This is a genomic window from Streptomyces sp. NPDC050546 (genome assembly GCF_044457425.1).
Lineage (GTDB): Bacteria > Actinomycetota > Actinomycetes > Streptomycetales > Streptomycetaceae > Streptomyces.
The window spans coordinates 796,222-853,892 of sequence record NZ_JBITGX010000001.1 but is presented as its reverse complement, the minus strand read 5'-3'; the positions used below and the strand labels follow the sequence as shown (position 1 = coordinate 853,892).

Sequence of the window (57,671 nt, the reverse complement as noted above, 5' to 3'; positions counted from 1 at the left end):
CCGCTGCCTTGACGTGCCCGGCACCAGTACCACCGACGGCACCCAGCTCCAGCTGTGGGACTGCCACAGCGGCACCAACCAGCAGTGGACGTACACCGCCGCCGGCGAGCTCAGGGTCTACGGCAACAAGTGCCTCGACGCCGCCGGCACCGGCAACGGCACCAAAGTGCAGATCTACAGCTGCTGGGGCGGCGACAACCAGAAATGGCGCCTCAACTCCGATGGATCGGTCGTCGGCGTCCAGTCCGGCCTCTGCCTCGACGCCGCCACAGGCGGCACCGCCAACGGCACCCTGATCCAGCTCTACTCCTGCTCGAACGGCAGCAACCAGCGCTGGACCCGCACCTGAGGGCAGCAGCAGGGCAGCAGCAAGGCGGTGGAGGCAGGACCGCTCGGCAGGGCGCCTCCACCGCCGACGTCACGGGCCCGCAAGGCTCCCCGGCACCGGCCCCGGTGCCGTCATCCAGCGCCACTGGGTGAACTGCTCCAGGCTGGCTGTGCCGCCGATGCGGGAGCCGTTGCCGGAGCTGCCCATGCCTCCGAAGGGGGCGTTCGCGGCGTCCTTGGCGGAGACGTCGTTGATGTGGACCATGCCGGTGCGCAGCCGCTCGGCGACAGCGGTCGCCCTCGGTACGGAGCCGGAGTGCACGGCAGCCGTCAGACCGTACGCGGTGTCGTTGGCGATCTCGACGGCCTCCGCCTCGCTGTGAAAGGGAACGACCGGGGCGACGGGGCCGAAGATCTCCTCGGTGAAGGCGGGCATGGCTCGCCCGACGTGGTCCAGGACGGTGGGCGGGTAGAAGAGTCCGTCGCGCCGGCCGCCCGTGAGCACTCGCGCCCCGACGGCCACGCTCTCGTCGACGATGCGCTCGATCCTGGTGGCCTGCTGCTCGCTGATGACCGGTCCGGCGCTGACGCCCGCCACGCGGGGGTCGCCGACGCGCACGGCCCGCGCGTGCTCGACCAGCGCGTCGGTGTACGCCTCGACCAGGTCGGCGTGGACCAGGTGGCGGCCGGCGGCGACGCACGCCTGTCCCTGGTATCCGAAGGTACTCGCGGCTCCGGCCAGGGCGGCCGCCTCCACGTCCGCGTCCTCGAGGACGACGAGCGAGTTCTTGCCGCCGAGCTCCAGGGAGACCCGCTTCAGCCCCTCACCCGCCACTCGGGCCACGGCGCGGCCGGCCTCGGTGGAGCCGGTGAACGCGACCATGGCGACATGGGGATCCGCCGCGACCGCCTGCCCGGTCTCCGCTCCGCCCGGCAGGACGTGCAGCACCGCGTCGGGCAGTCCGGCGTCCTCGAAGAGCCGCGCGACGAGGACACCGCCGGACACCGGTGTGAGCGGGTCGGGTTTGAGCAGCACGGTGTTGCCCAGCGCGAGGGCGGGCGCCAGCGCGCGCATCGCGAACAGCAGCGGCGCGTTCCAGGGGTTGATGACACCGACGACGCCGAGCGGCACCCGCCACGCCAGACTCGTTCCACCGGGGGCCTGAGGAGCGAGGACCTCACCCCGAGGCAGGGACGCCAGTCCGACGGCGTGTGTCAGTTGCGCGAGGGCGGCGGTGATCTCGTAGTCGCCCTTGGCGGGGACGCCGGCCGACTCGCGGACGATCCAGTCGCGCACGGTGTCGCTGCGTTCACGCAGGGCGGCGGAGGCGCGCAGCAGGACCTCGACCCGATCCGAAGGAGCCACCGCCGCCCAGTCGCCGGCAGCCTGGGCGGCCCGGGCGCCGGCCTGAGCGACGTCCGCGGGGGAGGCGATGCCGACGTCGGCCAGCGTGTGCCCCGTGGCCGGTTCGATCACCCGGCGGGTTCCGCCGTCGGGCTCGCGCCAGCCCGCGCTGTAGATCTTCCCGGCCCACTCGGCTGGATCCGGCCACCTCGTGCCGTTGACAGCCATGGATGCCGCCCTCCGCCCGGGGCTCGGTGCCGCCGTCCTGCCCTGAGGATCATTCGTGCATGTCTGCCACTCTCACTGTCCAGTGTCGTATCAGGTGAAGGTGCGACGCACCTCGGCTTCACGGCTGGCCGGCACGTGACTCATCCTCGGCTGAAACTCACCGTCAGCCCCGTCAGAAGGACTCAGTAGTTTGGCGGGATGAGCGATCAACGGAGTGTGGAGACGGCCTGGCGCCGCCTCACGGACTGGCTGAAGGCGAATGCCCCGGTCTCCTACGCTTCCTTGCTGCCGCCCGCCCCGGAGCAGGCCATTGAGACTGCCGACGCCCAGCTGAGGCATCACCTCGACTTCGGCCTTCCGGCCGAGCTGGGCGATCTCTGGCGGCTGTGTGGCGGTGTGGAGCACCAGTACATCGAGGCCAATGAGGAAGCGGGCGAGGTTGGCTCGGGGGCGTTCTTGCCCGGCGGGATCCTGCTCGGCCCGGCGGCCGCGCTCAGGCCGCGGCTGCCCGAGATCGGCCGCGGCGACGTGTGGGGCTCCGCGGTGGTGCCGTGGCTGACCGGCGACGAAGCCGGCCCTGAGTACGGGCACTACGTGGGCGCGGGCGGCGTCGGCCACTGGTCGCTGCCGGACGATCTGGCCTGCGACAAGCCTGGCTGTCCGTCGATCGCCGCCTACCTCGAAGCCGTTCACCGCACGCTCACCGAAGGGCCGGCCGATGCCATGGGCCCAGATGTGCCCGGTCTGGTGTGGGGCTGCCTGATCTGGGACGACCCCGAGGCGCCTGAGCTGGAAGACGCGCTGGAGCACTGGAGCCCCGTGCACTGACCCGTCCCCCCGCCCGGGACCCGCCTGGCTGACGCACCCCGGGCTCCGCGTTGAAAGGGCTGGGCGCGAGACGCCTGACTGGGTGAAAGGTCAGGTCAGGCGCCCTTTCAGGTGCCCTCTAGAAGAAGCCCAGCTTCTTGTGACACCTGAGGTGCTTCTGCCGCCGTGCACCGACGGGGAGTCTGCGTGGACGGGGACCTGATGCGACGGGCATCGCCGGGCTGCTCCGGAGATGCCCGTCGTGCAGTTGGACAAGGTGCCTCGGCAGGACCCGTCTGTGCAGCTCGTGCCGATCAATGCCGTTTCCTGGCTCGCATTCCCTGATGTGCTCTTGGGGCCCGCTCACCAGAGGGCGCCCTGCTCGGCTGACGGGCTGGGCGCCGGAGGTGTCGCGGCCAGGTGCACGCGCGTCTTGGTGTTGATGGCACGAGGTTCCGTCGCTACGGCACCCGCGTCGCGTAGCTGTCGGACGGCATCGATCACCTTGCCGGGCTCGTAGACGGTTTCCAAGAGGGCGTATCGCTTGAGTTCTGGGATGGTTGGCCCGTCGGGAGCCCCGGAGATGAAGTCGCGCAGGATGCGTCGCAGCGGACCCGTATCGGGTTCGCATACGAGGTTCAGCATCTGCTGTGGGGTGTCCCTGGGGTCGCGGTAGCGGACTTCCGTGGGAAGGGTCCACCTTCCACATGGCGTCTTTCATCCTCTCCAGTCCCAGCTCGTGCTGGGCTGGTCACTCCTCGCGGCGGGCGATCACCCGGAAGGCGTTGGAGAAGCGGCTGCGGCGGATCAGCGGGGCGAGGAGCCGGTCCAGGGCGTACATCGGGAAGCAGAACGGTATGCCCGCCCAGAAGACCGTCTTGGTGACCGCGGCGCCGAGCCGGCCCCGGGGCTCGGGCAGCCAGGGCTCGTCGCGGAACGGCAGCAGCCGCAGCACGTACAGCCCTACGAGCGCGGTGAAGTCCACGGGGATATGGGACTCCTCGCGGTCCGTCGCCACCACCGTGAAGCCCAGCTCGGTGAGGGCCCGGCGCAGGTTCCTCATGGTCACGAAGTGCTGGTGCTGAGGCTGGAACCACGGCAGCCAGTACCGGCCGAAGAGGCGGCCGAAGGGCGACTCCGGGTTGGGTACCTCGATGATCAGGTGGCCGCCGGGGCGGAGCACGGTGTGAACCGCGGCCAGTTGGGCCTTCGGGTCCGTGGTGTGCTCCAAGCAGTGGAACATGCTCACCGCGTCGTACTGGCCGGCGAGTTCGTCCGCGAGGTCGGGCAGAAAGCCCTGGTAGGCCCGCTCGATGCGCCCCGACTGCTGCGCCCCGAGCACATGGGCGCCGATGTCGAGCCCGTCGAAGGTGGTGCCGGGCAGTGCTTCCCTGGCCGCCAGGCAGAAGTCACCGCCCGCCGTGCCGACGTCCAGCCAGCGCTTCGGCCGGGCGTGCCGCCGCATGGCCGCGGCCCGGTCGCGGTTGCGTTCCCTCGCGGCGTCGCTGTCCAGGGCGCCGCCGATCTTCTCGGCGTACAGGCCGTCGTAGAAGTCCCGGTAGTAGAAGTCCAGTCCGGCCGCGCTGAGCTGCGGGTTCTGGAACGTGTGTCCGCAGTCGCGGCACTGGTCCAGGGTGAAGGTGCCGGGCTTTCGCTGCAGGTGGTCCTTGGTGCGCAGGCGGCGACGCAGTTGCCGCGCGCCGCACCAGGGGCAGTCGGTGCGGCGCGGCTCGAAGAACCGGGCGATGCCGTCGGCCAGCTCTGCCTGGTACGCGGGGCGCAGGCGGGCGACGCGTTCGGCGTCGGAAGCAGGGGGCGGTGGGGCGGGTGTGTCGGGGGTGTCAGGGGGTTGGTTCGTGGTGGCCATGTCCGTGGTCTCCTCTCGTTCCACTCTTCGGCACGGCGGTCGCCCTGCCGGTCGGTCGCTCACCGCTCCCGTGACTCCTGCGGCTCCCGTGGCTTCTGTGCCGCGAACTTCTCCAGGTACGCCGCCGCGGCAGCCGCCCCGCCCGCCGCACGGAAGGAGTCCCCGACGCGCCGGGCCGCCGCGCGGTAGGCGGGCCCGTCGAGTACGGCGTCGAGGGCGGCACCGATCCGTCGGCGGTCGGCGCGCCCGAAGCGCACCCGCACTCCGGCGCCGGCGCCGGTGACCTGGCCGGCGATCAGTGGCTGGTCGTCCCGGATGGGTGCGACCACCAGCGGTACGCCGTGCCACAGGCACTCGGCGACGGTGTTCTGCCCGGCGTGGCTGACCATCGCTGACGCCCGTCGCAGGAGCGGCAGTTGGGGGATCCGGGGCAGCACCAGGAGGTCGGCGTCGGACTCTTGGTCGAGTACGCCCCCGGGGTCGGCGAGTACCGCCTGCAGCCGCCGCCCGCGCTCCCGCGCGGCGGCCGCGCACTCGGCGAGGAAACGCGCCCCCAGGTCGGTGTTGGCAGTGCCGAGTGAGACCAGGACGGTGGCCCGGTGCTCGTCGAGCCACTCCCAGGGGAAGTCGGCGGCCGGGCGCCCGGTGAACGCCGGACCGACGTACCGCAGCTGCGGCAGCTGAGGGCCCGGGCCCGCGAGTTCGGGCGTGGTGAAGGAGAGCACCAGGTCGGGGGAGAAGCGCGGATCGTGGGTGCGCCCCGGGTCGCCGAGGCGGGCGCGCAGCTCCGCGACGAGCCCGGCGGTCCATCGAGCCACCTTCGGCATGCCGTCCAGGGCGTCGCTGAACTCCGCCGGGGTGGTCGACGCGGTGGCGTACGGCACCCCGAGGCGCTCGGCGACGAGGGCACCGGCGAGGGTCTGCTGGTCGGCGACGACGACATCGGGCCGGAACCCCTCGACCGCGCGGCGCACACCGGGCGCCATCGCCCCGGCGAGCGGCACGAGGAACTCCTCCCACAGGAAGCGCAAGGCTGCGGCACCGCGCAGGGCAGCCGGACGTTCCGGGAGCGGGGGCACGTCGCACGGGTACACCTCGGCGTCGGGCCCGGCCAGTTCCCCGACGAACCCGGGCAGTCCGGCCCAGGCGGCCCGGTGCCCGCATCTGGTCAGCTCGGCGGCCACGCTGACCGCCGGGTTGACGTGCCCGACCAGGGGCGGCACGACGAACAGAAAGCGGCTCACGGCGCGACCAGCTCCCGGTGGCCGTCCCGTAGCCAGTCGAGCAGCAGCGGGACGACCGTCTCGGGGGTGCCGACGAGCACGGAGTGCCCGTGCCCGGGCACCGTCAGGGTGCGGCAGCGGGGCAGCAGCGATTCCAGCCAGGGCGCCGTGTCGGCCAGGTCGGAGGTGGCGCCGTACACCGCGCAGACCGGCACGTGCAGGCTCTGCCAGGACTCCTCGGCGGGGACGGGGCAGGACGCGATGTCCTCGGCGATGGAGGTGCCGTGCAGCAGCCGGGTGGCCCAGCGCACCAGGCGGGCCTCGTGGCGGCCGTAGGTCTCCTCGATCCACGGCAGGGTGCGCTCGTCGTGGAGCTGGTGGGCGGAGCCGGCCAGGATGCCGCTCATCTTCTTGGCCCAGGCGGCGGTCGGCGGCTCGGACTCGAGCATCAGGATGCCGGCGACCCGCTCGGGGCGGCGCAGTGCGTAGGCGAGGGCGACGGTGCCGCCGAAGGAGTTGCCGATCAGGTGGACGGGCCCTTCCAGGGCGAGGGCGTCGAGCAGCGCGTCCAGGTCGCTGCTGAAGTCCTCGACGCCGTAGCCGCGCGGCGGGCGGGAGCTGCGGCCGTGGCCGCGCTGGTCGTACATCACGACGTCGTGTCCGGCTGCCGCGAGCGCGGGCGCGATGGTGAAGTAGTAGCTGGTCAGATTGTCGGTGGCGATGCCGTGCACGAGAACGACCGTCTGGGGCGGGCCCGGTGCCGGGGTGGGTGCGCCGCTCAGCCGCTCCACGTTCAGCCGGATCCCGCCCGCCTCGATCGTGGTCACCGCAGGCACCCCGCGATGTACTGGACGAGTTGTCCGACGGTCAGTCCGATGATGTCGGAGAGTTCGAGCGAGGCGAACCAGGCGGGGAAGTCGACCCGGTCGCCGTAGCGCCCGCCCAGCTCGGCGGTGAGCGTGACCAGGTCGATGGACTCCAGGTCGAGGTCCTCCACGAAGCGGGTGTCGGAGGTGATCGGGGTGTCGTCCAGTTCGAGGTCGTCGAGGACCGTGTGCAGCGCGTCGGTGATCTCGGCGAGGACGGCGGCATACGCGGGGCCGGTGGTGGCGGGGCTGGTCATGACGGGCTCTCCTCGGTCCAAGCGACGGTGTAGGTACGGGTGGGCAACCCCGGCGGGTTGGTCACATCGGCGAGCCGGACGCGCCGCAGCCGGCCGGAGGGCGCCCGGACCGTGAGGGCACGGGCGCCGTCTTCGACCTCGACCGCCGTGAAGTCCCGCGGCCGGCCGCCCAGTCCGGTGCCCTCGGCCTTGGCCGCGGCCTCCTTGGCGGCCCAGAAGCGGGTCAGCGGGCCGGGGCCGCCGCCGAGCCCGGTGAAGAGCGCCCGCTCGTCCGGGGCCAGGATGGCGTCGTAGGCCGTTTCGGGGCGCTCGACGATCTCCTCGATGTCGATGCCGGTGCCGGTGCCAGGGCTGTCGGCGGCGGGGTGGACGAGTGCGACGGCGGCCTCCCGGCAGTGCGCCAGCGACAGTTCCAGAGGCGGGAGTTCTCTGCCGTGTACGCCCTCGGGGCGCGGTCTGCCGCCAGGGTCGTTGGCGACCCGTATCTCGGCGGGGAAGACGGGGCCCGCGCCGTGCGCCCACAGGTGGCGGCGTACGGCGTCCTTGGCGGCGATCCGGCCGAGCAGCCACTGGCGCCGGCCGCGCGGGGGGCGTCCTGCGTACTGCTCGCGCTCAGGGCCCGCGAGCTGGCTGCGCATGTAGATCTCGAGGGATGCGGGGTCGGGCCAGCGTTCGAAGACCAGCTGCCAGCCGCCTTCCTGGGTTTCCGACAGAGTGTTGTGCTCGGGCCAGCGTTTGACCGGATCGACCTCGGGCGGCGAGTCGAAGCGCCGGTCCCGCCAGCCGCGGATCTCGGCCCAGACCTCGCCGTCGCGGGCGAGCTGCGCGTCAGCCACCAGGGCGGTGTCCGTCACGGTGGTGACCCTGATGTGGCAGTCGAGTGCGGTGCCCTGTTGCGGGGGCGGGCCGTGGAAACGGATCTCCTCGACGCCCGTCGGGAAGACGATGGCGCGGTCGGGGTGCGTGGCCATCAGCCAGTAGCCGAGCAGCTGACCGACGTTGTCGAGGAGCGCGCCGGGCGCGGACGGGGTGGTCAGGACACCGCGGACGTGCCGCTCGCCGAGCGCGCCGATCTCGGTGACACCGCGGAACCGCGGCCCGTGGAACATCCAGCGGTCGTCGTACATCTGCCGCGCGGACACAGCCGGACGGCTCTCCGGGGCGTCCGTCCGCCACGGCTGTGGGCGGGGCGCGGTGCCGTGCCCGTGGGCGGTCTCGACCGTGGCGCGGGCGAAGCGCCCGAACTCCACGGCGTACCGCCCCTGTCCCTCGGGCCGGGCTGTGACCGTGGCCTCGGTGGGCGGGGCGGCGACGGTCCACTGCAGGAACCGGGCGTCGTGCACGGCCACGGCCCTTCCTGGGCCGGGCACGGCGTCGATCATGTGCTGCACCAGGGTGGTGGCGGGCACCACCGGCCAGCGGTCGGCGATCTCGGGCCAGTGCGCGGGCTGCCGGAAGAAACAGTGGTCGGCGAGGTACGGCATGGTGTCGAGTGAGATGCGCAGGGTGGTGGCGCGGGGTGTGGCGGCAGGCGGTGGCACCGCCCCGGTCGCCGAGGGCTCGGGGGGCGGCGCCGCGGGCGCGGTGCGGCGCGGGGCCGCTGCCGCGGCGAACAGTTCCGCCAGTTCCGCTGCCGTGTCCGCCGTCTCGCCGAGCAGCGAGCGCAGTTCGGCCGCCACGGGGCTCCGCGCGGCCACGGCCGCGAGCCGGTCCAGCCCGGGTGCGGGTGCCGCGCGCAGGGTGCTGCGGAGCCGGTCCCGGGTGGCGGCGTCGAGCGAGACGAGCCCGGAGCCGAGGGTGAGGGGGACGGTGACGGTGACGGGGGCGGGAACGGCTCGCGGGCTCTCCTTGGCCGTACGGACGGTCTGCGCCGTAGGGTCGGTCTCCGCCGTACGGGCAGGTGCCGCCGTCGACCGAGGCGTGGCCCCCGCCCGCAGCGCCGCGAAGTTCGGCTCGGCACCGTGCGACCAGAGTCCGGCCGCCACCCGGTACAGCTGCGAAAGCCCGCTGTGCCGGGGCGTGTTGGTGCTGAGCGTCAGGCACGCGTGGCTGGTGAGGGTGTCGTCCACGAGAGCCGGCAGCTGGCCCTGGCCCAGCTGTACGAAGGCCCGGAACCCGGCGTCGTACAGGGCCGTGGTGAGCTGCCGGAAGCGGACCGGTTCGAGCAGGTGGCGCAGGAAGAGCGCGCGCGCCGCGGCCTCGTCGGCCGGGAAGGGCGCGGCGGTCGTGGCGGACCAGACGGGCACCCGGGGCGGGTGCAGCGTGAAGCCGCGCGCGGCCTTCTCGATGGAGGTGAGGTACGGGGCGAGCATCGGCGTGTGGAAGCCGGACTCGAAGGGCAGCAGCCGACCGAGCACTCCCGCGCCGCGCAGCCGCCCGGTGAGCGCCTCGACCTGGTCGTGAGGCCCGCAGACGACGGTCTGGTGGGGCGCGTTGTCGTGCGAGACGACGACGTCCGGGTACGCCGCGAGCTCGGGATCCACCTGGTCCGCACCGGTGCCGAACGCGGCGAAGGCGAGCCCTGGGACGCGCAGCGTGGCCGGGTCGAAGTCCCGCAGGAAGGCGTCGACCTCGGCGTCCGCGTACATCCCGCCGACCGCCATCGCCGTCCATTCCCCCACACTGTGCCCGGCCAGCGCGTCCGGCCGGACGCCGATCCGGGCGAGCGCTCCGGCGAGCAGCCGGCCGAGGCCGACGACGGCCGCGCCGTGCCGGGCGACGTCGCCCACGCGGGCGTCCGGCCAGTGCGGCGCCGGCAGGCCGAAGTGGCGGGCGACGTCCTTTGCCCGCGGCTCGAACTCGGCCTCCAGCCCTGGGCAGAGGAAGGCGATCTTCCCGCCGCCCGTGCCGAGCACCGGCCGCGGCGCGCACCAGACGTCGCTCCGGCCGCCCCAGGTCCGGGCGCGGGCGACGGCCTTGCGGGCCAGGGCGAGGCGGCGGCCGGTGGGGTCCAGGACGGCGACGCGGGCGCCCCCGGCTCCTCTCGCTCCGCCCTCCGCGGCGGCCGCGCGCAGCTCGGTGTCGTCGGCGTCGAGCAGTTCGGCGAGGTCCTGCGGGGTCGCGGCGGCGAGCCGCAACAGCCGGGGCGGCTCGGCCACTTCGGCACGGTCCGCGCAGGCCGCAGGCCCCGCGCCCGGGCCGCCGGGTGCCGGGGCCGCAGGCGCGACGGCCGGGGCCGATGCCGGTGCGGGAGCCGACGCCGGGGCAGGCGCCCATGCGGGGGCAGGCACGGGCTCCGGTACCGACTCCAGGACGACGTGGGCGTTGATCCCGCCGAAGCCGAAGGCGCTGACCGCCGCACGCCGGACGTCCCCGTCCCAGGTCCGGGCCTGCTGGGCCGGAGCGAAGCGGGTGACGCGGAGCGCCGGGTGCGGGTCGTCGCAGTGCAGGGTCGGCAGGAGCATGCCGTGGTGCACCGCCAGGGCCGCCTTGACGAGGCCCGCCACACCCGCCGCCGGCATCGTGTGGCCGATCATCGACTTCACGGAGCCGATCACGGCGTCGGGCCCGGCGTCCGGGTCCGGCGGCCCGAACACCTCGGCCAGCGCGGCCAGTTCGGCCCGGTCGCCGCCGGGGGTTCCGGTGCCGTGCGCCTCCAGGAGGCCGAGCGACCCCGGTGCCGCCGGGTCGAGCCCCGCCGCCGCCCAGGCGAGCCGGACGGCGCGGGCCTGGCCGCCGGGGTCCGGGTTGACCAGGGAGCCGGCCCGGCCGTCGCCGGCCACGCCGACGCCGCGGACCACGGCGTAGATCCGGTCGCCGTCGCGCCGCGCGTCCGCGAGCCGTTTGAGTACGACCACGCCGGTGCCCTCGCCCATCAGCACGCCGTCCGCGTCCCGGTGGAACGGGCGGATCCGCTGGGACGGCGACAGCGCCCGCAGCCGGCTGAAGACGGACCAGAGCGTGATGTCGTGACAGTGGTGTACGCCGCCCGCGAGCATCACGTCGCAACTGCCCGCGGCGAGCGTGCCGACGGCCTGGTCGAGTGCGACGAGCGAGGAGGCGCAGGCCGCGTCCACGGTGTAGGCGGGGCCACGCAGATCGAGCCGGTTGGCGACCCGGGACGCCGCGAAGTTGGGCACGAGGCCGATCACCGACTCGGGGCTCTGCTCCCCGCCGAGCGCGGCCGTGAACGCCATCCGTACCGCGTCGAGCCGCTCGCCGTCCAGCTCGGGCAGTAACTCGTGCAGGGTGCGCACCAGTTGGGCTGAGGTGCGCATCCGCTGGTCGAGTCGGGCGAGTCCGTCGCTCAGATAACCGCCGCGGCCGAGCACGACACCGACCCGGGAGCGGTCCTCGGGCAGTGCGGCCTCCCCCGCGTCGGCGAGCGCGGACGCGGCGGTACGCAGCGCGATCAGCTGGTCGGGTTCGGTGCCGGGCACGGAGTCCGGCATGAGTCCGAAGGCGGTCGGGTCGAAGGCGGCGAGCGCGTCGAGCCCGTCGACGAAGCCGCCGCGGCGGCAGTAGACGCCATCGAGGCCGCGCCGTCCGTCCGGGTCGTAGTAGGTGTCCGCGTCCCAGCGGGCCTTGGGCACGTCTGAGATGGCGTCAGCGCCGGTGACGAGGTTGTGCCAGTACGCGGCCAGGTCACAGGCGCCGGGCAGGGTCACCGCCATGCCGACGATGGCGACGGGCTGCCGGTGCCGCGGGGCGGTCGGTCGCATCGTGGGGTTCACCGGCCCGACGCCGTCAGGACGACCTCGTCGGTCTCCGGCTCGCCCCAGGCCAGCTCCCGCAGCAACGCGAGCACGCCCTCCTCCGGGTCGATCAGCTCGATGCCGCGGCGCGCGTACTCCCGGCCCAGCTCAGGGCCGACCATGCCGCCGTGCGCCCCGGCCGGCGCCCACGGGCCCCAGTGCACGGTGACGGTACGGCTGCCGGTGTCGGCGCGCCAGAGGCGGCCGAGGCGGGCGAGTGCGTCGTTGGCGGCGGCGTAGTCGGCCTGGCCGCGGTTGCCGTACACCGCCGCGACGGAGCCGAACATGACGGTGAAGGCGGGCAGTTGGGGAAGTCGCCGGAGAGCCGAGAGCAGTGCGCGGGCGCCGTCCACCTTGGTGCCGTAGACCCGTTCGAAGGAGACGGGGTCCTTCTCGGCGAGCAGCCGGTCCTCGATCACTCCGGCGGCGTGTACGACCCCGTCGATCCGGCCGTACGTCGCGTATGTCTCCTTGACCGCCTGCTGCACGGCCTCCGCGTCCCGCAGGTCGAGTGCCCGGTATCTGGCCCGGCCGCCCGCGTCGTGTACCTCGGCCAGGGTCGCGGCGATCTCGCGGCGGGCCAGGACGCGGCCGGCTTCGCGGTCGATCTCGGCGGTGCTCATACCGCCCCGGGCGGCGAGCGCCGCACGCAGCGCGGGCAGGTCGGTGGCGTGGGCCAGCTCGTGGTGCCCGCCCGTGCCGTCGTCGAGCGGCGTACGCCCGAGCAGTTCGACCCGGCAGCGTGCGGCGGCGGCAAGGGCGAGGGTGAACCGGGCTGTGATGCCGCGTGCGCCGCCCGCGAGGACGACGACCGACTCCGGGCCGAGCCCGAGTGCCGCGGCAGCGGCGGCGCCGGAGGAGGCGGGCCCGGCGCCGGAGGAGACGGGCGGGCCCAGAGGGCTCTCGTACGGTACCGGGGCGCGGCGGACGCCGCAGGTGCGCAGCACGACGGGCTCCCGGTCGGGCGCCAGCAGTTCCCCGACGAGTGCCTCGGCCTGCTCGGTGGCGGGCTCGTCGGGGTCGAGCTCCACGGTGCGGACCACGGTGTCGGGGTATTCGCGGGCCGCGGTGCGCACGAAGCCGTCGAGGCCGCTGGTGTCGTCGGGGAGGCGAGGGCAGAGCAGCCGGCGCGGGCCGCGCAGCAGCAGTTCCTGGAGCACGGTGAGCTTGGCGGGCAGCAGTTGCTGTTCCGTACCCGCGAGAGCGCCCAGGTGCAGCACTCCGTCGACCGGGCCGGTGTGCCTGGCGAGCTGTGCGGTGTCCGGGCCGCCACGGGCGGCGAGCGCGCCGAGTGTGGTGAGCCGGGTGACAAGTGCCCGTGCGAGTGGCGTGTCGTCCGCGACGATCAGGAACCGCTTCCCGCGCAGCTGTGCCGCGCCTTCGGCGCCGGGCACGGGCGGCGGGTCGAGCGGGGCGGGCCGCAGCAGATAGCGGCGGGGAGCCTGGCCGGTGAGCGGGTCGGGGGACTCCCCGGCTACGGGGGCCGAGGTGGCGAGGGCGGGTGCCGGGTCCGGATCGGCGAGCGCCTTCGCGCGGGCCCGCAGCCAGTCGGCGATCCCGGCGGCGGTGCGCTCCCGGGTCAGCTCCTCCAGGTCCGCGTCCGGCAACGACCGCAGATCCGCACCCGAGCCCAGCAGCCGCCGTCCCAGCTCCCCGGCGATCTCTGTCCGCTTGATCGAATCCACACTCAGATCCGCCTCCAGATCCGACTCCGCCCCCACCATCTCCACCGGATATCCCGTACGTTCCGCGATCACCGCCAGCACCTCGGCCAGCACATCCACCACCACCGGAGCGGGAGCGGGTGCCGGAGCCGCAGCGAGAGCGGCCGGAGCCGGGGCCGGAAGGGGCTCGGGGGTCGGCGGAGCCGCCTGCGGCGCGGGCGGAGCCCCGAAGTAGCCGAGGAGCACGTCCCGTTGTGCGGCCAGCATCTCCCGGCTGTTGCGCAGGAACTCCCGGAGCAGTTCTTCCCGTTCGCCCATCGTCGTCGCCTCACTGGTCCGCTCTCTGGCCCGCGGGATGCCCGAGATGCGCCGGGCCGGGCGCAGCGCTCCCGGCACCGGCCGGCCGTCCGCCGTGCGTACGAGGTGGCCGTCGACCGTCCAGCCGGGCCGCTCCGGCACGGCAGCCGGGTCGGCGAGTGCCGTGTCGCGTCCGCTGAAGAGCCGTGCGGGCGCCACCGGGACACCGGCCGCGGCGAGCCGGGCCAGGGCCTCGAGGTGGCCGCGCAGGCCCGCGTCGGGGCGGGGCTCGAACGGGACGGCGACGTGCGGCCGATCGCCGAGGATCTGACCGACCAGACCGGTGAGCACCGTGCCGGGCCCGCACTCGACGAAGATCCGCGCCCCGGCGTCGTACATCGCATCGATCTGGTCGGCGAAACGGACGGGGGCGGCGATCTGCTCGGCGAGGTCGGCCCGTACCCGGGCGGGGTCCCCGGCATAGCGGGTGCCGGTGAGATTGGCCCAGACCGGGAACTCGGGGCCGCGCACGGCGTACGCCGTCAGGATCTCGGCGAAGCGGGACACGGCCCCGGCGACCAGCGGGCTGTGGAAGGCGCAGGCGACGGGCAGAGGGCGGACGGAGAACCCGGCGGCGGTGAGCGCGTCGACGGCTTCGGCGACGGCGTCCCTCGGGCCCGAGAGCACGCTCTGCGCGGGCGCGTTGTGGTTGGCGACGACGACCCGCTCGGCCAGACCTCCCCCGGCGAGCACCCGGGTCACCTGCTCGGCGGAGGCCACGGCGGCGGCCATGGTGCCGGGATCGGACCCCTGTGCGCCGATCGCGGCGAGGATCGCCTCGGCCCGCTCCCGGCTGAGGTCACCGAGCTTGTCGGGGTCGAGGGCGCCCGCGGCGCAGAGCGCGACGAGTTCGCCGTAGGAGTGCCCTGCGGCCATGTCGGGGCGGACACCGACCGCGGTGAGGGTGTCGTACGCGGCGAGGCCGACCGCCCCGAGCGCGGGCTGGGCGTGGCGGGTGTCGGTGAGCCGGGCGACCTGTGCGGCGCGTTCGGCGGCGTCGAAGGCGGCGGGCGGGAAGAGGGCGGCGGCCGGGGCGTGGTACAGGTGGCGGCCGAGTTCGGGGAAGGCGGTGAACAGCTCGGCGAACATGCCGGGGCGCTGGCTGCCCTGGCCGGGGAAGAGGAACGCCACCTTGCCACCGTCGCCGTCGGCCGCCCCGGCGGGGGCTCCTGTGGCCGGGAACACTCCGCTTCTCCCGGGCGTGCCGTCGAGTAGGTCCCGTATCAGGTGCGGGAGTTCGGTGACGGACTCGGCGACCACGGCACCGAGGAGCGGGCCCGGGCCGGTCTCCGCGCGCTGTGCGGCGGTACGCGCCAGGTCCCGCAGCCGCCAGTGACCGCTCGCCGCGAGGCCGGCGAGTTCCTCGGCCGCTGCGCGGGTGCGGAAGACGAACAGCTCGGCGGGCCAGACGTCGTGGCTCTGGCGCGGCGGCGCTCCGGCGTCGGCGTGGGCCCGCAGCACCGCATGGAAGTTGGTGCCGCCGAATCCGAAGGCGCTCACCCCGGCGACGCGGCGGGCGGCGGGCTCAGCCCAGGGCCGGGCCTCGCTGTGGAAGACGAATGGACTGTCGGGGCCGGTCCAGACGGGGTTGGGCACGTCGATATGCAGGGTGGGCGGGCGCACCCCGGTATGCAGGGCGAGCGCGGTCTTGATCAGTCCGGCGAGACCGGCGGCGCACTTGGTGTGCCCGATCTGGGACTTGACGGAGCCCACGACGCAGCCGCCGGGCGCGGCCCCGGCCTCCTCGAACAGCCGGGTGAGTGTGCTGAGTTCGGTGCGGTCGCCGACGACGGTCCCGGTGCCGTGGGCCTCGATCAGGCCGACCTCGGCGGGCGAGACGCGAGCTTGCGCGTAGGCGCGTTCCAGGGCGGCGCGCTGGCCCTCGGGGCGGGGCGCGGTCAGGCCGAGGGAGCGGCCGTCGCTGGCGCTGCCGACGCCCTCGATGACGGCGTAGATCCGGTCGCCGTCCCGCTCGGCGTCGGCGCGGCGCTTGAGTACGAGACAGGCGACGCCCTCGCCGAGTGCGATGCCGTCGGCGGCCGCGTCGAACGTGCGGCAGCGGCCGGTGGGCGACAGCGCGTGCGCGGAGGAGAAGAGCAGGTAGTCGTTGATGCCGTTGTGCAGGTCGGCGCCGCCGCACAGGGCCACGTCGGCGGCACCGCAGGCCAGTTCCTTGCAGGCGGCGTCGACGGCGGCCAGGGAGGAGGCGCAGGCGGCGTCGACGGTGTAGTTGGCGCCGCCGAGGTCGAGCCGGTTGGCGATCCGGCCGGCGATGACGTTGGCGAGCATGCCGGGGAAGGAGTCCTCGGTGAGCTTCGGGAGCTGCTCCTCCAGGTCCTCGGGAAGACGGCCGACGTACGAGGGCAGGACGCTGCGCAGCGTCGCGGCACCGGAGATGTCGCTGCCCGCCTCGGCACCGAAGACGACGCAGGTCCGCTCGCGCGGGAAGGCCCGGCGGTCGAGCCCGGCGTCTGCGAGCGCCCGCCTGGCCGCCTCCAGTGCGAGGAGCTGGACGGGTTCGATGGCGGCCAGGGAGGCGGGCGGGATTCCGTAGGCCAGCGGGTCGAAGGGGATCGGAGGCAGGAATCCGCCCCACTTGGACGCGGACACGTCGTCCGCCTCGGCGTCCGCGCCGAAGTGCAGCGCGGGATCCCAGCGGGTGTCCGGGACCTCGGTGATCGCGTCGGCGCCGGCGAGCACCTGGGCCCAGTAGGCGGGCAGGTCGGCGGCGCCGGGGAACATGCCGGCCATGCCGACGACGGCGATGTCGAGCGGTTCGGGAGCGGGGGCCGGGTTCCGCGCGGGTACCGTGCCGCCCGCGTCGCGGGCGGCAGCGGCGAGTTCGGCGGTGCGGCGCCCGTAGAAGTCGGCTGCCCCGTCGGTGACCGCGTGGTGCAGGGCGGCGACGGTGGTGACGGCGGAGCGGAGCACGGCGACCTCGCCGGCCATGAACATGCCCGCTTCGCGCTGGCGCTCCTCGTCGACGTCGAGCAACTCGTCGCCGACCCGCTCGACGCCCTTGCTGGCGATGCGCAGGCGGCCGACGTTGAGCCGCTCCAGCTCCTGCCAGACCTGCCGCTCGGGTATCCCCTGAGTCCGCAGCTCGTCCTTGACCTCCTGGTACGTGTCGCTGAACGCGCTGGGCAGGCAGCGGGTGGCGTGGCCGGGCGCGGTGTGCAGGAGCGTGGTCGACCTGGCGTCCAAGGCCGCGCGCTGGAACAGCGGCCGGATGGCGCCGCATTCGACGGCCTCCTCGGTGAAGAGGTAGCCGGTGCCCATCAGAACGCCGACGACGGCACCGCGGGTGGTGAGCGGGGCGGCGAGCGCGGCGACCATGGCGGCGGAGCGCTCGTCGTGGATGCCGCCCGCGAACAGCACCTGTACGTCCTGTGGGTCGGCGGCGTCACCGCCATCGGCGTGACCGTCGTCGGCCGCCGCGTCGAGGAAGTCCTCCAGGACGGCCAGTTGCGCCTCCCAGAGCGGGAAGCTGTTGCGCGGCCCGATGTGCCCGCCGCACTCGGCGCCCTCGAAGACGAAGCGCCGGGCGCCGGCCGCCAGGAACTGGCCGAGCAGCCCGGGCGACGGCACGTGCAGAAAGGTACGGATGCCCTCGGCCTCCAGAGCGGCCGCCTGGGAGGGACGGCCGCCCGCGATGACGGCGTGGCTGGGGCGCAGCTCACGGATGGCCTCCAGTTGGGCGGTGCGTGTCTCTTCCGGAACGAAGCCGAGGATGCCGACGCCCCAGGAGCGGTCGCCGAGCGCGGACTTGGTCTGCTCGAGCAGGGTGCGGGTCTGCTCGGGCCCGGCCAGGGCGAGCGCGACGACCGGCAGTCCGCCGCCGTCCGCGACGGCCGCCGCGAACCGCGCCTGGTCGCTGACCCGGGTCATCGGGCCCTGGACGACCGGCAGTGCGGTGCCGAGCGCCCGGCACATCGGCGAGCCGCCGCGCAGCACGGCGCCGTCGTCCGCCACGGCGGCGTCGATGCCCTCCGTGACGGCGGCGAGGGCGCGGTCCACGGTGCCGTACCGCTCGGCGAACCGGGCGGCGAGAAAGGCATCCTGGCCCAGCGGCAGGGGCCGGTCGCGCAGGGCGGCCGGGAGGCCGGGGCGGCTCCGGTCGAGCACCCGGCAGCCGTCGACGACGACGGTCTCGGTGCCGTCGGCGGCGCGCAGCAGACCGGCGGCCGCGGGGGCCGTACCGGCCTCGTCGAGCAGTGCGAGCTGGATGTCCAGTACGACTCCGCGGGCGCCCGCGAGCACGGCGGCGGCCGCAGTGTGCGGCCCGATGCCCCCGCAGGCCCACACCGGCAGGTCGGCCGGTACGGCGCCGAGTACGCGCTGGAGCAGCACGAAGGTGGAGTGTTCGCCGCAGGGGCCGCCGGACTCCTCGCCGCGCACGACGAGCCCGGTGACACCGTCGGCCACGGCCCGGACGGCCTCGCCGGTGCCGCGGACCTCGGCGAGTACGGCGGGGTCCGCGGCGGCGGCGCGGGCGGCGGCCCGGACCTCGGCGACGGTCCAGGGTGCGTCGGGGGCGAGGAGCACGGTGCACGGTCCGGCTGCGGCCGGGGCCGCGGTGCGACGCGTTCCGGTGGGCGCCGGGGCCCACAGCTCTTCGGGGCGCAGCGCACAGTCGGCGGGGACCCGCACGCAGTGGCGGCCGGGGGCCCACTGCCGCAAGAGGGTCAGGGCTTCGCGGGCGGCGCGGGCGCCCGGGCCGAGGTCGAGGACACCGGACCCACCGGCCCGGCAGACGGCGGCGACGAGGCGGGGGTCCGGTGCACCCAACGGGCTGACGCCGATAAGGGTGTGCGTCATGGGGGGAGGCTCCTCTGTGCGATCGAGGGGGTGTGCGATCGGGACGAGCGGATTCGGCGCACGCCGCGCGCTTTGGAGCTGATGACCCGTCAGATACTAATGGGTAGTCAGTTATCTGGCTGCACCCCCGACACCGATCGGTGAACAGGAACCGCAAGGAGCCGGACCCGGTCGCCGCACCGGGCACCCTCAGGGACGACCAGCAGCGCCGCGAGTTCCGCCACCCGCCGACAGCACCGTTTCGGAGATCACCACCGGGCGGGGCGTTGGGGTCCTTGCGGCGGGGGTCAGCCATATCGGCTCCGGGAACCGGGCGTTGGTGGGTGCTCTCCGCCAAGGCCGGGGGCTGCGGGCCGTGCACGGCTGTGTCCGCTCCACCCTGCGCAACTACCAGGGCTCGGTAAGGCAGTTCTGTGACTTCCTGACCAACCCCGCCTACGGCTGGGGCGACGAGTGCCTGCGGCTCTTCGTGAGACGATTCTGGTGACCGGCGCCACCGGAAGGACCGGCCGCCGCATGGTGCAGCAGCTGACGGTCCGGGGTTCCAGCGCGGGTGGCGTCCCGTTCCGGCAACGTGCGCTTCGACTGGGCAGACCGCACCACCTGGACGGCGGCCTTGCGTGGTGTGAACGGGATGTTTCGGTCGCCCCCGAACTCGGCAGCGCGTAGTTCGTCAACGGCCTGGACCGGTCGGGTGAGATCCGCGCCGGCCGCGCCACGCAGCCGCCCGTCCGACCGGGCGACGAACTGGGCCACCTTGTTGTTGGTGATGGGCGGCCCCTGCGGCCCGGACTGCGCCATGACCGAGCGCAGCACACCGAGGAGGGCGGCCTGCCCGAAGCACATGACCCAGTTGACCTTCAGCGGCTGCGTACCGGAGCGCTCCGGCAGGCCCGCCAGGCGCTGGACGATTTGGGCGGGCACAGTTGGGCCGCCCGGTGACAACCGCCTGTCCGGCCAGTCCGTCCCGCCGGTCTCCACCTTGGCGGCGCGGATCGCGTTGGCGATGACCAGGACCTCGGCGAGTTCGTGGATGAACACCACGATGGCCAGGCCCAGGACGCCGAGGGCGGCCAGTGGGATCAGGACGGTGATGATGGCCAGGGACCGCAACTGGCTTGCGGCGGGAGTCCCGTACTCGTGAGCGCCGTCGCCGCGATCTGCTGGCCGCCTTCGTCAAAGAGGTAAGAACCAAGGTCGGACATCCTTGATCTGCGTGCGGGGGCACGGCACTTTGGCGGAAACTGACAGGCGAATGCGGGGTCGTCGGGGTGGCCCTGTCGCTCGGGGCTTGATCGGACCATCGCGGTGCCGCCATGCCAGGCCAGGCTGTCACGTTGGCGTCGTGAACCGGAACTTTGCACGGGCCGGTTGTCTGCGTGCGCTGTTGTGGTGACTGGAATCAGGTTCTGGGTGTTGAGTGAGGGGAACTGAGCATCTTCTGCGGCCCCTGAGCGCCGGGGAGATGACAGCGGGAGGATGGGCGGGTGCTGTCCCGGACCCGGGGCCTGACTCATGATATTTCTGACCGAAGTGTCCCGCTGTCACAGTGTCGGCCTTTGGCCGGGGATGGTGCGTTGTCGGTACCGGACTGGCGGGGCGTGTCCCGATAGGGGCCCTGCCGATCGCTGTGGCGTCCTCACGATTCTGACCGTCCGACGCGGCCCGGTACCGACAACGCGACACGCCATCGGACGGAAGGATCAGGTATGGCGAATTCGACCATGCCCAGTACGTTGCCTGCTCCGAAGTCCCTCCGTCACCGCCCTGCGGGGGAGGTGGTGTTGGGAGTGGATACACATCGTGATGCCCATGTGGCTTCGGTGCTCTCCTTGACAGGGGCGGTGCTGGCCACCGACGAGTTCCGTGCCACCGCTGCCGGCTACCGGGATCTGCTGAAGTGGGCCACGAGGTCGGGAGCCGTGAGGCGGGCCGGGGCGGAGGGGACCGGCTCCTACGGGGCATCCCTGACCCGCTATCTGCTGGCCCAGGGCGTGGACGTGTTTGATGTGAACTGGATGGACCGGGCGGATCGCCGTCGGCGTGGCAAATCGGATCCGCTCGATGCCCAGAACGCGGCGCGAGCCGTATTGAGCGGGCGGGCCTGCGCGCGGGCCAAATCAGGCGACGGGCCGGTGCAGATCGCCAGGATGTACAAACTCACGAAGGCGTCGGCCGTCAAAGCCCGCACCCAGACCATCAACCAGCTCAAGGCCGTCCTCGTCACCGCCGATCCCGCCTTGCGGGAAGAAGTGGCCGGACTGGGCAATGCCGAACTCTTCCGTACCTGTGCACGGTTCCCCGACACCAGCAGTCGCGAGGGCGTCGGCGAGGAGTCGGTGCTGCAGGCCACCCGGATCACACTGCGGCTGCTGGCATCCCGGATCGGCCGGCTCTCCGAGCAAATCCGGGAGATAGATGCTCATCTGGCCCGGCTAGTGAAATGCCACGCCCCACAGCTGCTCGACGTGGTGGGGATCGGCCCGGACACGGCGGTCACGTTGCTGATCACGATGGGGGACAACCCGGAACGGCAGGCCAACGCCGCGCTCCATCGCATCGTGTTCACCCGTCTGCGGGTCGACCAGCGTACCCAGGACTATTACGAGCGGCGGATCAAGGAGGGCAAGACCCGGCGTGAAATCGTCCGTTGCCTCAAGCGCTATGCGGTCCGCGAGGTCTTCCACCTGGTCAAACAGCCACAGCCACTACCCCGCTCATAGGGGCTGTCGTGACAGATGAGAGGCTCAGGCGGGTGAGTGAGACACCACCGAACACCCTGCAATACCGCTTTGACGGGCCAGAAGACGCTCCGGTCCTGATCTTGGGTCCCTCACTGGGTACCACATGGCACAGGTTGCAACGGCTCTCCACGGGCGTCCACCCGCTCCAGGTCGGGCACAACATTGCAGGTCAGGACTCGTCAAGAACGCCTGCCCCGGCGGCATCACCTACACCCACAACGACGCCTCCCAGCTGACCGGCAAGAACGGCTCCACCACCGGCTGGTCCTACGACCTGGTCCACGCGGGCACGACCAACTCCGAACGCACCAAGCTGGCACCACGGAGGCAGCCCTTCAGCCGTTCCGATACGCCGGCGCCTACGCCGACCAGAACAGCGACCCCGCAGGACTCTTCAAGATCGGGGCATTCCTGGAGGGAACGGGTGCCGCCCTCGCGGGCATTGCCTCCGGCATCGGGGCGGTCGCGGTTGGGCCGGGATGTACCACGGTCGTCGGGTGCGCATCCACCATCGCTGCTACCGGCGGTGCAACCGAAGGTCGTGGCTGGCATACAGCAGGACCCGGACGGGCCCGATTGTCGGGGAGGTCTGCCCGAGGGCTCGGCGACCACAGACGCCGCCTCGGCAGAGACGTAGCAGGGCAGTGAGCGCACGCGAACCAGCCCGGCTCTCCGGCCGTTCCGGCCGTGTTGAGAGGGGCGTGGTTGTGGAGGGGACTGTGTCCCGGGGCCCTCACCAGCAATTCTTTGCGCCGTTCGAGCCGGGACGACGTGCCCGACACCCCCTGGCGGGTGACGAGGTCACAGGCGGTCATGGCGCTGTGGAGGGTGGGGCGGCCAGGGCCCGAGAGCAGGCAGTTCCTCCGCCGCCACTGGTGAAACAACGGGTCTACGTCCGGCCAGCCAGGCCGCCAGGTCGCGCAGGCCCCCGGTAACCACCGTGCCCGTCGGCCCGTCGCCGACGGACCACTGGCGGCTCACGTCCTCGGCACGGAGGCGTGCGCCTGTCGGCAGGCGGCCGAGGAGGAAGTCGATGGTGTGTGCGGACAGGTCCTCGGGCCAGTCGTCCGGGCGCACGCCGAGTTCCAGATCGACCATGTGGATCCATGCCTCGCGCCAGCGTGCGAAGACGGTGGCGGCAAGGTTCGCGTTGCGGAACGTGACCGGGCGGCTCCAGTCCATGCCGGTGGCGCGTGCCCAGGATGCCTCCAGCCCGGCCGTGTGCGCGGCGAGTTGCGCGCGGTGCTGGGCTGCGCTGCGGCCGGCCGTTGCCTCGATGATCGCGTTGCGCTCGTCGACCCCGCCGTCGTAGCCCGCTACAAGTTCACCGCGCAGGGCATGTTCCGCGAGACGGGTGAACATTCTCGCGTTGTCGGTGAGATGCGCGAGGACGTGGCCGCGTGACCAACCCGGAAGGGCGGATGCCTCGGCGACCTGCTGATCGCTCAGTCCGGCCACGAGCCTTTCCAGTGTCCGGTGGGCTTCGATCACTGCTGCGACTGGAGGTTGCATGCCCCTCCGCCCTACAGGGCCGGAGTCTGGGAGAGGACTGCCGGCACCTGGGCAGCGAGTTCCTTGAGTGGTTCACCGCTCAGCCGGCATACCTTCCACTCGTTCAGCAACTCCACGCCGAGTGACTTGTAGAAGTCGATCGTCGGTTCGTTCCAGGCCAGGACCCACCATTCGAAGCGCTCGTAGCCGCTCTGTTGACAGATCGCGGCCAATGAGGCGAGCAGTGCCTTGCCGTGTCCTCCACCGCGGGCGTGCGACCGCACGTAGAGGTCCTCCAGGTGCATGCCGCGCGTGCCGGTCCAGGTAGAGAAGCGGGGGAACCACAGGGCAAAGCCCACGGCCTGACCCGTCTCGTCGTCCTCAGCGATCAGGGCGAACGCAGCGGGATGTTCTCCGAACAGTGCCTCGCGGAGCTGCTCCTCGGTTGCTCGGGCCTGCTCAGGAGCCCGTTCGTACTCAGCGAGTTCGCGGATCATCGCGCGGATCTCCGCGATGTCGTCCACAGTGGCGGCCCGGATCATGTCGGAGATCATCGACCACCGCACCGAACCGTGTCCATCCGATTCCGCGTCTTCTGCACTTCCTGAACGCGACCGTGGTCTTCGCCACGACGGGCGGTCTGCGGAACACGTCCCTGGCTGGGCCGGAAGGCACGCTCACGGCTGGGACCACGCTGAGGAGCCCGACGCCCCCTACTGCCCGCCGGGCCCTCGGTCGGCCTGGCCTCGTTCCAGGGCAGGCGTGGCGGGAATCGGGACTCGGTGCCCCGCAGACGAGGAAGAGCTGAGGCGTCACGTCAGTCGGCGTGCGAATTGCGCTGGTGTCGCGTGGTATTGCTTCTCGAAAGAGCGGATGAAGTGGCTGCTGTCGGTGAAATGCCAGAGCGCGGCGGCTTCGGAGACGGTGAGCCGTGACCCGGAGGCGGTGAGGGCCTCGGCTGCCTTCTCCAGGCGTCGGCGGCGGATGCAGGCACTGAACGACTCGTCCAGACTCGCGAAGGCCCGCTGCAAAGTGCGTACGGAGACGTGCAGTTGCGCGTCGATCGTGCCCGGCGACAGGTCGGGTCGGTGAGCCGGGCATCGGCGAGTTTCTTGGCCGCCTGCGCCAGCGCCGGGGTGAAGGTGGGCTCGGGGTCGTCGAAGTGGTCGAGGACCAGTCCCTTGGCAAGTTCGAGCAGGGCGTTGCGGGACGCGTGCGCGCCCGCCGGGCTGAGGTCGCTCAGGGTCCGCTGCACCATGCTGATGTGTGCCATGAGGATCTGCGCCGCGGGTGAAGTGGCCTGGCCGGTGCGCGGTTTCCCGGCGATCAGGGGCCGCAGAGCGTCGCCGGGAATGATGAAGATGCGGGTGCCGATCAAGGGCGTGGTGTGGAAGTGATTTTCCGTCACGACGTGGTGCATGAAGTAGGTTCCGGCCGAGACGTACGCGTCACTGCCCTGATCGTGCGGGTCCTGCAGGGGGCCACCGAGCTCCGCAGTCCGACGTACAACCTGATCTGATCGTGTTCGTAGGTGCCGACTGCCCGGGTATCGGTGACCGGGCAGGCTTCGTCCCTCACCGCTTCCGCAACACGGGTGTGACTGCGTGACATAAGGGGCGCCAATACTGCACGCGGTCGCGTGGCCACCCGGGCGAGCACCACGACGACCTGACGTTGCACCAGTGGGTGGACAACGCCCCGCAGCCGCCGGCGTGGTGGCTGCCGGGCCAGCGTCTGACTGGGACGCCCGCGAGTGTCTGAGGCCGGAACGCCGCGGGTCCGGCGATCGTGCCAAGCGGCCGCCGGCCCCCCGGCGGTCCGCACGGCAGTACGGGCAGTACAGCTGACGAGCCCGGCCTTGAGGCGGGGAGAGCCGCATGCCTGCAGGAGGACCGTCGAGAGTCCTGACTTGGTCGGTGCGATCCCCGCCAGGTGACCGGCGGCCCCACGGCCCTCGCGCCGGCGTTCCCCAGACTCACTCCGCTGCCAGCGAGGCGAGGGCCTCCACCATGCCGTCCAAGCCGTCGCCACCATGCACAACCTCACCCTGACCGGGTGAAACAGCAGGTCAAGCACAACTCCGGCCTGCCCGAGCCCGACCTTCTGCAACACCCTTTAACACGTCACCCAGATCTGCAGTTGGGTGCCGGCCGATACGGTGACGCTCGCTGTTTCACCGTTCGAAGCACAGGTGAAGGTGGTCTTCCCTCGTGGGCGCACCTGGAATTTGAGGTAGGCGGCTCCACCCGGCGCGTAGCTGCCGATGTTCAAGCCGCGGGCGGTGATGCCCTCGTTCGTCACCGTCCACCGGTTGTTCGTCTTGGACGTGGACAAGTACGTGCTGCCCATGACGTACTCGGCGCCCTGCGGGATCGCGACCGACACCACGACGTTGTCTCGCTGGGTCTCGGTGTCGTTCTTGTACTTCACCTTGTAGGTGACGACCTCGGGTGGATCGTCTGGTGCGGTGAGGAGCGACACCCCAGCGCTGGCCGAGGCGATGATGAGCCCGGTAACGAGGGCAACCTTGAACTCGGATGATCGCCACCAAGGGCGTGACTCGTCACTCGGCACCTGCTCCCCCTCCTACGACAGCGAGCATGCCGACGTGGTGATCTGCAGACACGAACTCCGGGCAGGTTGCTGCAGACCTGTTACACGTTCCGCCTGATCTCCACCCGTCAGCGTTGATCTGTCCCCGTACTGCGAGGAAGGCGAGGGCCGGAAGAGTGGGTGCGAGGAGGCGGGAGGTCAACTGTATGAAGGTGCCAGCGGCGGTGAGGTTCTGTCCGGTGGAGCGGAAGGCAACCATTGATCACGATCAGGCGGCGACTTCTCCCATGTTCCGCACCGAGCCGGAGGATGTGCGGGCCGGTGGGGGTGGCTGGATCGGCTGCATCGGTGGTCAAAAGGACGTCCTGGCCGGTGGTGAGCCGTCGGACAGCGGGGGCCTCGCCGACGGGCCCCGTCGGCCTCAGCAGGTTGGCGACGTACTGCCTTGGCGAGATCGCCGCGCGGCATTCGGGTGATGCGGTGGCGCGTCACCCCAGCGAGCAGGGCCCGCCCCCGCCCGATGTGATCGCATCCAGGGTGGTGGGCCCGGCGGGGCCCCTGCCCCGTGCTCGACCCGACTTCGAGCACGCCCGTGGAGAAGCCAACTCGGCTGGCACCGCAGCATGGTCCGGATGATCCTCGTGGCTCTCCGCCGCGCGTGCTGTGTCGGGACGGCTCCGCGGTAGTGAGGGGCTCCGAGTCATGAAGACAACCGCCATCGAACGTCGCGCCGAACTGCTGCGTCTGTACACCGGGCTGCCCTGGCAGTCCGCCCGCCGCCGTGTCGAGGCCGCCGAGCCTGGCTCCCTGCTGATCCCGCAGCCGGACGCCGACCAGCTGCTGCTGGAGGCCCGGGTGATGGCCGCACTGGCCTGGCGTCGGATCACCACTGTGCACCCGTGGGGCATCGAATACGTCGACCCGCGCGCCGACCGCCTCCTGATCCGATTCGAGGCCGACCCGGCCGAGCGGCCCGCCCCGAACGAGACCCAGGCCCTGGACCTGGCCGAGGCGCTGCTGCCGCGCGCCGACGAGTACGGCGACATTATGGGGGTGCCCGGGGCCCGTACCCACGTTGAGGACGGGCAGGTAGTACTCCGAGTGCCGGACACGTCGGCCTCCGTCATCCTGTCGGGGCTGGACCCCGAAGAGTGGCTGCGCGCGGCCGACGTCCAGGACCAGCGGCTGGGCACCTACGGCATGACGCCGTGTCACCGCGACCAGCCGGCCCGTTGGCACCCGGCCGAGCGTCCCTACCGGCGGCCGGGACGCCGAGGCACCGCAGCGTCAGCCTGGCTGACCAGCGGGCTGCTGCGCCGGGTCGGACTGATCCGCACCCTCGGTGTGCCGCTGGCCGTGACCGGCTGGCTCGGCCACCACGAACGCGACGGTTGCGAACGCTGGATCATCGACCCCACGTTCGCGGAAGGTCACGGCGCCACCGGCCACCGGCGGCTCATGGCGCTGCTCGCGGCACCCGGCTGGGGCCTGCCCGTCACCCTCTTGGACAACCACTGCAATTGCCATCTGCCGCCCGAGTACAGCGACCAGTGCACCAGCATCATCGCCGGGGCGGCAGGGCAGCGAGGTGCGCTGGAAGTACGCACCATCCGCGGCAGCGGCGACCGCCTGAAGTGGATCCAGCAGCACCGCCCAATGATCTACGCGGCCAAGCAGCAGCTTGTCCTACCCGTGCCCGCATGGGTCGACGGTTGGCTCGAGCGCGGTGGATCTCCTGCGTCGGACGTACCAGGCGGCGTGACAAGGGTTGGCTCGTCGGGGCATGGCTGGTGATCGCCTGCCCGCCGGCTGCAGCCGAGCGTCGCCCACCATGGGAGCCGATCCCTGACATGCCCCATCGACGCCATCTCATGCCGCCCGACCGAGTGTCGGCCCCTCACCCGTTAGCCGGCGTGCTCGTCAATCCAGTCTTGGGGGATGAGAGCCTCTCCGTTGCGCCAGTTGTAGCGGACGCAGTCCTGGTCCCACTGGTCGGGCAGGTTGGCGTGGTCGCTGACGATGAGCTGGAAGTATGCCGTGGACGGTGTTGCGGTCGGCGTCGGAGCTGGTGGCCAGTGCGAGCCACGCACCGTCTGCTGCCGCAGCGGTGTGCCGTACCGCGTTGCCGGTCAATTCCCCCACCACGGTGATCACGTCGTCGACCACCTCCTCCAGGCCCCATCGCGTGAGGTGGCATCGGGTGAACTGCCGTGCCTGAGTGAGCGCTTCACCGGAGGCAGCGATCTTGCCGGCCGCAAAGTTGCTCATGGAGATCCCCACGACCGACCCCCAGTCGAGGGCCTGTGTTTCGCCGGGGACCGCTACCCCGGCGGATCCAGCCAAACTGACAACCAGAGCGTCACCAAGGTGGTGCACAAGCGTTCGCCCCCATCTGTCACATCAATGAACAGGAAGAACGCCCTTGCGGGGGACGGTGTGCATGAAAACTACCCCCTAAGAGGATGTCTCACGTGGCGAGTTTCGCGAGCTTCTTGTAGCAGGGAGGGCGGCTGCGAGGCCGAGTAAGGCGAGGAAGTGAAATCCCTTTCGCTCGTACCGGACGGTGAGCCGGCGGAAGCCGAACAGCCAGGCGATCGACCGCTCACGTGAGGGCTAGAAATGGGGGCGAACTCAAGGTCCGGGACCCCATTTTTCGTGTCGATGTGGCTGCCGTCGATCACCGCCCGGGACCAGCCGATCTCGTTTGCCGCGTTCAGCTGGGCAAGCAGGATCCGATGCAGATCGTCGAACACCCCGGCGTTGATCCACCGCTTGATCCGCCGCCAGCACGTCATGCCTGACCTGAAGCCGAGTTCCTGCGGAAGGTCTTCCCAGCCGCCCGGTATGCAGCACGTACAAGATGCCCTGCGGGCACTGCCGATCCGGCACCGGCCGCGGGCCGGGCGTCTTCGTCGGGCCACGGCGGAAGCAACGGCTCGAGAAGCTCCCACAACTGATCATTTAGCAGAGCGCGTGAGCAGCTCTTTAACGTTCGTCTCAGGTTCGCTCGGTAGGAAGTAGGCATGCGGATAAGCGATGCAATCCGTATGCAGGAGGCTAGTGATGGCAGTCGACGCAGCACCATCGGGGAAAGCGCAGCCCGGCCGGTTGCGGTTCGAGGCGGCCACCAGGGCGCTGGCGACGGCGCTCCCTGTCACCGCATGCGGGGTCACACGCCGACAAACAGTGCGAGGCCCGCCGCGGCCGGCCCGCACAGCGCGCATGCGGGCGGTCGTCAGCTCCACCACAGCCGCTCCGCACCGGCGAGCGGTTCCTCGACCTGAGCGCTGCCGTGGTGCGCGAGCAGGACGCGAAGACTCCCTGAAGCATCTCGCAGACGGATGCCGTACGGATACCTCACCACACAAACGCCTGAAGAGAGGGACTGACATGAAGCCCATGGGACGCCGCGGATTTCTCACCGCCAGCACGGCACTTGGCATTGGTGCCGGCTTGTCCACGCACGCCATTGTCTCGGAAGTGAGCGAGAACGAGACTTCGGACAAGACTTCGGACATTTCACGGCGGGACCAGGACCTGCCCTTCATTGGCACGGAGGAGACCTTTTCGACTCCCACGTTGTTGAAGCTGAACTCCATCAATCAGGATCACATAGCGTTCCTTGAGGAAATTGGCCTTTCGGATCTAGGCCAACGCCGCATCGGCGATATGGATGCGGGGGGACTCAACGTTCAAATCCTCTCGGCTCATACACCCTCCGTGCAAAATGTCCCTGGGCAAAGGGGCATCGACCTTGCCTATCGTCTTAACCGGCAACTTGTAGACGGGCCAATCGCTAAATATCCGGGCCGCTTCAAGGCTTTCGCCACCTTGCCCTTGCAGAGCCCGGAGGCGGCGGCGGACGAACTGGAACGCTCGGTTCGGGAAGATGGCTTCTTGGGCGCACTGACCAACGGACACATCGCGAAGAAGTATCTCGATCATCCCGATTTCGAGCCTGTGCTGGCACGTGCCGTTGCTCTCGATGTGCCGATCTACCTACATCCCGGCTATCCAGCTGACGAGGTCTTCAAGATCTACTACAGCACCACACGGTCTAAATACACGGAAGAGTACCAAGACTACATTTTCAGTGGGTCTGGATATGGCTGGCACCAGGAGGTGCTGACCCAATGCATTCGGATGATCGCGTACGGGGTTTTCGACAGATTCCCCAAACTGAAAATCATCATCGGCCACATGGGTGAAGGTCTTCCCTTCTACTACGAGCGGATCGTCAATGACATGGGCGAGCCGACCAAAGACTCGCTCGAGAAGCCCATCGGGCAATACTTCCAGGATAACTTCTGGGTCACAACCAGCGCATTCCCCCAGACCGAACTGCTCGATCTCCTGCTGAAGTACATGAGCGTGGATCGAGTGATGTTCGCAACCGACTACCCGTTCGCGGACATAAAGGAGCAGACCGACTGGTTCCGCGGAGTCGATTTGCCACGCGAAGACAAGGAAAAGATTGCGTTCCGAAATGCAGAGAAACTGTTCAGAATGAAAGTGTCCGTGAAGTGATACACCAGCGGCGGCCGGAGTGAAAGATTGCTTCGCTGTAACAGCGGCTAACACAATGAGATGGACCGCTGCTGATGGCCGTGCCTACGGCAGGAGTTGAGCGTTCGGTTCCGTGTGGAGATGTTGCCGTGGATCGTGCCGGATGAGCTGTGGGACCGTCTGAAGCCGCTGCTACCGCAGCGCGAGCGGCGCTTCCGGCACCCGGGCCGCAAGCCGTTGCCTGACCGGGATGTGTTGTGCGGGATTCTTTACGTCCTGCACACCGGGATCCAGTGGGAGTACCTGCCCAAGGATCTGGGCTTCGGCTCGGGTATGACCTGCTGGCGGCGTTTGCGGGACTGGAACGAGGCGGGTTTCTGGCAAGCGCCGCATGAAGTCCTGCTTGCCGACCTCAACGCGGCTTCTCGACTGGACTGGTCCCGTTGCGTGGTCGACTCGTCCCACGTCAGGGCCCTAAAAGGGGGATCCACACGGGCCCATCGCCGGTCGACCGGGGCCGAGCCGGCTCGAAGCACCACCTGATCACCGACGGGCACGGCACCCCGCTCGCGGTCGTGCTCACCGGCGGCAACCGCAACGACGTCACTCAGCTACTGCCGTTGCTCGACGCGATCCCGCCGGTTCGCGGCCGGGTCGGCCGTCCCCGCCGCAAACCGGATTCGCTGTTCGCCGACCGGGGCTACGACCACGACGTCTACCGCGACCAGATCCGCGATCGAGGCATCGTGCCGGCGATCGCTCGACGTGGTACCCGGCACGGCACTGGTCTGGGCACCTACCGGTGGGTGGTCGAGAGGATGTTCGCCTGGTTGCACGGCTTCCGATGTCTGCGGATCCGCTGGGAACGGCGGGCCGACATCCACGAAGCGTTCCTCAACTCGCCTGTTGCCTGATCACCCAACGACAACTTGGCGCCTTGTGCCGGCCATAGGCGACTGACGAGCTGCCTCCGCTCACCACAGTGGGTCCGACACCAAGAAGGTACGCATCTCGATGGCAAGACTGCGCATGTCTTCTCCAGGAGCATGGATGGTCGTCATCTCGAAACGCCATTCGTCGTCGGGGAGACGGTCGTGTAGCCCCCACGTCAACCGGACGTGTGATCCTGCGTGCTCGGCAGCCAGCGTCAAATCATCCTCAAGAGAACGCCAGGTCTTGGTGCCGTTCCATCCTCGGAACTCCTCTGCCAGTTGAGCAAGGAAGACGTCGAGGCCGTCACCGTCCCAGGTCCTCACCACGACCTCGATCCGCGCCGACTCACCTTGAGCTGTCACGAGGAAGTCGCGCATCAGGTCATCACGCTCTTCCGGGAAGGAACGTGTCAGCTGGTGGAAGCGCAGGCTGATCGTTCGATACCGGTCACCTCCGACGCGGACATCCGGGTTGGTCTCGTCTTCCTCCATCACGTGTGCAGGCTACGGGCACGGGACCCCCTGTGACCGGGAGTTTTGTCCCTCCTGCCTGACACCGGTCGTCGAGGAAGCCGAGCGCAGCTTCGCCGCGGTCATTCCGTTAGCCTCGGCGTTTCGCTTCGGGTGGCTGGGCTGGACTGATCGCGTTGGACCGGGTGATTCCGGTTGCTGGCCTGCCAGTGGGCTGGCGGGGGCCCGGCGCGGTGGTCGGGTTCTCCGGGGGTCCTTTTCGAGTCGTGGGCGGCCAGGAGTGGTTGTTGATCAACTGGCAGTGCGGCGAGGCGGTGGAAGGCTGTGGCCAGCTCGTGTCTCCATTGGTCTTGCCGCACCGGATGTGGTCCTCAACAGTGGCATGCCCGCGGTGACGGGCCTCCAGGAACTGGGCGGAACCACCGCCGGAGTATGGGCTGTCGGTGAGGAACACCTGATGCCGCAGGCCCTCGTCCTGATCGAACAGGGACAGCTGGGCTCCGGGGTGCGGCCGCTCCCGGCGCACGATGATGCGGGTACGGGGCGGGTAGCCGTCCAGATCAACCATCCCGGTCAGCTCGGCCACCTCGGCGCCATCACGCAGGGTGCCGTGCTGGTCCAGGGCGGGATGCCAGAGTCGGTCCGGCATCGCCCGGACAGCGCGGCGGACCGGCTCGGTGATGGCGTATCCGACCGAGAAGAAGGTACGGATTCCTCGTTTGTGCGTGTCGCGGACGTGGGCGAGGAAGGCTTTCGCGGATCCGGCACTGTCGGGGCGGACCAGGATGTCGGTGCCGTGCCGGTGAGCGTCGGGGATCTGCGCGAGTGCCTGGTCGAGCACCGTGATGTGATCGGCGGCGGTGTTGGCGCCGGCGTTCCCGGGCCGCAGGCGCCCCGACGTTTCCTCGCCGTGTTCGCGAGGAAACACAGCAGCGGATGGAATCCGAAGCCGCCCTTATAGGTGGGCGCGGCCTGCTCTTTCTCGGAGTGGCAGGTGACCAGCGTGGCGTCGAGGTCCAGGACCAGGCCGGGAAGTTCGCGCCCTGCGGCCGTCACCGCGGGTATGCCGTCGCTGGTCTCGGCGGCGTGCATCCAGGCGACTTCCCGGGCTGAAGCGCGGGCCGCTCGCATCGAGGCGCGTGCGGCCTCGTTGGTGTCGGCAAGCAGCCGCCAGGCCGTGGGCGTGGAGGCAACCGCGCCGAATAACTCGGCCTGGTCCCGCAGCACGGCCAGATCCGTGCCGGCCTCGCCGCCATCGGCGAGCATCACCGCCAGATCCGCGGCTATCCGACCTGGATCATGCCCGGTCCCGCGTGGCCGAAGCGGCCTGAGAGCGGCGGAGTACGCGGCGGTCAGCCCGGTGGCATCGGCAAGATCCGCCAGCAACCGTGCCCCGGCATGACCGACCACACCCGAACCGTCAGCGGAGACACGGAGCTTGGGACGGGAACCGATACCCTTCACGCAGAAAGTGCCTTCCGCCTGGACCGACAGAACCCCTCGACAGGGTTCATCGTCCCAGCTCAGAAGGCACTTTCGTGATTCCGTCCCGCATCCGGCCTCTCCCCAACCGAAACGCCGAGGCCAGGTGCGCGCCAGCGCCGACGGGGCAGACGGCATGCTTGGCGGGATCTCAGCGAGGTCAGCCTCGAGGTCCGGCGATTCGCGGTTGAGCTGCTGCCCGATCAAGGAGCGGACGGCCATACGCTACGTCGCCACCGCCCACTCGGAGCGCACAGCAACGCCGCCCAGGCGAACAAGCAGGCTTGTGCGGCTCGGACAGAGAGTGTTCGGACTACTGCGGGGGCCTAATTGCCGATGAGACCCGGAGTTAAAGCGTGCGGAGAATCGACGGGCGGTGTTCGAAGCGGTGAACCGGCTTCTATGGCGTGCCCAGTGGTGAGTTCTCTGTAGTGGCTGTTGCGAGCGAGAAGGTGCTCGTGGCTGCCGGAGACTGCTGTCCCGTCCTCCGAGAGCAGGATGATGTGCCGAGCCTTGCGGATGGTGGGCAGCCGGTGGCTGGCGACGATAACGCAGCGGGTGGCCGCCAGATGGTCGACAGCTCGGGTGACGAGGCGCTCGCTCATGCCGTCCAAATGGGAGTTCGGCTCGTCGAGGAGGAGGATGTCACTGTCTGTGAGTAGGGCCCGGGCTACGGCGAGGCGCTGGCGTTGCCCGCCGGACAGGTCGTGGACGCGACCCAGGGGCGTATCGAGTCCTTGGGGGAGACGCAACACAGTTTGGCGTAGTCCGACCGTCTCCAACGCGTTCAGCAGGTCTGCGTCGCTGGGCGGTTCGGCGAGACCAAGTTGCAGGTTCTCGCGAATGCTGCCTTCGATGAGGGTGGACTGTTGGTCGACGTAGGTGACGCGTCGACGCAGGTCGCCGAGGGGCCAGTTGCTGACGGACCTGCCCAGGATGCGGATCTCCCCGTACTCGGCCCGTGCGAGGCGGTTGATCAGAGTGAGGACCGTGGACTTTCCGGTGCCAGAGGAACCGACGAGGGCGGTGAGCCCGCTCGCGGGGACGTGGAAACTCGCATGGTGCAACACAGGGTGGCCTTGCGGAAGGCGGAAGGTGACACGACGGAAGGTCACTGCATGGGCGTCGGGGTGCGGTAGGGGCAGGACCGGAGTTGCGGTCGTGTCCAGTTCCGCCTCCGCTGGACGAGTGAGGAGGTGGTGGAAGCGGCCTCGTGCGGTTCGTCCCGCCTGTAGATGGCCGATACCTAGGGCGACGACTGTCAGGGGCGAGGTGAGGTGCAGCAGATAGAGAAAGAAGCCGCTGAAGGCGGCCAGGGACAGCTGTCCTTGCGTGATCTGCTGCCCTGCTGCCAATGCGACGGCGAGCACGGCAATTTGCTGGCCCACACTCACGACCGGGCCGATGAGGCACTGCAAGCGGGAGGCGGGCAGACACGCCGAACGAACGGCGTCTGCGGCGTGTCCGAGTTTGCGTGCGGCCTCACTCTCGTAGCGGCAGGCTTTGACGGTGACGAGTGCGACGAGGTGGGCGGTGAGGCTCTGTCCGAGCTGTCCGAGCGCGCGCTGCTGGGCGATTGCGAGATGTCTCATCCGGGTCGTCATGGGGGCGATGCAAGCTCCGGTGAGCCCGAAAGCTCCGACGGCGACCATGGTGAGGCATGGGTCGATGACGACCATGGCGGTGAGCGTGGCCGCCGCGGCGATGAGCGCCACCGGGAGGTGGACGAGACCGGTTTCGATGAGCAGACGCAGGAGCGCAGCGTCTGAGGTGACTCTGGCAGTGAGGCTGCCAGGGCCCTCGTCGCGTACCGCGCGCAGCGGCAGCCGCAGCAGATGCCCCATGGCCAGGCGGCGCAGACGCAGCACGGCGCGCTCGCCGACTCCCGCCAGTAACCACCCGCTCAGAGCCTGCAGTCCGGCCCCGCCCAGGACAGCGACGCTCATGCCCGCGGCGGGATGGGCGACTGGCTGGTGCCGGGTCAGAGCGTGCATCACGCCCATCGCCAGCCACGGCACCGCCAGACTGGCTGCGGCCGAAGCAAGGGACAGGACGGCTGCCAGGGCGACCAGCAGGCGGTCGCCACACAGGAGATCCTGGCCGATGCGCAGCCCTGGAAACGCCCCGCAGTCGGGGGTCAGGGACCGGGTCGACGATCGCGGGCGGGCGAACGGGAAGGCCATGTCGCGGTGCCTCGTTTACGAAGACCGGGCGAGGGAGGAGCGGATCGGCCGCAGCCGGGAGCTCGCTCGTCGTGTCGCGGAAGACGAGAAGTGCTGCCGGTTCCGGGTCCGCCAAGGGCGGTGGGGATCACCGCTCGAAGCCTGCGGCACTGCCGCCTCCGACGGTGGCATGCTGCTCTCTACTGGCTTCCTTCCATGGGAGGGAGCCGGGATGCCCACTCATACCGGCTGGGGGACGTCGTCGGGTGTGAAGTGCACTGCCGTGCCGTACAGGTCGAGCAGTCCTTCGAAGGGCTGGGCGGGCAGGCCGGGCTTCCACAGTTCAACGGCCATCTCGCCGTGGTACAGCAGGGGCCAGCGCACGTAGGTCCGCGGGTCGGCCGGATCGTTGACGGCGTGTGAACGGTGAACGGTGTCGCGGGCGATCTCGACCGTCAGGTCGGTACCGCAGCCGAAGCCGTAGGGGAACTGCTCGCGGTCCGCCTCGACGGTTTCGATCACCGTGTGGTCGCTGGAGACGACGCCGACGTGGGCGTGGATGCCGGCTCGGATGAGAGGTACCTCGCGTTCTCCCTCGGGGTCCAGCACCCAGGTACCTGACGGGTCCTTCGTGACGCGGACAGTGGGGCAGGCTTCCATCAGGGCGCAGATCTCCCATGTCTCTACTGATGGTTGCATCGGCAGCGTGCCGCTGGGGGCCAGAACGCGCAGGCGCTGGCCGTCGGCCAGGCGCGGCTCGACGGCCACGGTCTGCTCTCGCGTCAGGTTGCGCTTGTCGACATCCCAGGAACCTGAGGCGCTGACCACCAGGCAGTTGAGATCGGGGTCGAAGGCGAACAGCATGCCTTCGCTGAAGCCCCGCATTCCCATGTAGATCTCGTACATGTCGGCCAGTTGGTCGGAGACGAAGTCGGACACCTTCACCGGCGCCGGCAGCAGTCCCAGCTCGCCCATCCGCCGCCCGGCATAAGCCAGTTGCTCAGGTGCAGTGCTGGCCTGCCACGCCTCGGTGGTGATCGCATCGCGGACAGTGTCGTAGTCCTCAGCGACCTGCCGGGCGCACGCCGCGGTGACCAGCCGATCACGCATCCGGTCGGCGATACTCGTGATCTCGGTGGGATGGCCGCCCTCCATGTTGCAGAACGTCACCTCCCCTACCTGACCGGGAGCATCCCCTCGGGAAACGAAAAGGACCTTGGCCGCGCCGAGCCGGCCCATGGCTGTGCGGGCGGTGGCGACGACCTCTGCGTGGGGCAGCGCACTGAGTCGTTCGGGCACCTCGACCACGGCGACGACATGACGGGGGTTGCGGCGCAGGCCGTGCTGCTGGCGCAGCATCGCACTCAGCGGCGGATAATCCTCGGGGATCCTCTCCCGCAGAGGCTGCGGCCCCTCAGGGATCTGCCCGCACATGAGCATCAGGTCGACGTCACCGTGGGAGCGGTCCAGGACGGTATGGCCCTGCACCTCGAAGGATGCGACCAGGTGGTCCAGGAAGGTCCGCAGCGCCTGGTGTCCTGTCGGCATCTCACCGATGACCTGGACCGTGCACGGACGCCACCAGCCGCAAGCGGTCACATCGGTTTGGACGACGGGTACGGCGACCGGTGAACTGCTCATGGCCTACCTTCCAGGAACGTTGCGGCCGCCTCGAGAAGGGCCTTCGTCGGCTAGGTCGCGGCGCGTGAAAGCGTCGCAGTGACCGAGTTTGTCGCCGTGGACGTGCGAGAAGCCGCTTGGTACGGGCTCAGGACGTCGGTGACCATACCGGCGGCCTGATGGAACACCTACCTACCGCCACCCTTTCCGGGATCGACGGGTAACCAGTTGACGCCAGTACGACGTTTGGGCACGTCAGTTGCGTGGAGCAGCCGCGAACTTCACGCTCAGGGGTGGATGGCAGAGCTGCCCTGGGTCGTCGGACCTGCCGAATTCACCCCTTATGTCCTCCCGAATTGTTTCTAGCCTTCACCCGCACGCGCAACGCGTGCAAGGACTGTTCGTCGCTCTCCCTATGATCACGGCGTCCCCGGCGGCAGAAGCACCCTTCGCGTGCCATCGCCTGCAAGGCGTCTTTTGCTGCCCACCCCCTTCTTTTGTGCACCGGGAGAACTCCGTGATCGTGGCTCCCACGAACCCTGACAGGCCCGCCGTGGCGATCGTGGGCCTCTCGTGCCGGCTGCCGGGCGGCATTGATGGACCGCAGGACCTGTGGGAGGCGCTGCGGGAGGGGCATGACCTGGTGGGTGAGGTCCCGCTGGACCGATTCGACCCCGAACGGTTCGTCGACACCAAGCGGCGCAGGAACAACAAGAGCTACACGGCGGCGGGCGGATTCCTCCGGGACGTGACCGGTTTCGACAACGGCTACTTCCAGCGGGTCTCACCGCGCGAGGCGGCGCGCATGGATCCGCAGCACCGGCTGCTGCTGGAGATGGCGGTCGAGGCCCTGGACGACGCGGGCATCGATCAGATTGCCACCGCCGGCTCTGACACGGCGGTGTTCGTCGGCATGTCGAGTCATGACTACGCCGATTTGCAATCCACCGGCGGTGCTGCGCCCAACGCGTACTCGATGGCGGGGCTGGCGGCCACCAACGCCGCCAACCGAATCTCCCACCTGCTCGACTGGCACGGGCCGAGCATGACAGTGGATACCGCCTGCTCCTCTGCCCTGACCGCCCTGCACCAGGCGTGCGAGACGCTGCGCATGGGCCGAGCGCGTATGGCTCTGGCTGGAGGAGTGAGCGTCCTGCTCAGTCCGTTCGGCTTCACCGGCTTCTCGGCCGCCTCCATGCTGTCGCCGACCGGCCGCTGCCGTGTCTTCTCGGCGGAGGCAGACGGCTACGTGCGCGCGGAGGGCGGTGGCGTGGTGGCCCTCAAACTCCTGTCCGACGCGCTTGCGGATGGCGACCGCATCCATGGAGTGATCCTGGCGAGCGGCGTCAACAGCGACGGCAGCACCACCGGGCTGGCACTTCCCAGCGCTCAGGCGCAGGCAGCACTGCTGGAACGGGTTTACAGCCAGGCCGGCGTGAGCGCCGACGACCTGTCCTATCTGGAGGCCCACGGCACGGGGACACCGGTGGGTGATCCTATCGAGTGCGACGCCATCGGTCGTGCCCTGGGCGCCCGTCGCACGATCGGTCCGCTGCCGATCGGATCGGTCAAGAGCAACACCGGTCACTTGGAGGCCGCTTCCGGCATGGCCGGACTGATGAAAGCCCTCCTCGTCCTCCGTCACCGCCGCATCCCGCCGACCCTGCACGCACAGCCGCTCAGCCCTCACATCGACTTCGAGGGCTGGCAGCTCGATCCGTGCACCGAAGCCAGGCCACTTGCCGGACAGCGGCCGGTGGTCGGCGTCAATTCCTTCGGCTTCGGGGGCTCCAACGCGCACGTCGTCCTGGCCGCCGCGCCCGTAGCCCCCCTCACCGACCGAAGTGAGCCCCCTGAGGATGTGCTGCCGGTAGTGGTCTCGGCCCGTACCCCGGAGGCGCTGGAGGCCGCAGCCGCACGCATGGCCCAGCGGTTGCATGAGGAGACCCCCCAGGGGCTCTACGACATCGCGTGGACGGCCGCACGTCGTCGTACGCTGCACCCGCACCGGGCTGTGGTCCTGGCCTCCGGCGCCCGGCAGGCAGCCGAAGCACTGGAAGCCGTCGGCCAGGGGGCACTGCCTCTGCCCGCCGCCACCGCCACAGAACAGGCGGTGACAGAGGGCCGCGTGGTGTTCGCCTTCGGCGGCAACGGCTCCCAGTGGGCGGGCATGGGGGCGGACCTGCTGCGCGAGGAAGCCGATTTCAGGGCAGCGCTCGACCGGGTCGATGACGCGCTCCGGCCTCACCTGGGCTGGTCGGTGCGTGAGGAGATGACAGCAGCCGACCCTGCGCGCATCGAGGCCACCGAGATCGCCCAGCCGCTGCTGTTCGCCTTCCAGATCGCTCTCGTAGAACTGTTCAAAGCCCGCGGCATCCGTCCGGCCGCGGTCCTGGGCCACAGCGTCGGCGAGATCGCCGCCGCTCACGTCGCCGGCGCCCTCGACCTGCCTGACGCCGCCAGGGTGGTCGCCGAACGCAGCCGTGCTCAGGCAGCCACCCGCGGCCGAGGCCGCATGGCCGCAGTCGGCCTGTCAGCGGAGGAGGCGACCAAGGCACTCGCCCCGTACGCCGGCACTTTGGAGATCGCCGCCGTCAACGGCGACCAGGACGTCACCATCTGCGGTCCCGAGGAAGACCTCCGCACGTTGGGCGCGGAATTGGAGCTGCGCGCCGTCTTCTTCCGCATGCTGGAGCTGGACTACGCCTTCCACAGCCGAGCCATGGACCCCGTACGGGACGGCCTGCTCGAGTGCCTGGAGGGCCTGCGTCCCAAGGCCACGGTCCTCCCTTTCGTCTCGACGGTCACCGGCGCCGTCTGCGGGGGCGAGGATCTCGACGCCGTTTACTGGTGGCGCAACGTCCGCGAGCCCGTGCTGTTCGGACCGGCACTGCATACGCTGCTCGACTCCGGCTATGACATTCTCGTCGACATCGGCCCCCACCCCGTCCTGCGGCCCTACCTGCGCAAGGCGGTCAAGGACCTGGAACGTTCGGTGCTGGTTACGGCTACCTGTGCTCGGGCCGTGCCGGGGCCTGCCGCCGTCGACACGGCGGCGGCCCGCGTACTGGCTGCCGGTGCCCAAATCCATTGGGACGTCTTTTTCCCGCGGCCTGGACGCACGAGCGACTTGCCGGCCTATCCGTGGCAGCGCGAGCGGCACTGGCACGGTGACCCTCAGTGGTGGCTGCGCGTCGCCGGCGAGACCACCCCCGTTGAACACCCTCTGCTGGGGGCACGCCTCCCCGTGCAGCAGCCCGGCTGGTCCAATGTGGTCGAGCCCGCCCGGTTGCCGTGGCTGGCCGACCACCAGGTCGCAGGATCCGTCGTCATGCCCGCCGCTGCCTACCTGGAGATGGCCCTTGCCGCGGGCAGGTTCGTCCACGACGCCCCCGTTGAGGTCAACCATCTGCTCATCACCCGTGCCCTCGATTTGCCCTGGGATGATGAGACCGCCGACGTGCGCGTACAGGTCTCTCTCAGCGAAGGCGACCAGGCCCTGACGATTGCCGCGCGTACCGGCGACGACCTGCCCTGGCAGTCGTACGCCCGTGCCCGCGTGCGACGCCTGCTGGCCGCCACGCCGCCATCCGTCGACCTCGCCGACCTGCGCTCGCGGCTCCACACCCGCATGGACGTCACCGAGCACTACGCCCGCGCCCAGCGCGCCGGCCTCGTATACGGACCCGCCTTCCAGGTCCTCACCGACCTGCAGCTGCAGGGAGGCGAAGCCCTCGCCTCCTACACTCTGGGCGAACCCGCCGACGGCTACCACGTCCACCCGGCGCTCCTGGACGGTGCACTCCAGGCAGGCGCCTGCCTGATCAGCGTCGAAGGCGAATACCTGCCGCTCCTTCCAGTCGCCGTCGAAGCCTTGCGCCTGTGGCACACCCCGCCGCAGAGCGGCCTGATCCACGTACGCCTGCGCGAGAGCAACCCCCAGGAAACGTGCTGGGACATCACCCTGTCCGACGCCGACGGTCATGTCTGCCTCCAGCTCACGGGCTGCCGACTACGCCGCATGGGCAACACCCCCACCGAACCCGTGCAGCACCTCGTCAACGTGCTGCGCGCCGCTCCAGGAACCGCCGACCCGGCACTGCCCGGCCCTCTGCCCTCGCCCACCGCCCTGGCACAGGCGTGTCTGCCCTACCGTGACCGTCTGGAGACGACCTGGCGCGAGGAAGGGCACGAAGCCGGGCTGCAGCGTCTGCGTGAGTGCTGCTCACGCCTGATCGCCGACGCGTTCGCCCAACTGCTGCCGCAGGGGCAGAGCGAGTTCGACACCGGTGATCTGGTGGCAGGCGGCATGCAGCCCCGCCATGCCCGCCTGGCTGAGCTTCTCGCCCATGCCACCCGCGGCCTGCTGCACCAGATCCAGCAGGCCGGAGAGGGCCGCCCTGCACGTTGGCGTCTACCCGACACTGACGGCCCCCCGTCGCTGAAGCTGTTCCAGCGACTCGTACACGACTTTCCCCAGTACGCGGTCGAGACGTCCCTGTTCGGCCGGTGTTGTCTGCACCTGGCCGATGTCCTGCGAGGCAACCATGATCCTCTGGCGCTGCTCTTCGACGAACCCGACCGCCATCTGATCGAGTACTTCTACAGCGACGCCGTCCAGCCCCGCTTCCACAATCAGCTGCTGCTCGCCCTGGTACGTGAACAGGTCCGCACCTGGCCCGAGGACCGGCCGCTGCGCATCCTGGAGGTCGGTGCCGGTACCGGCAGCAGCACAGCTCTGCTCCTGCCGCACCTGCCGCCCGAGCGCACCGCCTACACCTTCACTGACCTGTCCGTCGGCTTCTTCCCCTCTGCCAAGGCGCGCTTCGCCGACTTCGACTTCGTCGACTACCGCTGTCTGGATCTGAACCAGGAACCGGCCGAGCAGGGCTTCACCGCTGGCTCCTTCGACGTGGTGATCGCCACCAACGTCCTGCACGCCACCCGAGACCTGCGCGCGACGCTCGCCCGCATCACCCACCTCCTTGCCGACGGCGGACAACTCCTCGCTCACGAGACCCACGAACCCGGTCTGCTGGCCCCCTGCTTCGGCACCCTCGGGGGATTCTGGGACTTCACCGACGCCCCGTTGCGCCAGGAATCCCCTCTGCTGCCGGGGCAGGCATGGGCACCCCTGCTGCGCGAGTGCGGCTTCGACGAGGTCGCCCAACTCGGACATGACCAAGCCTTGCCGGAACTCGAGTACTCAGTGCTCTGCGCCCGCCGCGCACCCCGCTCCCCAGCCCTCCCCGTCCCCCTCGCGCCGCCCGCCTCCCCGGACGCGCGCTGGCTGCTGGCCGGGGAGAACCCCGACGGCGACCTGCTGCGTGACCTCGTCGACGTTCTTCTCGAGGCGGGCGCCGACGTCCGCGTCGCCGGCCTGGACCAGATGCCTCGGCAGTGGGCACAGGTCGCAGGGGAACAGCAACCCCCGCACACGGTCCTGGTCTTCGACGCCGATTCCGGCGACAGCCCCGCCGACATGTGCGACCAGGCCGTCGCCCGACTCGGTGTGCTGAGGGACCTCGCCGAAACCGGCTCACAGCTGCCGGCCGAGGGCGCAGCCAACCTGTGGATCGTCACGCGGCCCAGTGGCATCCACCCCGCCCCCGAACGGCCGGGCGCTCCTCAGGACGCAGCACTGTGGGGCGCTACCCGCTCCCTGGCAAACGAGATCCCCCAACTGGCCATCCGGCGCATCTCCCTCGACGCCGGGGCCCGGCCCGCCGGCGACGCGCGGCGCCTGGCGGCCGAACTGCTCCAGCCCACCGACGAGGATGAGGTCGTCCTGACTCGCGGCGGGCGCTTCGTCCCGCGCACCGTCCCCCGGCCCGCCTCCACCACCGCACCCGAGGCCCCCAGCTCAAGGCCCTTCACGCTGCGCCTGCACGACGCCGGCCTGCGCCCCCGGCTCACTTGGACCCCGGACCGGCCGCAGCAGCCCGCCGACGACGAGGTCACCATCGCCGTCGCAGCGGCTGCCCTCAATTACCGCGACGTCATGCTCGCCGTTGGCCTCCTGCCCCCGGGCGCGGAGACCCCGCTGCCAGATGGGCCGGCCCTGGGCCTGGAGTGCGCTGGCACGGTCACCGCAGTCGGCGCCGACGTCACCCACCTGGTGCCAGGCGACCGCGTCTACGCGCTCGCGCCCCGCAGTCTCAGCTCCCACGTGACCGTCAACGCCCGCCTCGTGGGGACCATCCCCGACGGCATGACGTTCACCGAAGCCGCCACCCTGCCGGTGGTCTACTTCACCGTCCACCACGCCCTCGAGCGCCTCGCGCGGCTCCAGGCCGGCGAGACCGTCCTTGTCCACGGTGCGGCAGGCGGCATCGGCCTTGCCGCCCTCCAGCTCGCCCGAGCCCGCGGCGCCCACGTCATCGCCACTGCCGGCACCCCTGCCAAGCGCGACCTGCTGCGCATGCTCGGCGTCCGGCATGTCCTGGATTCCCGCACCCTGGACTTCGCCGAGCACGTCCGCGACCTCACCGGCGGGCAGGGCGTCGACGTCGTCCTCAACTCCCTGGCGGGAGAGGCCATCAGCCGCACCCTAGAACTCCTGCGGCCGGGCGGGCGCTTCCTGGAACTCGGCAAGCGCGACATCTACACCTCCACCCCGCTGGCGCTGCGGCCTTTCAGCAACAACATCGCCTTCTTCGGCGTGGACGCGTACCAGCTCATCTCCGGCCGCTTGCCCCAGGCCGGGACCTGCTTCGACGAAACAGCCCAGCTCATCGCGGACGGAACCTACCGCCCCTTGCTGCACCTGGCCTACCCGGCCACCCGGATCAGTGAGGCACTGCGCGTCCTGCAACGCTCCCGCCACCTTGGCAAGGTCGTCATCACCTTCGAGGAGCCACCTCCCCTGGAGCGCATCGACCCGCCCCTGCAGCTCTCCCCGCAGGCCACCTACCTGGTCACCGGCGGACTCAGCGGCCTCGGCGCAGCCCTCGCCCACCGTCTCGTCGACCACGGCGCACGCCACCTCGCTCTCCTGGGCCGCCGAGGCTCCGAGACCCCCGGCGCCTCCCAGCTGATTGAGACGCTCGCCGAGCGCGGCGTCACCGCTACTGCCCACGCGGCTGACGTCACCTGCGAAGAGGACCTGCGCCGGACGTTGGCCACCATCGACGCCGGCGGCTTCCCCTTGGGCGGGGTGATCCACGCCGCGATGGTCCTGGACGACGCACCGCTGGCCGAACTCACCGACGAACGTCTGCGTACCGCTCTGGAGCCCAAGATGCTCGGCGCGGCCGGCCTGGACGTGCTCACCCGCGAGGGCGACCTCCGTCTGTTCGCAACCTGTTCGTCGGTCACCGCCTGGTTCGGCAACGCCTACCAGGCCAACTACACCGCCGCCAATGCCTACCTCGAAGCACTCACCCGCACCCGGCGCGCGGCCGGCCTGCCCGGCACGACCATGGCCTGGGGTGCCGTCGGCGACACCGGCTACGCCGCCCGCCACGGCATCACCGACATGCTTGCCCGCCTGGGCCTGGACAACCTCACCCCCGCCGAAGCCTGCAGCGCCCTCACGGACGCCGTCGCCCAGGACACCGCCGTCACCGCCGCTGCCAGGATCGACTGGGCCCGCATCCGCAGCATGATGCCGGCCGTGCAGACCCCCCGCCTCGCCGGTCTCATCCCCCTCCACACCCCCCAGGACGACGGACCCGACCAACTGCGCCACCGTCTCGCCACCGCTACCCCCGACGAAGCACTCGCCCTGGCGGCCGACGCCATCACCCAGGTATTGGCCGAGATCCTGCAGACCGATCCTGCCCGCCTGGACCGCGATCGCCGCCTGGACCAGCTCGGCCTGGACTCGCTGATGGCCGTCGAAGCCGTCGTCGCCGCACGCCGCCGCCTGGGTTGCGAACTGCCGACCTTGGAATTCCTCAATGCCCAGGGCATCACCGATCTCGCCCGCCGGGCTCTGATCCGCCTCGGCCACCAGACCCCCACCGTGCCGGCGCAGGCCGCGCCCAGTTCAACAGCGCCGGCTCTGCCCGTGCCGGGCCCGGCCGGGCCCGCCCTGAGCGCTCGCACCCCCTGACCTCACCGACCCATACACCTGTAGTAGAGAGGCCGATTGTGATGTGCGAGCCACCCCTGCACCCCGACCGCTCGCACATCCCGGGCTCCCTGGCCGCGCTCGCCCGGTGGGCAGTACGCCGCAACCGGCTCGTCCTGGCCGCCGCCGCACTCTTCGTCGTCCTCACGGGTCTGCTGTCCGCCGGAGTCTCTGCAAACCTGAGCAGCGGCGGCTGGCTTGCCGAGAACACCCCGGCAGCGCAGGTACGCAACCGGTTGGCGCAGTCCCCCCACGGGGGTATGCCGCCCCTGTTGCTCCTCGTCCGCACCACCGGGTCCGTCGACGATCCGGCTGCGCGCACTGCCGGCACCCGACTTGCCGAGGAGTTGCGCCAGGTACCCGGCGTCACCGGCGTCGACTCGTACTGGACGGGCCCTCTCATCCCAACCAACCCCGCTCGTACGCCACCGTCCCCGCCCGACCCAATGCTGCGCGCCGCCGACGGGCACGCGGCCCTCGTCGCCCTGTGGCTCGATGCGACAGAGCACGTCCGGCACGACGCCACGGAACGCGTCCTCGTCCACGCTGCCCGCCCACACAGGCCCTTGGAGATCCAGGCAGCTGGCGAGGCCGTCGTCACCCGCGAGTTCCAACTGCACAGCGAGCAGGACCTGTTGCGTACGGAACTTCTGGCCATGCCCGTCACCCTCGTACTGCTCCTCCTGATCTTCGGCAGCATGGCGACGGCTGCGCTGCCCCTTGCCGTCGGCGCCGTCGCCATCACCGGCACCACCGCGATCCTGCGCGTCCTGACCACAGCTGCCCCCGTCTCCACCTTCGCCCTCAGTCTCACTACAGCCGTCGGTCTGGCCCTTGCCGTGGACTACAGCCTTTTCCTCGTCGCCCGCTACCGCGAGGAGATCGCCGGCGGTTGTCCGCACCCCGAGGCCGTGATCACCGCCGTCCGCACCGCCGGTCGCACCGTCGCCGCCTCCGCCGGCGTCGTTGCCGTCTCCCTGCTGGGGCTCTTGCTCTTCCCGGTCCCGCTGATGCGCTCCCTTGGCATGGCCGGCATTAGCGTCGTCCTGCTGGCCGCCGCGGCGTCACTGCTGATCGTCCCTGCGGCCCTCGCCTGTCTCGGCGAACGCCGGGCCGGGCGCGACTTCCTAGCTCGTCGCCGGCAGACCGCCCGGTCCGCGGCCCGCTGGCACAGCCTGGCGAGCGCCGTCATGCGCCGCCCGCTTGCCGTCCTCATGCTCACCGGAGCCCTGCTGGTCCTGCTCGCGTTGCCCTTCCGCGACGTGAACCTCGGCCTGAGCGACGAGCGGGTGCTGCCCGCCGGATCCCCCGTCGTCACCGCCGCGGAAGACCTGCGCGCCGGCTTCCCCCAGGTAGGCACCGAGGTCGACGTCTTCTTGCCCGGCTGGCGCCCCGCCAGCCCCGGCGATGCTGATCGCCTCGACACCTACGCCCGCCGCCTTTCCGAGCTGCCCGGCGTCCAGGGACTGCGTACCGCGACCGGCACCTACCTGGACGGAAAGTCCGTCGGCGACCGCTGCGATACCACCGCTGAACCAGCCGTGCACCGCCCGTGCGCCGGGGTACGGCGGTTCACCCTGCCCACCGGGACTTGGCTGGCCCTCAACTCCGCCCCCCGGCCCTACAGTGCTGCAGCTGCCCACCTCCTGGACACCATCCGTACTCAGCCAGCCCCCGCACCTGCCCTCACCGGCGGCGCCACTGCAGAACTTCTCGACACCCGCGACGTCACTTTTCAGCGGCTTCCCCCGGCCTTGGCTGTTGTCGTCGTCGCGACCTTGGCCTTGCTGCTCGTCTTCACCCGAAGTCTCTTCCTGCCTTTCAAGGCTCTGGTGATCAATTTCTTGAGCCTCACGGCGACCTTCGGCGCGATGGTCTACGTCTTTCAGCAAGGTCATCTTCGCCACTTGGTCGGTGCCTTTACCGTGACCGGCACCACTGACCTCGCGCTACCGTTCATCGCGTTCTTCCTCGCGTTCGGTCTGTCGATGGACTACGAAATTCTGCTCCTGGCCCGCGTCAGCGAGGCGTACAACCGGTCCCGGGATACCGCCCGAGCGACGGCCGAGGGGCTGCAGGCCGCTGCGCCTCTGTTCACCGCCTCCGCTGCCGTAGTCCTCGTTGTCCTGCTCTCACTCGCGGCGACAGACGTGACCGACATGAAGGTCATCGCTGTCACGGTGGCCCTGTCCGTCCTCCTGGACGCGGTGGTGATCCGCCCCCTGATGGTGCCTGCCGTCATCAAGCTGGCGGGAGCTGCCAACTGGTGGCTGCCGTCTCCCCTGCGGCGCCGTCTTCCCCTGCCGTCGGCCCCCGAGTCTCTTGGGCACGACACCGTCGAGACCACCGCCTCCAAGCCCGCAACCGACGCACCCCTGGTCACCTGACCAGGCGCGGACGAGCCCCGAAAGGGTCCCATGCTCCGGTATGACCTCGCTGGACGCACCGTCGCCATCACCGGCTCCACAGGCGGACTCGGCTCTGCAGTCGCCCAGGCGTTGCGTCGCAGAGGTGCGCACCTCGCCCTCCTTGACCTCGACGGGACCGCTGTCGCCGCTCAGGCCGACGCCCTCGGCGGTCCCCTCGTCGCATGGGCGGCGCAGGCGGACGTGACCGATCTCGACAACGTCCGGTCGGCGGTCGACCGCGCCGCCGCTCACTTCGGTCGCATCGACGTCGTCATCGCCAACGCCGGCGTGAGCGCCGTTGCCCCGATGGCCACCCTGAACCCCGAAACTTTCGAACGCGTCGTCGACGTCAACCTGACTGGAGTCTGGCGGACCTTCAAAGCCGCCTTGCCGCACGTCGAGCGTCAACGCGGCTACCTGCTGGCCATCTCCTCCATGGCGGCCTTCGTGCACTCCCCGCTCCAGGCTCCCTACACAGCTAGCAAGGCCGGAGTCTGGGCGATGTGCAACAGCATCCGTCTGGAAGTGCGGCACCTCGGCGTTGGCGTCGGGACCCTGCACCCGACGTTCCTCAAAACGCCGATGCTGGACGCGATCCACGCGGATCCGGCAGGCCGGCGCCTGTGGGGCGGAAACGAACGGGGACTGTGGCGGATGTGCACCGTCGACAAGGCCGTGCGCAGCATCGTGTCAGGCATGGAACGTCGGGCGCAGACGATCACCGCGTGCCGCGCCCATGCGCTCGTCGCGGCAGCCCCCGGTTTCTTCCGGCCGTTCGTCGACCGCGTCGGGTTCACGACCAAGACCATCACCGAGGCCAGCGCTGCCTCCTCACCCAGCGGCGGCCTTCCGCCCACATCCTCAACCGTGAGTTGTGGATTTGAGGAACAAAGCGCTGGATTTGAGGTCGTCGAAGACAAGACCGTCCGGCTGTCTGAAGGCGACCCCGCGCGCAGGGGCCCGTAGAGCCCTGATGGACACGCGGGTGGGAGCGCAAACAGGTACAGGAAGTCGCGAACTCGTTTGCTTCCGATCGCATGGGCGCAGAAGGTGTGCCACCAGGAGCAGGGACACGAGTACGCCGAGCGGTTGCGGCCTGTCCAGCCACCGGTAGTAGGGCTGGCGGGCCAGCCCGAGTACCCGGCACGTCACCGCCACCGGCACCCTGTGCGGGGCATCAGCGGCGGCCAGCTCGCGGACGAGCGGGTACATCATTTTTGCCGGCAGGTTCGCCTGCGACAGATACGCCGCTGCCCTCCTGAAGACCTCGTTCTCCTGCTCCAGCAGCCGGATGCGCTTGCGGGCCTCGCGCAGCTCGGCCGACTCACCCGACGCTGCTGTCGGCCTGGCGCCCTCGTCGGGGGGTGTCGGCGCGCCGCAGCCGCTTCGACAGCGTGATCGGGTGGACGCCGAAGTCGGCGGCGATCTGTTCCAGCGCGACGCCGGGCCCGCGGTTGCGCGCGACCCGTACGACGTCCTCGCGGAACTCCTTCGGATACTGCTTGGGCACTGCGACATCCTTCCAGGCCGCCTCTCAGCAGGCCAGGTCAGGTGTCACCCATCCGTGCAGCAGCCCCGGTCTTGTTCACGTCAGGAGAAGACCCCAATTGATTGAAGTGCGTACCTGCCGTGTCGGGTTGCCTGGAGCCGCACGATGCCCCCGGGCAACCCGACTTCAGGCTCTAGAAGAAGCCAAGTTTCTGAGGGCTGTAGGAACAAAGAATGTTTTTGGTCTGCTGATAGTGGTCCAGCATCATCTTGTGGGTCTCGCGGCCGATCCCCGACTTCTTGTAGCCGCCGAACGCCGCGTGTGCCGGGTACGCGTGGTAGCAGTTGGTCCAGACCCGGCCCGCCTTGATCTCGCGGCCCAGGCGGTAGGCCGTGTTGCCGTCGCGGGTCCAGACGCCGGCGCCCAGGCCGTACAGGGTGTCGTTGGCCAGTTTGAGGGCCTCGTCGACCGAGTCGTAGGTCGTGACCGAGACGACCGGGCCGAAGATCTCCTCCTGGAAGATCCGCATGTCGTTGCTGCCGCGGAAGATCGTCGGCTCGATGTAGTAGCCGCCCTCCAGGCCGGGGACGGCCCGGGGGTTGCCGCCCGTGACGACCTCGGCGCCTTCCTTCCTGCCGATGTCGAGGTAGGAGAGGATCTTCTCGTACTGGTCGTTGCTCGCCTGCGCGCCGATCATGGTGGCCGGGTCCAGCGGGTCGCCGCCGACGATGGCCTGCGTGCGTGCGACGCAACGGGCCATGAAGTCCTCGTAGATGGAGGAGTGGATCAGGGCACGGGACGGGCAGGTGCACACCTCGCCCTGGTTGAGGGCGAACATCACGAAGCCCTCCACGGCCTTGTCCAGGAAGTCGTCGTCCGCGTCCATGATGTCGGGCAGGAAGATGTTCGGGCTCTTGCCGCCCAGCTCCAGGGTGACCGGGATGATGTTCTCGCTCGCGTACTGCATGATCAGGCGGCCGGTCGTCGTCTCCCCGGTGAACGCCACCTTCGCCACGCGCGGGCTGGAGGCCAGCGGCTTGCCCGCTTCGACGCCGAAGCCGTTCACGACGTTGACCACGCCTGGGGGCAGCAGATCCGCTATCAGTTCCATGACGTAGAGCAGGCTGACCGGGGTCTGCTCGGCCGGTTTGATGACGACGCAGTTACCCGCCGCCAGCGCGGGGGCCAGCTTCCATGTGGCCATCAGGATCGGGAAGTTCCAAGGGATGATCTGTCCGACCACGCCCAGCGGCTCGTGGAAGTGGTACGCGACCGTGTCGGCGTCGATCTCCGCGATGCTGCCCTCCTGCGCGCGGACGACACCGGCGAAGTACCGGAAGTGGTCGACGGCCAGCGGGATGTCGGCGGCCAGCGTCTCGCGGACCGGCTTGCCGTTCTCCCAGGTCTCGGCGACCGCGATCTTCTCCAGGTGTTCCTCCAGGCGGTCGGCGATCCTGTTGAGGACGCCCGCGCGTTCCGCGACCGACGTGCGGCCCCACTTGCCGGCCGCCCGGTGCGCCGCCTCCAGGGCCAAGTCGACGTCGGCGGCGGAGGAGCGGGCCACCTCGCAGAAGACCTTGCCGGTCACCGGGCTCGGGTTCTCGAAGTAGCGGCCCTCGACCGGGGCGACGAAGTCACCGCCGATGAAGTTGTCGTAGCGCCGGGCGAAGCTGACGATGCTGCCGTCGGTTCCTGGCTGCGCGTACACCATGGCGGCTCTCCTCGGTGAAGGGCGGTGACGGGTGACGCCCTTCACTGTGCTCCCACGAGGTTGGCGCGAGGTTGGCGCCGCGGGACCGGGCCGCCGCGCGCGGGCGTCAGTCGCGCAGGGCCGTGGTCAGCCGGCCCGCCGCGATCGCGCGGCGCGTGTCCTCCGGGGCGAGCAGCCGCAGCGCGTGCTCGTGGATCTCCGCGTCGTACGGGGCCCGTTCGCCGTAGCGCAGGGCGTGGTCCGGGCGGGTGCTCGCCAGCACGGCCCCGCGTACGGCCACTTCGATGCGGGTGCGCCACTCCTCGATGCCGGGTGCCTCGGAACGGGGCAGCAGCGGACCGCCGTAGCGGCGCAGGGCGGTCTCCGTGTCGCCCTGCTCCAGTGCGCGCAGGACGTCGGCGGCGTCGCAGGACACCGGGATCGTCAGGGCGTAACGGCGGGGGGCGATGCCGCCGCCGAGGGCGCGGCGCAGGTGGGAGATCTCTGCCTTGAAGGTGGACGCGGTGACCGGCCGGTCGCCGTACAGGGCGGCGCGCAGCCGCTCCGGGGAGTAGCCGTCGGGTTCGAGCGCGAGCAGGGTGAGGATCTCCAACTGGCGAGGGCGAAGGGGGAGTCGCCGACCACCGGGTGACTCCTGTGCCGCCCGTTCGGCGCCCAGGCAGGTGAGCCGCAACCGGCTCGTCCGGCTCGGCTGACCCGGGCGGTCGTGTTCCGTCGAGAGGCGGGCTTCGATGGTGGACACCAGTGTCCGTACGGTGGACATGGCCAGGGGGTGCGAGCGGTCCCAGGTGGTGGACAGGTCCAGTACGCCGAGGACGCGGCCGTCCGGGCCGTGCACGGGGGCGCAGTAGCAGACCCAGCCGTGCAGGGCCGAGACCAGGTGCTCGGCGGAGAAGACGGAGCTGGGGCGGCCGGTACGCAGTGCGAGGGACAGGGCGTTGGTGCCCATGGCTTGTTCGTCCCACCGGCCGCCCGGCGCGAAGTTGACCCGCTCGGCCTTGCGGCGCATGGTCGGGCCGCCGCAGGTCCACAGGATGGTGCCGGACTCGTCGGTGACCGCGGTGACAAAGCCGGCGTCCTCGGCGATGCTGTGCAGTTCGCCGGCGAGGCCGGAGACCGGCCGGTACAGCGGTGAGGACGTCCAGCGCTGGTGCACCGGGCCGCCGTCGGTGACGGGGGCGCTGTCCCGGCCGGGGTCCACACTGCCCAGCGAGCGCGCCCAGGACTCGGTCACCTCGTGGCGCAGGGCCGCGCTGTCGCCCGGCCGTGTGCCGGGGACGCTCAGCCGCGGTACCCAGTGGGACCACTCGTGCTCCAGCACGGCCCTGCGCTGCCGGAGGTCAGGGCGCTGTGACATGGCCTCTCCCTGCCGTCGTAGCCGTCGTACCGGTTCTCGGCGTGAGGCCAGTGTTACCGGATGCGCCGGGCCCGGTCGAGGAAACCGGCGGACCGGGGTCCGGGGTTCCGGATGACTGGCCGGGAAGTGGCTCTGCTCTGAACGGGCGACCGCCTGACTGGATGTTTGTCCGGACCCCGTGTGCCGCCGTACGGGTGACGGGTTCACTCGACCCGACGGACGGGGTCCCGGCCGCGTACCACCGGCGCGCGGCGTCGCGTTGCCCGGGCATGGACAGCACTGCGACGGCGTGGCGCCTGCTCGGGAACGACGCCGCGTCCCGGCCGTACGCCGAACTCACCAGCGGATACTCGGGCCATCCGCCGATCTACGCGGCCCTGGTCGCCGAGTGGGAGGCGAGGGGTCACGCCACCCCGGAGCACCGTGACGGCCAGTGGGTCTCCTTCGCCGCGCCGACCGAGAGCGAGACCTGGACGGCCGTCCCGGCGTGGAACACCGGCCCGCACCTGGGCCCGGTCGCCCCAACCGGTCCCCACCCGGCTGCCGCCGCCGCACGTCTCACCAGCCGTCAAGGGCCACCGGCTCCGCGCTGACCGGGGCCAGGACCGCGAGGGTGCCCGTGGCCTCGCGCAGGGCCGACTCGAGGGTGCCGGGGGAGTGCAGGGCACCGGTGCCGTCCGGTGGGACGAGCCACTCCAGGCGGCCGGCGGGCCGGTACGGCGGCGGTACCGCCACCCAGGAACCACGGCCGACGTGCCGTACCCCGAACCCCACCCACTCGCTGACGGGGTCGGGCGGCAGGAAGAAGCCCACTCTGCGTGCCGTGCAGTCCACCAGGGTGGGGCCCGGCACCTTCAGCGGGTCGCGCCACAGGTAGTCCAGGGCGAGCAGGCCGAGCCGGTCGGGAACGCTCAGCACGTCCCAGTAGCGCCCGGCCTCCACGAGAACCGTGCCCGCGCCGTAGTCCCACTCGCGCTTGCACTCCTGGGGGTCCGTGGCGGCCGCGGCGAGCCACTCGACGGCTTGCTTCCACATGACGCTCTGCATGGCCACCCCAGGCACAGTCGGCGCGCCCCGAAGGACGCACGCGGGACTCGGACCGGTGGCCCCACGGAGATCCGGGAGATCCGCGGTGCCGGACCGGCCCAGTCATGCTCGTAGATATTTCTAGGCGCCGGAAGGGGTGGCGCGGCCTGGCGTTTGGGTCGGGCATGTCCCGGTCGAAACAGGGCACTCGAAGACGCGACACGTAAGGCCGCGGTCAACTCCGTACGCGTCCATGTCGCCCATACGAAACCGGCCACTGTCCGATGAACGACTCGGGGAGAAGTCGGGGAGCGCACTGGGCGGATGGGCCGTCGTCGCCGGAAACGCGCGGCCTCCCAGGCGTGTCCGCCGCCCGCGTTCACACCCCCTGTGCGCGAAGTGTGGGCCAGTCCACGAGGGCGCGCGGGCGGGATGTGCGAATCAGGGAAGTTTGCCTTCACAAAACCTTCCAGTGTGCTGGCCAGAACCTGTCTTGTTCGGTCAACTCCGAACGCACCAAGGTGGATTGAGCACTTGAGCATCAGGAGTCACAAGCGCGCTGCTTGACCTGTGCGACCGAACCGCGCGGGTACTGACGGGGGAACTGATGAGGTGCGCGTGCCCACCGCCGACGCTCGGGGGGCAGTTCCTCGCGCACGGCCGGAACGTCCCTCCCTCACCGTCTCTTGGTGCCTTCATCCGGTGCCCGAGACAGGGATTAGGAGGGGGAATGCCGATGAGTGCAGTGAGCGCCGCCAAGCCGACGTATCCCGGTGTCTACGTCGAAGAGCTTCCCAGCAGCACCCGCACCATCTCGACCCTGACCACTTCGGTGACCGCCTTCGTGGGCCACACCCGCCGCGGTCCGCTGAACGAGCCGGTGCGCGTCACCAGCTTCACGGAGTTCGAGCGCCGCTTCGGAGGCCTGAGCGCCCAGAGCGCCGTCGGCTACGCCGTTCACCAGTTCTTCGGCAACGGCGGCACCGTCGCCGTGATCGTCCGGGTCGCCAAGGCCGGCAGCGGCCAGGCCGCCTGCGTCACGCTGGAGTCCACCGAGGGCCACAGCGAGTGCGACGTCCTCAAGGTGCACGCCAAGGAACCCGGCGTGTGGGGCAACGGCCTGCGTGTCGCCGTCGACTACGACACGCCCTGCCCCGACGAGACCTTCAACCTGCGCGTCCACGACGCCAAGGGCGAGGCCCGCGAGAGCTTCACCGGTCTGTCCGCCGACCCGTCCAGCGGCCGGTACGTGCAGACCGTCGTCAACGCCGGCTCCCGGCTGATCCGCGTCGAGGTCGTCGGCGAAGGCCGGCCCGACCCGTCCGGCACCGTCTCCAAGCCGTTCGGGCACGAGCTGCCCGACCTCGCGGTCGACCTCACCGTCAAGATCGGCGACGTCGAGCGGGAGTTCACGCTCCACGACCCCGACTGCGACGGCGAGGCCCCGCACTCCGTCGCCGAGCTGGCGCTGCTGCTGGAGCGCAAGCTGCGCGCCCTGCCCGACGCGCCCGGCAAGCACGCCTTCGCCGGCGCCGAGGTCACCGCCTTCGGCCGGCGCGTCCAGGTCGTCGCGGGCTCCACCGACCCCGAGGACGTCGTCCGCTTCCTCGGCGAGTGCGCCAACGACCTCGGCCTCGAGGCCTCAGTCAACCCGCCCGTCTTCCCGCTGGAGGGCGGCGAGGACGGCGAGGCGCCCGGACCGCGCGACCTCATCGGCTCCGAGGCCGACAAGTCCGGCATCCAGGCGCTGCGCGGCGTCGCCGACGTCAACCTGCTCGTGCTGCCCGAACTCGCGGCGTACGAGAAGGCGGAGGACGCCGTCACCGTCGTCTCGGCCGCCCAGCGGCTGTGCCGGGAGCGGCGGATCTTCCTGCTGGTCGACGCGCCGAGCACCTGGGTCAGCGTGGACACCGCCCGTGCCGGGCTCGCCGCGTACGACGCCGTCCGCGGCAACCACGCGGGCCTGTACTTCCCGCACCTCCAGCTCACCGACCCGCTCACCGGCCGGCTGCGCTCCTTCCCGCCGTCCGGCGCGGTCGCCGGCGTCATCGCCCGTACGGACTCCGAGCGCGGCGTGTGGAAGGCCCCGGCCGGCACCGAGGCGCGGCTCGCGGGCGTGCACTCGCTCACGGTCAACCTGACCGACCGCGAGACCGGCCTGCTCAACCCGCTCGGCGTCAACGTCCTGCGGACGTTCCCGGTGACCGGCCCGGTCGTCTGGGGCGCGCGCACGCTGGAGGGCTCCGACGCCCTCGACAGCGAGTGGAAGTACGTGCCGGTGCGGCGGCTCGCCCTGCACGTCGAGGAGAGCCTCCAGCGGGGCCTGCAGTGGGTGGTGTTCGAGCCCAACGACGAGAACCTGTGGCAGCAGATCCGCCTCAGCGCCTCCTCCTACCTGCACACGCTCTTCCGCCAGGGCGCCTTCAAGGGCGGCACACCGCGCGAGGCCTACTTCGTCAAGTGCGACAGCGACACCACGACCGACGAGGACATCGAGAACGGCATCGTCAACGTCCTGGTCGGTATCGCGCCGGTCCGCCCGGCCGAGTTCGTGGTCGTCAAGATCCAGCAGACGTCCGGACAGTTCGCGCTCTAAGGAACGCTCCAAGGAATCCCTGAGGACATTTCGATGGCAGAGTTCACGGTCAACGCCCATCGTTTCGACCCGTACAAGAACTTCAAGTTCCTGGTCCTGTGGGACGGTCGGACGGTCGCGGGTATCAGCAAGATCAGTCCGCTGAAGCGGACCACCGAGGTCGTCAAGCACCGCCACGGCGGCGACCCCTCGTCCCCGCGCAAGTCGCCGGGCCGCTCCGAGTTCGAGGGCATCACCCTGGAGCGCGGCGTCACGCACGACCCCGAGTTCGACCGCTGGGCCAACAAGGTCTGGCAGGTCGGCGCGGGCCTCGGCTCGGAGGTGTCCCTCGCGGACTTCCGCAAGGACATCGTCATCCAGGTCCTCAACGAGGCGGGCCAGGTCGCCGTCTCGCACAAGCTCTACCGGACCTGGCCGAGTGAGTACCAGGTCCTCGGCGAACTGGACGCCAACGCCAACGCGGTGGCCATCCAGTCGCTGAAGCTCGAGTGCGAGGGCTGGGAGCGGGACTACGAGGTTCCGGAGCCGGAAGAGCCCTCGTTCCTCAACCCGGCGTAGCGCACCGCGGGGAGTGCCGCGATCGGCCGTCTGTTGTCTGCCGGCGCGTCGTGGCTGGTCGCGCAGTTCCCCGCGCCCTTCGAGGGCGCTGCTGAACCGCGTGGGTTCATGGGAACTGTTCGGACACTGGCAAGGGGGGACAGAAGGTGATCACGCGGGCGGCCGATGTCCTGGCCACCTGGGAGTCCGGGCTCGGGCAGGCGCCGGCCGGGCGGGCGGTGCTGTTGCACCGGGCTGCCCGGCCCGACCTGGGCGGCGATCAGCAGGCGCTGCTGTCGCTCCCGGTGGGGGAGCGGGAGGCAGATCTGTTCGCGCTGCGCCGGGCGTTGTTCGGCGAGCGGATGCAGGTGCGCCTCGAGTGCCCGGCGTGCGGCGCGGACATGGAGTTCGAGCTGGCCGCCGGGGAGTTCGCCCGCACCCTGGCCGACCGGGGCGAGCCGCTGGTGCGGGTCGCCGAGGACGGCTGGGAGGTGGAGTTCCGGGTGCCCGGCGTCGCCGATCTGACGGCGGCGGCCCGGGACCCCGACCCGCGCCGGGCGCTGCTCGCTCGGTGTGTGGTCACCGCCGTGCGCGACGGGCGGCCCGTGTCCGCCGACACGCTGCCCGTCGCCGTGCAGCGACGGATCGCCGAGGCGGCCCAGGCCGCCGACCCGGGGGCCGACGTCACGCTCAACATCGCCTGCCCCGAATGCGGGGAGCCCACCCGGGCCGAGCTGGACATCGCCTCTTACCTGTGGACCGAACTGGACGCCTGGGCCCGGGACCTCCTGCTCGACGTCCATCTGCTCGCCACCGCGTACGGCTGGAGCGAGCCGGAGATCCTGGCGCTCAGCCCGCTGCGGCGCCGTTACTACCTGGAGCTGTGTGCGGATGTCTGACTCCACCACGGAAGGGCGGCCGGAGCCCGACTTCCTCGACCGGCTGCTCGACCGGCACGCGACGCCCGCCGCGCGGCGACCCGGCGTGGTGCGCGTACGGCCGCGGCTGGCCGGCCCGTTCGAACGCGTCGAGGCGGTACGGGCCGCCGGACCGGACCCGGACGGCACCGAGCCGCTGTGGCCCGTCGCCGCCCCGGCCGCCGTCGCCCGCCCGGACGGGACGCGCCCGGCGGCCCCCGGGGTCGTCCGTACGGAACGGGAGCGGACGGTCGTACGGACCGAGCAGGCCCCGGCACCCGACGGGTCCGCACTCCGGCCGGCCCGGCCGGCCGAGGCCGAAGGGCCGCTGCTGCGTCCCGTCACCCCCACGGGCCCCGTGCTGCGGCCGGTCCCCGACACCGCCCGCCGCGCGGCGGGCCGGGGCCGCACCGAGCGGGCGGCCCCCACGAACGCGGCGTCCGTGCCGACCCCCCCTGGTACGGACGCCGCTTCCCCCGCCGCCGTGTCCGCCCCGCTGCTCCCCAGCGCGGCGGACACGGCGGCCGCACGGGACGCCGTCCGGCAGGCCGCGGCCCGCCGTCCCGGGCGCCCGGCCGAGCAGGTGGTGCAGGTGCAGATCGGGCGGCTGGAGGTCACCGCGGGCGGCGCGCCGCAGGGCGGTGGCGACAGGCCCCGGCCACGGGACGCGGAGCGCCCCCGGGCCGCGGTCAGCCTCGCGGACTATCTGGCCAGGGGGCGCGAGTGACTGAGACGCGACGGCACGGCAGCCGTACGACGAGCAGGATCAGGACGAGGAGAGGGACCGAGGAACCGACGCCATGAGCAACGCACTTGCCCTCGCCCATGTCACCCAGGCCCTCGCCCTGCTGATCGAGGCCAACCTTCCGCCGGACATCGACATCGCGGTGAAGGTCGAGCCGCGCAAGCCGCCGGCCGACCCGCCTCTCGAGCCGACCATCACCGTGTTCCTGTACCAGGTCACGCCCAACACCTCACAGCGCAACAACGACCTGCCGGTCCGGGCGTCCGACGGAACGCTGGTCCGGCGGCCGGCCGCCGCGCTCGACCTGCACTACCTGATCAGCGCGTACGGCGAGGAGGCGGAACTGGTCGGGCAGCGCCTGATCGGCTCGGTGGTGCGCACCCTGCACGAGATACCC

Annotated in this window: 35 protein-coding genes and 4 pseudogenes (2 of these 39 only partly in view); 16 read left to right on the top strand and 23 right to left on the bottom strand. The window is 70.7% G+C overall.

What is annotated here, in order from left to right; all coding sequences use genetic code 11:
• A protein-coding gene (locus ACIBK5_RS03730; protein ID WP_399015754.1) for an endo-1,4-beta-xylanase crosses the window boundary here: on the top strand, positions 1-349 show its end. The gene continues 1,082 nt to the left of window position 1, outside the view; 349 of the gene's 1,431 nt are visible here — the last part of the coding sequence; its start codon lies beyond the left edge, outside the window; the stop codon is at positions 347-349.
• Positions 350-418: 69 nt separating this feature from the next.
• On the opposite strand, the gene ACIBK5_RS03725 is transcribed toward ACIBK5_RS03730, so the two are convergent.
• Positions 419-1,900 (bottom strand): aldehyde dehydrogenase family protein, encoded by a 1,482-nt coding sequence (locus tag ACIBK5_RS03725; protein ID WP_399015753.1) that lies wholly within the window; start codon positions 1,898-1,900, stop codon positions 419-421.
• Positions 1,901-2,098: 198 nt separating this feature from the next.
• Between ACIBK5_RS03725 and ACIBK5_RS03720 the strand changes: the two genes are divergently transcribed.
• Positions 2,099-2,728 (top strand): hypothetical protein, encoded by a 630-nt coding sequence (locus tag ACIBK5_RS03720; RefSeq protein WP_399015751.1) that lies wholly within the window; start codon positions 2,099-2,101, stop codon positions 2,726-2,728.
• Between the two features lie 342 nt (positions 2,729-3,070).
• Here ACIBK5_RS03720 and ACIBK5_RS03715 read toward each other — a convergent pair whose 3' ends face one another.
• The 8 genes from ACIBK5_RS03715 to ACIBK5_RS03680 all read right to left on the bottom strand — a co-directional run bounded on the left by ACIBK5_RS03715 (position 3,071) and on the right by ACIBK5_RS03680 (position 19,566).
• Positions 3,071-3,352 carry a hypothetical protein gene (locus ACIBK5_RS03715; protein ID WP_399015749.1) on the bottom strand — a complete coding sequence of 94 codons (282 nt, stop codon included), beginning with the start codon at positions 3,350-3,352 and terminating at the stop codon, positions 3,071-3,073.
• Between the two features lie 106 nt (positions 3,353-3,458).
• Positions 3,459-4,574, bottom strand: a complete 1,116-nt coding sequence (locus ACIBK5_RS03710) for a class I SAM-dependent methyltransferase (RefSeq protein ID WP_399015747.1) — start codon at positions 4,572-4,574, stop codon at positions 3,459-3,461.
• A 59-nt stretch (positions 4,575-4,633) separates the two neighbouring features.
• Positions 4,634-5,818, bottom strand: coding sequence for a glycosyltransferase (locus ACIBK5_RS03705; protein ID WP_399015745.1), 1,185 nt, complete (start codon positions 5,816-5,818; stop codon positions 4,634-4,636).
• Positions 5,815-6,624 carry an alpha/beta fold hydrolase gene (locus ACIBK5_RS03700; protein ID WP_399015743.1) on the bottom strand — a complete coding sequence of 270 codons (810 nt, stop codon included), beginning with the start codon at positions 6,622-6,624 and terminating at the stop codon, positions 5,815-5,817. Before ACIBK5_RS03700 ends, ACIBK5_RS03705 begins: the two co-directional genes overlap by 4 nt.
• On the bottom strand, positions 6,621-6,920 hold the full coding sequence (locus ACIBK5_RS03695) for an acyl carrier protein (protein ID WP_055517555.1): 300 nt from the start codon (positions 6,918-6,920) through the stop codon (positions 6,621-6,623). Before ACIBK5_RS03695 ends, ACIBK5_RS03700 begins: the two co-directional genes overlap by 4 nt.
• A complete protein-coding gene (locus tag ACIBK5_RS03690; RefSeq protein ID WP_399015741.1) occupies positions 6,917-11,581 on the bottom strand; it encodes a beta-ketoacyl synthase N-terminal-like domain-containing protein in 4,665 nt (1,554 codons plus the stop codon). The genes ACIBK5_RS03695 and ACIBK5_RS03690 overlap by 4 nt, the downstream gene beginning before the upstream one ends.
• 8 nt (positions 11,582-11,589) lie before the next feature.
• The gene (locus ACIBK5_RS03685; protein WP_399015739.1) at positions 11,590-18,453 is read right to left on the bottom strand and encodes an SDR family NAD(P)-dependent oxidoreductase; all 6,864 of its coding nucleotides are present in this window, start codon (positions 18,451-18,453) and stop codon (positions 11,590-11,592) included.
• Between the two features lie 435 nt (positions 18,454-18,888).
• Complete coding sequence (locus ACIBK5_RS03680) at positions 18,889-19,566, bottom strand: hypothetical protein (protein ID WP_399015737.1); 678 nt, start codon at positions 19,564-19,566, stop codon at positions 18,889-18,891.
• Between the two features lie 596 nt (positions 19,567-20,162).
• Here ACIBK5_RS03680 and ACIBK5_RS03675 point away from each other — a divergent pair.
• Entirely contained in the window at positions 20,163-21,176 is a 1,014-nt protein-coding gene (locus ACIBK5_RS03675) for a transposase (protein ID WP_399015735.1), read from the top strand.
• Positions 21,177-21,184: 8 nt separating this feature from the next.
• Positions 21,185-21,319 (top strand): annotated as a pseudogene (locus ACIBK5_RS03670) (3-oxoadipate enol-lactone hydrolase); the annotation flags it as partial.
• Between the two features lie 679 nt (positions 21,320-21,998).
• Here the strand turns inward: ACIBK5_RS03670 and ACIBK5_RS03665 are convergent.
• From ACIBK5_RS03665 to ACIBK5_RS03650, 4 genes are all read right to left on the bottom strand, one after another.
• Positions 21,999-22,688: a maleylpyruvate isomerase family mycothiol-dependent enzyme gene (locus tag ACIBK5_RS03665; protein WP_399015733.1), complete on the bottom strand. Its 690-nt coding sequence runs from the start codon at positions 22,686-22,688 to the stop codon at positions 21,999-22,001.
• Positions 22,689-22,720: 32 nt separating this feature from the next.
• Positions 22,721-23,230: a GNAT family N-acetyltransferase gene (locus ACIBK5_RS03660; RefSeq protein WP_399015729.1), complete on the bottom strand. Its 510-nt coding sequence runs from the start codon at positions 23,228-23,230 to the stop codon at positions 22,721-22,723.
• A gap of 270 nt (positions 23,231-23,500) precedes the next feature.
• Positions 23,501-23,719 carry a helix-turn-helix domain-containing protein gene (locus tag ACIBK5_RS03655; RefSeq protein ID WP_399015727.1) on the bottom strand — a complete coding sequence of 73 codons (219 nt, stop codon included), beginning with the start codon at positions 23,717-23,719 and terminating at the stop codon, positions 23,501-23,503.
• A 1,084-nt stretch (positions 23,720-24,803) separates the two neighbouring features.
• Positions 24,804-25,262: a hypothetical protein gene (locus ACIBK5_RS03650; protein WP_399015725.1), complete on the bottom strand. Its 459-nt coding sequence runs from the start codon at positions 25,260-25,262 to the stop codon at positions 24,804-24,806.
• Positions 25,263-25,943: 681 nt separating this feature from the next.
• Here ACIBK5_RS03650 and ACIBK5_RS03645 point away from each other — a divergent pair.
• Positions 25,944-27,035, top strand: a complete 1,092-nt coding sequence (locus ACIBK5_RS03645) for a hypothetical protein (protein ID WP_399015723.1) — start codon at positions 25,944-25,946, stop codon at positions 27,033-27,035.
• Positions 27,036-27,145: 110 nt separating this feature from the next.
• Here the strand turns inward: ACIBK5_RS03645 and ACIBK5_RS03640 are convergent, their stop codons facing one another.
• Positions 27,146-27,331 carry a DUF3732 domain-containing protein gene (locus ACIBK5_RS03640; protein WP_399015722.1) on the bottom strand — a complete coding sequence of 62 codons (186 nt, stop codon included), beginning with the start codon at positions 27,329-27,331 and terminating at the stop codon, positions 27,146-27,148.
• 377 nt (positions 27,332-27,708) lie between these two features.
• Positions 27,709-27,845, bottom strand: a pseudogene (locus tag ACIBK5_RS03635) (IS5/IS1182 family transposase); the annotation flags it as partial.
• A gap of 786 nt (positions 27,846-28,631) precedes the next feature.
• Between ACIBK5_RS03635 and ACIBK5_RS03630 the strand changes: the two are divergent.
• Together ACIBK5_RS03630 and ACIBK5_RS03625 are read left to right on the top strand one after the other, a co-directional pair.
• The gene (locus tag ACIBK5_RS03630; RefSeq protein WP_399015720.1) at positions 28,632-29,768 is read left to right on the top strand and encodes an amidohydrolase family protein; all 1,137 of its coding nucleotides are present in this window, start codon (positions 28,632-28,634) and stop codon (positions 29,766-29,768) included.
• A gap of 120 nt (positions 29,769-29,888) precedes the next feature.
• A pseudogene (locus ACIBK5_RS03625) lies at positions 29,889-30,696 on the top strand (IS5 family transposase); the annotation flags it as partial.
• A gap of 25 nt (positions 30,697-30,721) precedes the next feature.
• On the opposite strand, the gene ACIBK5_RS03620 reads toward ACIBK5_RS03625, so the two are convergent.
• The 4 genes and pseudogenes from ACIBK5_RS03620 to ACIBK5_RS03605 form a co-directional block, all read right to left on the bottom strand.
• Positions 30,722-31,171, bottom strand: coding sequence for a DUF6228 family protein (locus tag ACIBK5_RS03620; RefSeq protein WP_399016237.1), 450 nt, complete (start codon positions 31,169-31,171; stop codon positions 30,722-30,724).
• A gap of 109 nt (positions 31,172-31,280) precedes the next feature.
• Positions 31,281-32,770: pseudogene (locus ACIBK5_RS03615) on the bottom strand (IS1380 family transposase).
• A gap of 188 nt (positions 32,771-32,958) precedes the next feature.
• Positions 32,959-34,815, bottom strand: a complete 1,857-nt coding sequence (locus ACIBK5_RS03610; protein WP_399015718.1) for an ABC transporter ATP-binding protein — start codon at positions 34,813-34,815, stop codon at positions 32,959-32,961.
• 219 nt (positions 34,816-35,034) lie between these two features.
• Positions 35,035-36,282, bottom strand: coding sequence for a hypothetical protein (locus tag ACIBK5_RS03605; protein WP_399015716.1), 1,248 nt, complete (start codon positions 36,280-36,282; stop codon positions 35,035-35,037).
• Positions 36,283-36,931: 649 nt separating this feature from the next.
• Here ACIBK5_RS03605 and ACIBK5_RS03600 point away from each other — a divergent pair.
• From ACIBK5_RS03600 to ACIBK5_RS03590, 3 genes are read left to right on the top strand one after another with little or no spacing between them, the layout of a single operon-like run.
• On the top strand, positions 36,932-44,470 hold the full coding sequence (locus ACIBK5_RS03600; RefSeq protein WP_399015714.1) for an SDR family NAD(P)-dependent oxidoreductase: 7,539 nt from the start codon (positions 36,932-36,934) through the stop codon (positions 44,468-44,470).
• Positions 44,471-44,511: 41 nt separating this feature from the next.
• Entirely contained in the window at positions 44,512-46,875 is a 2,364-nt protein-coding gene (locus ACIBK5_RS03595) for an MMPL family transporter (RefSeq protein WP_399015712.1), read from the top strand.
• Positions 46,876-46,905: 30 nt separating this feature from the next.
• Positions 46,906-47,862 carry an SDR family NAD(P)-dependent oxidoreductase gene (locus tag ACIBK5_RS03590; RefSeq protein ID WP_399015710.1) on the top strand — a complete coding sequence of 319 codons (957 nt, stop codon included), beginning with the start codon at positions 46,906-46,908 and terminating at the stop codon, positions 47,860-47,862.
• A gap of 358 nt (positions 47,863-48,220) precedes the next feature.
• Here the strand turns inward: ACIBK5_RS03590 and ACIBK5_RS03585 are convergent, their stop codons facing one another.
• The 3 genes from ACIBK5_RS03585 to ACIBK5_RS03575 form a co-directional block, all read right to left on the bottom strand.
• A complete protein-coding gene (locus ACIBK5_RS03585; RefSeq protein ID WP_399015708.1) occupies positions 48,221-48,406 on the bottom strand; it encodes a hypothetical protein in 186 nt (61 codons plus the stop codon).
• A gap of 172 nt (positions 48,407-48,578) precedes the next feature.
• Positions 48,579-50,096 (bottom strand): aldehyde dehydrogenase, encoded by a 1,518-nt coding sequence (gene adh, locus ACIBK5_RS03580; protein ID WP_399015706.1) that lies wholly within the window; start codon positions 50,094-50,096, stop codon positions 48,579-48,581.
• A gap of 106 nt (positions 50,097-50,202) precedes the next feature.
• The gene (locus tag ACIBK5_RS03575) at positions 50,203-51,453 is read right to left on the bottom strand and encodes a transcriptional regulator (RefSeq protein WP_399015704.1); all 1,251 of its coding nucleotides are present in this window, start codon (positions 51,451-51,453) and stop codon (positions 50,203-50,205) included.
• 269 nt (positions 51,454-51,722) lie between these two features.
• Here ACIBK5_RS03575 and ACIBK5_RS03570 point away from each other — a divergent pair, with 269 nt between their 5' ends.
• Complete coding sequence (locus ACIBK5_RS03570) at positions 51,723-52,046, top strand: hypothetical protein (RefSeq protein WP_399015702.1); 324 nt, start codon at positions 51,723-51,725, stop codon at positions 52,044-52,046.
• Here ACIBK5_RS03570 and ACIBK5_RS03565 read toward each other — a convergent pair.
• Positions 52,012-52,500 (bottom strand): hypothetical protein, encoded by a 489-nt coding sequence (locus ACIBK5_RS03565; RefSeq protein WP_189724575.1) that lies wholly within the window; start codon positions 52,498-52,500, stop codon positions 52,012-52,014. The two genes, ACIBK5_RS03570 and ACIBK5_RS03565, sit on opposite strands and share 35 nt — an antisense overlap.
• 709 nt (positions 52,501-53,209) lie before the next feature.
• Between ACIBK5_RS03565 and ACIBK5_RS03560 the strand changes: the two genes are divergently transcribed.
• The 5 genes from ACIBK5_RS03560 to ACIBK5_RS03540 form a co-directional block, all read left to right on the top strand.
• A complete protein-coding gene (locus ACIBK5_RS03560; RefSeq protein WP_399015700.1) occupies positions 53,210-55,075 on the top strand; it encodes a phage tail sheath subtilisin-like domain-containing protein in 1,866 nt (621 codons plus the stop codon).
• A gap of 33 nt (positions 55,076-55,108) precedes the next feature.
• Positions 55,109-55,633 carry a phage tail protein gene (locus ACIBK5_RS03555; protein ID WP_004003113.1) on the top strand — a complete coding sequence of 175 codons (525 nt, stop codon included), beginning with the start codon at positions 55,109-55,111 and terminating at the stop codon, positions 55,631-55,633.
• 146 nt (positions 55,634-55,779) lie between these two features.
• Positions 55,780-56,511, top strand: coding sequence for a hypothetical protein (locus ACIBK5_RS03550; RefSeq protein ID WP_399015697.1), 732 nt, complete (start codon positions 55,780-55,782; stop codon positions 56,509-56,511).
• On the top strand, positions 56,504-57,256 hold the full coding sequence (locus ACIBK5_RS03545; protein ID WP_399015694.1) for a hypothetical protein: 753 nt from the start codon (positions 56,504-56,506) through the stop codon (positions 57,254-57,256). Before ACIBK5_RS03550 ends, ACIBK5_RS03545 begins: the two co-directional genes overlap by 8 nt.
• Positions 57,257-57,329: 73 nt before the next feature.
• Positions 57,330-57,671 carry the start of a Pvc16 family protein gene (locus tag ACIBK5_RS03540; RefSeq protein ID WP_399015691.1) on the top strand. Its footprint extends 540 nt past the window's final position, so only the first 342 of its 882 coding nucleotides appear in the window; its start codon is at positions 57,330-57,332; its stop codon lies beyond the right edge, outside the window.

Coding starts and splice junctions, on each gene's coding strand:
- ACIBK5_RS03545 (WP_399015694.1), top strand. CDS start 56,504: ATGTCTGACTCCACCACGGAAGGGCGGCCGGAGCCCGACTTCCTCGAC.
- ACIBK5_RS03610 (WP_399015718.1), bottom strand. CDS start 34,815: ATGGCCTTCCCGTTCGCCCGCCCGCGATCGTCGACCCGGTCCCTGACC.
- ACIBK5_RS03690 (WP_399015741.1), bottom strand. CDS start 11,581: ATGCGACCGACCGCCCCGCGGCACCGGCAGCCCGTCGCCATCGTCGGC.
- ACIBK5_RS03570 (WP_399015702.1), top strand. CDS start 51,723: ATGGACAGCACTGCGACGGCGTGGCGCCTGCTCGGGAACGACGCCGCG.
- ACIBK5_RS03590 (WP_399015710.1), top strand. CDS start 46,906: ATGCTCCGGTATGACCTCGCTGGACGCACCGTCGCCATCACCGGCTCC.
- ACIBK5_RS03575 (WP_399015704.1), bottom strand. CDS start 51,453: ATGTCACAGCGCCCTGACCTCCGGCAGCGCAGGGCCGTGCTGGAGCAC.
- ACIBK5_RS03720 (WP_399015751.1), top strand. CDS start 2,099: ATGAGCGATCAACGGAGTGTGGAGACGGCCTGGCGCCGCCTCACGGAC.
- ACIBK5_RS03685 (WP_399015739.1), bottom strand. CDS start 18,453: ATGACGCACACCCTTATCGGCGTCAGCCCGTTGGGTGCACCGGACCCC.
- adh (WP_399015706.1), bottom strand. CDS start 50,096: ATGGTGTACGCGCAGCCAGGAACCGACGGCAGCATCGTCAGCTTCGCC.
- ACIBK5_RS03710 (WP_399015747.1), bottom strand. CDS start 4,574: ATGGCCACCACGAACCAACCCCCTGACACCCCCGACACACCCGCCCCA.
- ACIBK5_RS03725 (WP_399015753.1), bottom strand. CDS start 1,900: ATGGCTGTCAACGGCACGAGGTGGCCGGATCCAGCCGAGTGGGCCGGG.
- ACIBK5_RS03645 (WP_399015723.1), top strand. CDS start 25,944: ATGAAGACAACCGCCATCGAACGTCGCGCCGAACTGCTGCGTCTGTAC.
- ACIBK5_RS03695 (WP_055517555.1), bottom strand. CDS start 6,920: ATGACCAGCCCCGCCACCACCGGCCCCGCGTATGCCGCCGTCCTCGCC.
- ACIBK5_RS03660 (WP_399015729.1), bottom strand. CDS start 23,230: ATGATCCGGGCCGCCACTGTGGACGACATCGCGGAGATCCGCGCGATG.
- ACIBK5_RS03565 (WP_189724575.1), bottom strand. CDS start 52,500: ATGCAGAGCGTCATGTGGAAGCAAGCCGTCGAGTGGCTCGCCGCGGCC.
- ACIBK5_RS03715 (WP_399015749.1), bottom strand. CDS start 3,352: ATGCTGAACCTCGTATGCGAACCCGATACGGGTCCGCTGCGACGCATC.
- ACIBK5_RS03620 (WP_399016237.1), bottom strand. CDS start 31,171: ATGGAGGAAGACGAGACCAACCCGGATGTCCGCGTCGGAGGTGACCGG.
- ACIBK5_RS03630 (WP_399015720.1), top strand. CDS start 28,632: ATGAAGCCCATGGGACGCCGCGGATTTCTCACCGCCAGCACGGCACTT.
- ACIBK5_RS03555 (WP_004003113.1), top strand. CDS start 55,109: ATGGCAGAGTTCACGGTCAACGCCCATCGTTTCGACCCGTACAAGAAC.
- ACIBK5_RS03595 (WP_399015712.1), top strand. CDS start 44,512: ATGTGCGAGCCACCCCTGCACCCCGACCGCTCGCACATCCCGGGCTCC.
- ACIBK5_RS03560 (WP_399015700.1), top strand. CDS start 53,210: ATGCCGATGAGTGCAGTGAGCGCCGCCAAGCCGACGTATCCCGGTGTC.
- ACIBK5_RS03675 (WP_399015735.1), top strand. CDS start 20,163: ATGGCGAATTCGACCATGCCCAGTACGTTGCCTGCTCCGAAGTCCCTC.